The 57,671-nt window shown below is 33.0% G+C and carries 50 protein-coding genes, 1 tRNA gene and 1 pseudogene (1 of these 52 running past the window's edge); 25 read left to right on the forward strand and 27 right to left on the reverse strand.

What is annotated here, in order from left to right:
• Positions 1-254, forward strand: a 254-nt coding sequence (locus EDB96_RS15600; protein WP_243839357.1) for an arginine deiminase-related protein, incomplete at its 5' end; no start/stop codon positions are given.
• A 165-nt stretch (positions 255-419) separates the two neighbouring features.
• On the opposite strand, the gene EDB96_RS15605 is transcribed toward EDB96_RS15600, so the two are convergent.
• The 8 genes from EDB96_RS15605 to EDB96_RS15640 all read right to left on the reverse strand — a co-directional run bounded on the left by EDB96_RS15605 (position 420) and on the right by EDB96_RS15640 (position 10,084).
• Positions 420-974 (reverse strand): NAD(P)-binding domain-containing protein, encoded by a 555-nt coding sequence (locus EDB96_RS15605; protein WP_134141827.1) that lies wholly within the window; start codon positions 972-974, stop codon positions 420-422.
• Positions 975-1,765: 791 nt separating this feature from the next.
• Positions 1,766-2,167, reverse strand: coding sequence for a helix-turn-helix transcriptional regulator (locus EDB96_RS15610; RefSeq protein WP_243839358.1), 402 nt, complete (start codon positions 2,165-2,167; stop codon positions 1,766-1,768).
• 493 nt (positions 2,168-2,660) lie between these two features.
• Positions 2,661-3,065, reverse strand: a complete 405-nt coding sequence (locus EDB96_RS15615; protein WP_134141829.1) for a response regulator — start codon at positions 3,063-3,065, stop codon at positions 2,661-2,663.
• Positions 3,059-5,362: a PAS domain S-box protein gene (locus tag EDB96_RS15620; protein WP_134141830.1), complete on the reverse strand. Its 2,304-nt coding sequence runs from the start codon at positions 5,360-5,362 to the stop codon at positions 3,059-3,061. Before EDB96_RS15620 ends, EDB96_RS15615 begins: the two co-directional genes overlap by 7 nt.
• 31 nt (positions 5,363-5,393) lie before the next feature.
• The gene (locus tag EDB96_RS15625; RefSeq protein ID WP_134141831.1) at positions 5,394-6,155 is read right to left on the reverse strand and encodes a LytR/AlgR family response regulator transcription factor; all 762 of its coding nucleotides are present in this window, start codon (positions 6,153-6,155) and stop codon (positions 5,394-5,396) included.
• Positions 6,156-8,029: 1,874 nt separating this feature from the next.
• Entirely contained in the window at positions 8,030-8,314 is a 285-nt protein-coding gene (locus tag EDB96_RS15630; protein WP_134141832.1) for a hypothetical protein, read from the reverse strand.
• A 277-nt stretch (positions 8,315-8,591) separates the two neighbouring features.
• A complete protein-coding gene (gene hxpB / locus EDB96_RS15635) occupies positions 8,592-9,260 on the reverse strand; it encodes a hexitol phosphatase HxpB (RefSeq protein ID WP_134141834.1) in 669 nt (222 codons plus the stop codon).
• Positions 9,261-9,472: 212 nt separating this feature from the next.
• Complete coding sequence (locus EDB96_RS15640) at positions 9,473-10,084, reverse strand: FMN-dependent NADH-azoreductase (protein ID WP_134141835.1); 612 nt, start codon at positions 10,082-10,084, stop codon at positions 9,473-9,475.
• A gap of 111 nt (positions 10,085-10,195) precedes the next feature.
• Here EDB96_RS15640 and EDB96_RS15645 point away from each other — a divergent pair, with 111 nt between their 5' ends.
• The gene (locus EDB96_RS15645; protein WP_057116297.1) at positions 10,196-10,558 is read left to right on the forward strand and encodes a winged helix-turn-helix transcriptional regulator; all 363 of its coding nucleotides are present in this window, start codon (positions 10,196-10,198) and stop codon (positions 10,556-10,558) included.
• 449 nt (positions 10,559-11,007) lie between these two features.
• On the opposite strand, the gene EDB96_RS15650 is transcribed toward EDB96_RS15645, so the two are convergent.
• The 4 genes from EDB96_RS15650 to EDB96_RS15665 form a co-directional block, all read right to left on the reverse strand.
• Positions 11,008-11,925: a hypothetical protein gene (locus EDB96_RS15650; RefSeq protein WP_208326199.1), complete on the reverse strand. Its 918-nt coding sequence runs from the start codon at positions 11,923-11,925 to the stop codon at positions 11,008-11,010.
• A 22-nt stretch (positions 11,926-11,947) separates the two neighbouring features.
• The gene (locus EDB96_RS15655) at positions 11,948-12,820 is read right to left on the reverse strand and encodes a helix-turn-helix domain-containing protein (RefSeq protein ID WP_134141836.1); all 873 of its coding nucleotides are present in this window, start codon (positions 12,818-12,820) and stop codon (positions 11,948-11,950) included.
• 99 nt (positions 12,821-12,919) lie between these two features.
• The gene (locus EDB96_RS15660) at positions 12,920-13,828 is read right to left on the reverse strand and encodes an alpha/beta fold hydrolase (protein ID WP_134141838.1); all 909 of its coding nucleotides are present in this window, start codon (positions 13,826-13,828) and stop codon (positions 12,920-12,922) included.
• A gap of 333 nt (positions 13,829-14,161) precedes the next feature.
• Complete coding sequence (locus EDB96_RS15665) at positions 14,162-15,265, reverse strand: Gfo/Idh/MocA family protein (RefSeq protein WP_134141839.1); 1,104 nt, start codon at positions 15,263-15,265, stop codon at positions 14,162-14,164.
• Positions 15,266-15,441: 176 nt separating this feature from the next.
• Here EDB96_RS15665 and EDB96_RS15670 point away from each other — a divergent pair, with 176 nt between their 5' ends.
• Positions 15,442-15,738: a helix-turn-helix domain-containing protein gene (locus tag EDB96_RS15670; RefSeq protein WP_317126475.1), complete on the forward strand. Its 297-nt coding sequence runs from the start codon at positions 15,442-15,444 to the stop codon at positions 15,736-15,738.
• Positions 15,739-15,919: 181 nt separating this feature from the next.
• On the opposite strand, the gene EDB96_RS15675 is transcribed toward EDB96_RS15670, so the two are convergent.
• Both EDB96_RS15675 and EDB96_RS15680 read right to left on the reverse strand, forming a co-directional pair.
• Positions 15,920-16,240: a hypothetical protein gene (locus EDB96_RS15675; RefSeq protein ID WP_057116292.1), complete on the reverse strand. Its 321-nt coding sequence runs from the start codon at positions 16,238-16,240 to the stop codon at positions 15,920-15,922.
• Positions 16,241-16,347: 107 nt separating this feature from the next.
• On the reverse strand, positions 16,348-17,142 hold the full coding sequence (locus tag EDB96_RS15680; RefSeq protein ID WP_243839359.1) for an SDR family oxidoreductase: 795 nt from the start codon (positions 17,140-17,142) through the stop codon (positions 16,348-16,350).
• 123 nt (positions 17,143-17,265) lie between these two features.
• Between EDB96_RS15680 and EDB96_RS15685 the strand changes: the two genes are divergently transcribed.
• Together EDB96_RS15685 and EDB96_RS15690 are read left to right on the forward strand one after the other, a co-directional pair.
• Positions 17,266-17,640: a winged helix-turn-helix transcriptional regulator gene (locus tag EDB96_RS15685; RefSeq protein ID WP_057116291.1), complete on the forward strand. Its 375-nt coding sequence runs from the start codon at positions 17,266-17,268 to the stop codon at positions 17,638-17,640.
• Positions 17,641-18,097: 457 nt separating this feature from the next.
• Positions 18,098-19,312, forward strand: a complete 1,215-nt coding sequence (locus EDB96_RS15690) for a condensation domain-containing protein (RefSeq protein WP_134141842.1) — start codon at positions 18,098-18,100, stop codon at positions 19,310-19,312.
• Between the two features lie 617 nt (positions 19,313-19,929).
• On the opposite strand, the gene EDB96_RS15700 is transcribed toward EDB96_RS15690, so the two are convergent.
• The 9 genes and pseudogenes from EDB96_RS15700 to EDB96_RS15740 all read right to left on the reverse strand — a co-directional run bounded on the left by EDB96_RS15700 (position 19,930) and on the right by EDB96_RS15740 (position 29,500).
• The gene (locus EDB96_RS15700; protein WP_057116289.1) at positions 19,930-21,648 is read right to left on the reverse strand and encodes an FAD/NAD(P)-binding protein; all 1,719 of its coding nucleotides are present in this window, start codon (positions 21,646-21,648) and stop codon (positions 19,930-19,932) included.
• A 1,059-nt stretch (positions 21,649-22,707) separates the two neighbouring features.
• Positions 22,708-23,838 carry a hypothetical protein gene (locus EDB96_RS15705; protein WP_134141843.1) on the reverse strand — a complete coding sequence of 377 codons (1,131 nt, stop codon included), beginning with the start codon at positions 23,836-23,838 and terminating at the stop codon, positions 22,708-22,710.
• A complete protein-coding gene (locus EDB96_RS15710) occupies positions 23,828-24,871 on the reverse strand; it encodes a hypothetical protein (protein WP_134141844.1) in 1,044 nt (347 codons plus the stop codon). The genes EDB96_RS15705 and EDB96_RS15710 overlap by 11 nt, the downstream gene beginning before the upstream one ends.
• Before the next feature lie 96 nt (positions 24,872-24,967).
• Positions 24,968-25,747, reverse strand: coding sequence for a hypothetical protein (locus tag EDB96_RS15715; protein WP_134141845.1), 780 nt, complete (start codon positions 25,745-25,747; stop codon positions 24,968-24,970).
• A 702-nt stretch (positions 25,748-26,449) separates the two neighbouring features.
• A tRNA-Tyr gene (locus EDB96_RS15720) sits at positions 26,450-26,533 on the reverse strand.
• Positions 26,534-26,999: 466 nt separating this feature from the next.
• Positions 27,000-27,386: pseudogene (locus tag EDB96_RS15725) on the reverse strand (TlpA family protein disulfide reductase); the annotation flags it as partial.
• A gap of 18 nt (positions 27,387-27,404) precedes the next feature.
• Positions 27,405-28,166 (reverse strand): DUF4369 domain-containing protein, encoded by a 762-nt coding sequence (locus EDB96_RS15730; protein ID WP_134141848.1) that lies wholly within the window; start codon positions 28,164-28,166, stop codon positions 27,405-27,407.
• Positions 28,167-28,427: 261 nt separating this feature from the next.
• Positions 28,428-28,868, reverse strand: coding sequence for a KTSC domain-containing protein (locus EDB96_RS15735; RefSeq protein WP_057116261.1), 441 nt, complete (start codon positions 28,866-28,868; stop codon positions 28,428-28,430).
• Between the two features lie 386 nt (positions 28,869-29,254).
• On the reverse strand, positions 29,255-29,500 hold the full coding sequence (locus EDB96_RS15740; RefSeq protein ID WP_057116260.1) for a hypothetical protein: 246 nt from the start codon (positions 29,498-29,500) through the stop codon (positions 29,255-29,257).
• Positions 29,501-29,586: 86 nt separating this feature from the next.
• Between EDB96_RS15740 and EDB96_RS15745 the strand changes: the two genes are divergently transcribed.
• The 9 genes from EDB96_RS15745 to EDB96_RS15780 all read left to right on the forward strand — a co-directional run bounded on the left by EDB96_RS15745 (position 29,587) and on the right by EDB96_RS15780 (position 37,851).
• Positions 29,587-30,129: a hypothetical protein gene (locus EDB96_RS15745; RefSeq protein WP_134141850.1), complete on the forward strand. Its 543-nt coding sequence runs from the start codon at positions 29,587-29,589 to the stop codon at positions 30,127-30,129.
• A complete protein-coding gene (locus tag EDB96_RS21085; protein WP_095931643.1) occupies positions 30,129-30,275 on the forward strand; it encodes a hypothetical protein in 147 nt (48 codons plus the stop codon). Before EDB96_RS15745 ends, EDB96_RS21085 begins: the two co-directional genes overlap by 1 nt.
• A gap of 90 nt (positions 30,276-30,365) precedes the next feature.
• On the forward strand, positions 30,366-30,599 hold the full coding sequence (locus tag EDB96_RS15750) for a hypothetical protein (RefSeq protein WP_057116258.1): 234 nt from the start codon (positions 30,366-30,368) through the stop codon (positions 30,597-30,599).
• Positions 30,571-30,969: a YchJ family protein gene (locus EDB96_RS15755; protein WP_243839360.1), complete on the forward strand. Its 399-nt coding sequence runs from the start codon at positions 30,571-30,573 to the stop codon at positions 30,967-30,969. Before EDB96_RS15750 ends, EDB96_RS15755 begins: the two co-directional genes overlap by 29 nt.
• Before the next feature lie 106 nt (positions 30,970-31,075).
• Entirely contained in the window at positions 31,076-32,194 is a 1,119-nt protein-coding gene (locus EDB96_RS15760) for a vWA domain-containing protein (RefSeq protein ID WP_134141851.1), read from the forward strand.
• A gap of 146 nt (positions 32,195-32,340) precedes the next feature.
• Positions 32,341-33,804 (forward strand): AAA family ATPase, encoded by a 1,464-nt coding sequence (locus EDB96_RS15765; RefSeq protein WP_134141852.1) that lies wholly within the window; start codon positions 32,341-32,343, stop codon positions 33,802-33,804.
• Between the two features lie 104 nt (positions 33,805-33,908).
• Entirely contained in the window at positions 33,909-34,763 is an 855-nt protein-coding gene (locus EDB96_RS15770; protein WP_134141854.1) for a DMT family transporter, read from the forward strand.
• Positions 34,764-35,210: 447 nt separating this feature from the next.
• Entirely contained in the window at positions 35,211-36,497 is a 1,287-nt protein-coding gene (locus tag EDB96_RS15775) for a Glu/Leu/Phe/Val family dehydrogenase (RefSeq protein WP_208326201.1), read from the forward strand.
• A gap of 130 nt (positions 36,498-36,627) precedes the next feature.
• The gene (locus tag EDB96_RS15780) at positions 36,628-37,851 is read left to right on the forward strand and encodes a sterol desaturase family protein (RefSeq protein ID WP_134141855.1); all 1,224 of its coding nucleotides are present in this window, start codon (positions 36,628-36,630) and stop codon (positions 37,849-37,851) included.
• Positions 37,852-38,197: 346 nt separating this feature from the next.
• On the opposite strand, the gene EDB96_RS15785 is transcribed toward EDB96_RS15780, so the two are convergent.
• Complete coding sequence (locus EDB96_RS15785) at positions 38,198-39,796, reverse strand: DUF6377 domain-containing protein (protein WP_057116252.1); 1,599 nt, start codon at positions 39,794-39,796, stop codon at positions 38,198-38,200.
• Positions 39,797-40,276: 480 nt separating this feature from the next.
• Here EDB96_RS15785 and EDB96_RS15790 point away from each other — a divergent pair, with 480 nt between their 5' ends.
• The 6 genes from EDB96_RS15790 (at position 40,277) to EDB96_RS15815 (ending at position 49,964) form a co-directional block, all read left to right on the forward strand.
• Positions 40,277-40,798 carry a DUF5004 domain-containing protein gene (locus EDB96_RS15790; RefSeq protein WP_057116251.1) on the forward strand — a complete coding sequence of 174 codons (522 nt, stop codon included), beginning with the start codon at positions 40,277-40,279 and terminating at the stop codon, positions 40,796-40,798.
• Positions 40,799-40,806: 8 nt separating this feature from the next.
• Positions 40,807-41,889 (forward strand): hypothetical protein, encoded by a 1,083-nt coding sequence (locus EDB96_RS15795; RefSeq protein ID WP_134141857.1) that lies wholly within the window; start codon positions 40,807-40,809, stop codon positions 41,887-41,889.
• Positions 41,890-41,918: 29 nt separating this feature from the next.
• Complete coding sequence (locus EDB96_RS15800; protein WP_243839361.1) at positions 41,919-44,936, forward strand: SusC/RagA family TonB-linked outer membrane protein; 3,018 nt, start codon at positions 41,919-41,921, stop codon at positions 44,934-44,936.
• Positions 44,937-44,964: 28 nt separating this feature from the next.
• On the forward strand, positions 44,965-46,476 hold the full coding sequence (locus EDB96_RS15805; protein ID WP_134141858.1) for a RagB/SusD family nutrient uptake outer membrane protein: 1,512 nt from the start codon (positions 44,965-44,967) through the stop codon (positions 46,474-46,476).
• Between the two features lie 199 nt (positions 46,477-46,675).
• Positions 46,676-47,920, forward strand: coding sequence for a glycoside hydrolase family 71/99-like protein (locus EDB96_RS15810; protein ID WP_134141859.1), 1,245 nt, complete (start codon positions 46,676-46,678; stop codon positions 47,918-47,920).
• A gap of 25 nt (positions 47,921-47,945) precedes the next feature.
• Positions 47,946-49,964, forward strand: coding sequence for a glycoside hydrolase family 97 protein (locus EDB96_RS15815; protein ID WP_134141861.1), 2,019 nt, complete (start codon positions 47,946-47,948; stop codon positions 49,962-49,964).
• A 308-nt stretch (positions 49,965-50,272) separates the two neighbouring features.
• Here the strand turns inward: EDB96_RS15815 and EDB96_RS15820 are convergent, their stop codons facing one another.
• Positions 50,273-51,187, reverse strand: coding sequence for a hypothetical protein (locus EDB96_RS15820; protein ID WP_134141862.1), 915 nt, complete (start codon positions 51,185-51,187; stop codon positions 50,273-50,275).
• 175 nt (positions 51,188-51,362) lie between these two features.
• On the opposite strand from EDB96_RS15820, the gene EDB96_RS15825 reads away from it, so the two are divergent.
• The 3 genes from EDB96_RS15825 (at position 51,363) to EDB96_RS15835 (ending at position 54,622) form a co-directional block, all read left to right on the forward strand.
• Entirely contained in the window at positions 51,363-51,839 is a 477-nt protein-coding gene (locus EDB96_RS15825) for a MarR family winged helix-turn-helix transcriptional regulator (protein WP_134141864.1), read from the forward strand.
• A 65-nt stretch (positions 51,840-51,904) separates the two neighbouring features.
• Positions 51,905-53,326, forward strand: coding sequence for an MATE family efflux transporter (locus tag EDB96_RS15830; RefSeq protein WP_134141865.1), 1,422 nt, complete (start codon positions 51,905-51,907; stop codon positions 53,324-53,326).
• A gap of 132 nt (positions 53,327-53,458) precedes the next feature.
• The gene (locus EDB96_RS15835) at positions 53,459-54,622 is read left to right on the forward strand and encodes a hypothetical protein (protein WP_134141867.1); all 1,164 of its coding nucleotides are present in this window, start codon (positions 53,459-53,461) and stop codon (positions 54,620-54,622) included.
• A gap of 112 nt (positions 54,623-54,734) precedes the next feature.
• Here the strand turns inward: EDB96_RS15835 and EDB96_RS15840 are convergent, their stop codons facing one another.
• Together EDB96_RS15840 and EDB96_RS15845 are read right to left on the reverse strand one after the other, a co-directional pair.
• Complete coding sequence (locus EDB96_RS15840; protein WP_057116242.1) at positions 54,735-55,169, reverse strand: DUF6526 family protein; 435 nt, start codon at positions 55,167-55,169, stop codon at positions 54,735-54,737.
• 309 nt (positions 55,170-55,478) lie between these two features.
• A complete protein-coding gene (locus tag EDB96_RS15845) occupies positions 55,479-55,964 on the reverse strand; it encodes a DNA-deoxyinosine glycosylase (RefSeq protein ID WP_134141869.1) in 486 nt (161 codons plus the stop codon).
• 164 nt (positions 55,965-56,128) lie between these two features.
• On the opposite strand from EDB96_RS15845, the gene EDB96_RS15850 reads away from it, so the two are divergent.
• Together EDB96_RS15850 and EDB96_RS15855 are read left to right on the forward strand one after the other, a co-directional pair.
• Positions 56,129-57,154, forward strand: a complete 1,026-nt coding sequence (locus tag EDB96_RS15850; protein ID WP_057116240.1) for a helix-turn-helix domain-containing protein — start codon at positions 56,129-56,131, stop codon at positions 57,152-57,154.
• A 253-nt stretch (positions 57,155-57,407) separates the two neighbouring features.
• Positions 57,408-57,671 carry the beginning of a bifunctional helix-turn-helix transcriptional regulator/GNAT family N-acetyltransferase gene (locus tag EDB96_RS15855; RefSeq protein ID WP_134141870.1) on the forward strand. 687 nt of this gene lie beyond the right edge of the window, so only the first 264 of its 951 coding nucleotides appear in the window; its start codon is at positions 57,408-57,410; its stop codon lies beyond the right edge, outside the window.

Below are 57,671 nucleotides of genomic sequence, written 5' to 3' on the forward strand. Positions count from 1 at the left end.
TTGCTGGAAATATGTTAGAAGTCAGAGGAAAAGATGATAAGCGGTATATTGTTATGAGTGCATCGGCGCATCAAAGTTTGACTCCTAAGCAGATTTCCCAGTTGGAGAATCATGCTGAAATTTTAAGTTCAAGTTTAGATACAATCGAGGCTTGCGGCGGCGGAAGTGCCAGATGTATGATGGCCGAAGTTTTCTTGTCCAGATCTCCGCGTACATTACGCCAAAAAACAAAAATTAATTTCAATAAATACTAAAAGAATAAATTTATTTAATTGTTAAAATTATAAAGCTGAAACTCTTCAGCCTTTTTTACCTTAGATCAAACTGAGTCATTTTTAAGAATATTTCTTAATAGACCAAAACTTTAACAAAACTTCGTTCCTGCTATTTTTGGCATAAACGAAGTTTTGTGATTTGTGTCAATTATGTAGATCCATTTCATTTACTGTTATTAGAGCAGTACTTGAAAAGTCTAAAGCAGTCAAAAAAGAAATTACCTTATTTTCTACTTTTGGATTCTTAACCATATAAAAAATTTCTGTTTGGTGTTTAGATTCATTTTTATTTATGATTAAAGGTTGTAACCTATTAAAGATTCTCACCACGTGTGCATCTGGCAATAGGGAAGCAATCTTTTCACTAGCAGATTTTCCTATTATTACAGGGAGAGAAGAAGATGGAGATTCAAACTTAAAAATGGAATTGTTAGTGTGTAATATTATTTTTTCGGACATATCTGGTAAACGGGATACTGATGATTCTAGTTCTTCCCAGTCTAAAGAGAATACAATGATTTCAGCTATAGCTGCGTCATACATATCAACTAATTTTACATTATTGCCCATATTTTGAATTATTTCTTTTAAGCCATAAATCTGCTTTGTGTGGCTGATTAATACTTCATAGCCTAATTTTGTAGCTCTATGCGCATAATCCATATTTATATTTTTAACTCCTATAATTCCGACTTTCATGTCTTTGATATCTGTTTTATTTTGTAGTGTAAGCTATATTCTGTAAAATATTAAGCAATCGTGCTGAACTAATTAAATAACTCTTTTTTTTGCTCTAAAGGCAGCCAACTAATTCCAACAGAGTACTGAAAGAATATTATACTTAGACTGAATTTCATTTATTCAATTTAGATTTTAATAAAATTGAGTAATAAATATATCTCCCCAAGCCATAAATGATAGTTGAGTATAGATTTGAAATTTATAATCTACACGAATATTTTAATAATTGAAAATTGACTGTAGTGCTTTTAAATAAAAAGATTAACAATCAATTATTCGTTAGGTTTATCATTTTTGCGGTAAGAAATATAATAATAGAACAAAATACTGCAGTTAAAAACTCGAAGTAGTAGATTTAGCTGCTGGTTAATCTCAACAATTAAAGATTGGCTGAAGACCTCTTAAAGAAAGAGTTTTTGTAGGGATCATTTTGTTTTTTCTTTTCAAAACTAGAAAGATTTTTAGTAGAGGTTAAAAATATTAAAAAAAAATAAAAGGCCAAAGGTGATTACTTATATATGTCCTATTTCTCACTTTTATTTTTTAATGAAATTTGGTAGTATGTTTTTTGGAATTGAGATTTTACTACTTCAAATTTACTGACATTTGAGCTGAGTTAATAAGTTTGATATTACAGAGAGCTCCAGATGGCGTGCTGCGATTCTGCAACAAAACTTAGAATTTGGAAAGTGTTTAACTTTTTGTGGCAAAAGTTATTAAGTACACAATTTCATAATTTTAATTTTGTGTTACAGACCAAATCTAGTTTTATAATATTCTAATTCATTTTCAGTTTTATTTAAAAGCTTTTCTAAAAGTTTTATTTTGTCCTCATAAAGTTCTTTTAGAACTTTATAGTTATCATTTAAATCTGTGTTAGTATCTTTAATTGTATTTAAACTTTTAATACATCCTTGACTGTCAAAATTTATTATCTCTTCTATGCTAGCTTCGAATATTACGCTAATTTCTAGCAATTTAGAATATGACACAAGAGTTTTTCCTTTTTCAATTTTGCTATAACCGGCTTGGGTAATGCCAAGTTGATCAGCCATATATTGCTGGGTATAATTTCTTAATTCTCTAATATTTTTAATTTTATTTTTAATTGACGTGCCCATGTAACGGGGATGTTGTACCGTTTTTTTCATCTTTATTATGATTTAAGTTATTAGTACAAGTTTTTCTAATTTAAAGTCTATTTTTTTGAAAAGAGTATAGCAGCTAAGTTCTGCTGTAAATAATAAAAAAAAAGCATTGAGTCAATAAAACCTTCAACTGATTCATGCGCTAAATAAATACGAAGGCGATTTGTTGATCGCGCAATCATTGGAGTAAGAAATATTAAGTAGAGAACTGGTTTTTTCATGATTGAGAATAGCAGGTAGTTAAGCTAAAAGCATTTATTAGATTGTGCAAAACATTCTTTTTTAATATTGTATATGCAAATTAACAGGGATACCTTTAAAACTAAAAGGGAGAAGTAATAACCGACAGTTATATAGTATAACCGTTCACTGCAATAAATTCCAGCTATGAAAATTCTGATACTATATCACTACGATATTGCAAGCGGAGTGGTTGATATAAAATCCTGATTTAGTTTAATTCAATTATTAGAATAAATAGTAACAATGACTGCTCCTAAAAAATTCGGTCAAGAAATTCTTTGGTAATCGGTTTTACATGAAAAGAAACCACATTCTTATTATTGCTTGATCGTGCAATATCTTCATTATCAATTGTTGAGGATATGATATAGGTTTTGCAATAATTTTTTAGAGTAGTTGATAATTTATCATATGCTTCCATAAATTCAAATCCGGACATTAGAGGCATATAAATGTCTACAAAAATTATTTCAGGTAATTTAGAAATATTGTCCTGATTCTCCTGCAGATATTTCATGGCTTCTTGTGCCTCTGTATAATGCAGCACATTTTTCCCAAAATTATTCTGCGTAACCATTCGTGAGATAATATATAAATCTACCAGATTATCATCAATAATCATAACGGTTTCAAATTTTGAATTTAGTTCTTTTAGCATGGTTTCAAATTTTTTAGAGTGATATTAAATTTGGTTCCGATCCCTTTCTCTGACTGCACTTCTATAGAGCCCTGCAATATTTCTACAGCATCTTTTACGATATATAGGCCAATACCTGAGCCATCTTTGCCCGAAAGACGAAAAAACATTTCGAATATTTTTTGATGATATGCGGGATCAATTCCTATCCCGTTATCTACTATTGAAAAATGTAGATTTTCATTATCCGAATATCCAAATATTTTTACAAATCTGTCATCTTCCTCTTTTTTATGGTATTTTATGGCATTTGAAATTAGATTTTTTATAATGGTTGTAAACCTAAGCTTGTCCGTGTAAAAAAGTTTTTGTTCGGTAATTTCAATTTCAAAACGAATCCCTTTAGCTTCTTTCATTCTTTGGAGCGAATCTACTATATCAAGTACCATTTCATTTGGCGAAATCTGTTCCACTAAAATCCCAGTACGGTTATTACGCGAATAGCTTAAAATATTTTTTATAAAGTCATCCAAACGATTGATGCTAATCCGTATCAATTCAGCATGCTTCAGAGTATCAATTTCCTTGCTTTCTGTTTCAATAAAAGAGATCAGACCAAGAATAGATGTTAGAGGCGAACGTAGATCGTGTGATACACTATATACAAATCGATCCAGTTCCGAATTGGTTTTGATAAGCTCCCGATTTCTTTTTTCCAAATTTGTTTCTGCCTTTTTGCGATCAGAGATATCATTAGAAAGAATTAATCTTGCAGCTGTTCCTTCATAAACAACATTATGGGCAATAATTTCAACAGGAATAATAGTTCCATCTTTCTTTATATGATTCCATATTCCTCTATTATAATTCGATTTAGTAATATTTGAAGTATCACTCGATTTTATGAAATGAATTTTATCATCATTTGGCCGTATGTCCAAGGCAGTCATAGAAAGGAATTCTTCACGGCTATATCCGTATTGCAGAATTGCCATTTTATTTACATCCAGAAATTTAAAAGACACTAAATCAATAATCCACATTGGCATTGGATTGTTGTCAAAAAGATACCTGTATTTTTTTTCACTTTTTTTCAGCTCTTTTTGTGCCAGTTTCATTTCAGTAATATCAGAAAGTACAATAACTGCTCCTGTTATTTCACCATCAGCATTGTGAAACGAAACTGGGTGTGGCAGCACATTGCGCTTATCGCCATTCGGGCGCTCTATAATTATTTCCTTATTAAGGATTGGATCACCATCTTTTAGTGCTGTAGCCAACGAACATAAATTCAAAGGTGCAGAGTGCTCTTTTTTATTATCGTTACTGTACCATGAATTACACCATAAATCTTTTCCTAATTCAGGCTCTCTACCCCATAATGCGGCTGCGGCCTTATTATAAAGTACTATTCGTCCTTCAGCATCGCAAGAGTAGGTAGCAACTGGCAATTTATGGATTAAATCTTTATACATTTTTTCGCTTTCTTCAATTTTTTTTCGCGATAGAACCTGCTCTGTTACATCGTTCCCAAAAATGAATATTCCGTCAATAGTATTATTTGCATCCCTGCGGGCCTGAAAAATAAAATTTAAGTAAAAATCTTTGAGTTTTCCGTCGCTATACCGATCAAATGTTATGAGCATTTCATTAGCACAAAAGCTTTCCCCTGTTTTAAATACATTATCTAAAATTTCAAAAATTCCTTGCGTTTCAAGTTCTGGCAAAACTTCTTTTACAGTCTTCCCAATAATATCCCTCTTATCAATTAACTGCAAATAAAGTTCGTTTGCCAATTCATAAACGTGGTTGGGACCATTTAAAATTCCCATATAGGAAGGGGCCTGCGAATATATATTAAAGAATTGCAGCCTTTCAAATTCAATTGCTTTTTCTATATTTTTTTTCTCAGTAATATCTCTCCCTATGCAGTAGCATAAATTTTTAACATTATCTCGTACAACAGACCATTGCAAATAGATAATATTTGTGTTTTTGTGGATGAACTTTTTTTCAAATATAGGTAAGTGTGTCTCGCTCGTAAAATCAAAATTTTCATTTATCGGAATACCATTATCCTCATGAAATAAAAAATCACTGTATTTTTTACCAATTAATTCTTCAGGTTTATAACCTAAAATACGTTCTGAAGCTTTATTTACCCATACAAATCTTCCCTCTTCATCACAAGAGCAGATTAGATCCATTGAAAAATCTAAAATTTTACCAAGGTCAGTTAAAGGTTCTTCCAAATGATAAGTAGTATTATCATTTTTTTCTTCTGCCACGTTGCTTTCTGAATTATTATGGATATTCATTTTGCGGGTAATTGAGGTTAACTTTTTATTTTTAATCTTTAAGTTTTATAAACTTGTTAAAATCATCTTGCCGTCTTTTGGCAATTGGTAAAATTACTCCATTAGAAAGTTCGCAAAAGTAGCCGTCTTTTTTTGAGATTTTAGCGATATAACGAAGATTGACAATATAAGAATGGTGTATTCTAAAAAAATAACGGTTATCAAGAATTGTACTGTATTCACCTAGATTTCTGCTTGACATTATCTTGGCTCCGTTACTTAAAATAAAAACGGTATACTTCCCATCTGCTTTGCAGAAAGTAATTTCGGACATTGGTATGAGTTCTATTTTTTCTAAAGATGCAACGGCAACATAATCATTTTTTTGACTTATAGTGTTTGAAATATTTATATTGTTAATTTTTTGATTTTGATAGGAGCGCTCCATTTCCCTTCTTTTAATTACTTTATAAATAGCCATTATTATGGAATTAAAATCAATTGGTTTTAGTAAAAAATCAACGGCATCGTGTTTAAAAGCTTTAACAGCATAATCTTTATTTGCTGATATGAATACAAGTTTCGGAATATTAAATTCTAATTGTTCGAGCATTTCAAAAAACAAATTATCTGTAAGATAAATATCTAAGAAAATAAGGTCTGGCTTTTTCTCTTTTATTAAAGTCATTACGTCTTTTGTACAATCCGCATTACCAATTATCTCAATAATCATAGCGTTTTCTTCCTCAAATTTTTTTAAGATTTGAAAAGTTTCTTGTTCCTCAGATATGATTATGGCATTAACAGGAGTCATGTCTTTTATTTGCGCTTTATTATCAATTCAAAAATTTAGTTCAAAAATTCAAATATGAATGTGTTGATTATTAATTATTTTACTCATGTCTAAAATGTTATACTTTCAGACATAAATTACAGAAACATTTAGCAATACTTTTACAATTAGGTTATTTGATTTATTGAGAAGTAATAAATGGACAAATAAAAGTATAAGTGTTTAAAATTGACCTTATTTTGTATTGATGCTGTTTTAACAACTGGTTTTATATAGACTAAATAATGATCTGTTACTTGTTTAGTCTTCGTTCTAGTTTAATTATACTATTTTATGAGATAGAAGTTTTAAAAGAAAACTATTAGTCTTTGATAGTTTTATTTTCTTTGCAAAATAAGATCATTAGGAAATATATTTATAGGACAAAATACTTCATTTATGGGACTAATGTCTCTTTAACGAAAATTTGTGCATACTTTTTATTTATTAAACCAATAACACCAAAAAAAGTAAGTTGTTATAAGTTCTAAGTAGGTTTGCCCAGACATGCACAAATCCAAATTTGTAATTCAATTTCAGAGAGTAATAATTAATACTATTGCTGTTATTTGCAACAACAGTTATATTTTTTAAATCAAAGTCAGATTAATAAAAGTTCTGAAGCTAAATTTGGAAAGCGTTGATTTGTTAGTTTTTCATTTTGCAAATAACGATGTACTACGATTCTGCCACAAAACTTAGATGTGTCAAATAATTTTAAAAACTGCCTTAACTTTTTGTGATAAAATAAAAGCAGTTTCGGTCGCTAAAATTTGCGCAAAAAAAAGTCCTCGATGAGCTGTATATTGTTTTTATCAACTGTTTTCATAATCCAATTTAATATCTTATTTTGATATAATTTGATTATTTTTAGTTGTTTAATATTTCAAAATTACTGAGCTTATATTTAATATTGATAGATGTAGAGTATTATATAGTTTTTTATCCGTTATTTTCAATTTGAGAGCTTGATTTAATAATATTGGAACCTAGACTTCTTTAGTTTTTAATTTTAGTGAATTTTTGGTTGTTCGAACACATGCAGTGATTTTTAAACAAAACAAAGATTATAGGGAATTAAAAAACTTATGGACCTGAAAGTTATTACGAGAAAACAGTGCTAGTATTATGCAGGATGGAAAAACATGTTGAGAACAGAATGTCATGGGCAGAACGAAAATTAAAAGAATAATTTTCTATTGCCCGGGAAGTTATCTGACTGTGTGGATCAGTTTATCCACATGTTGTGTGGTAAACTGGCAGCTGCGAATTCCTATCTAATAATAAGTTGATTCCAGATACGGGTCATAGATTTCCGCATCCCACTGGTTATCATTAAATAGATCTGTAAGCTCATCTTGAGATTCTAAATCAATAACATTTTCGTTTTCGCTACAGCTGTATGCTGCATCTAGAAATTCACAGTCAAAGTCTGGTTCATCATCAGATCTGCTGTATAAGTCTGTTAAAAGATTTTGTTTCTGCGTTTCTATTCGAAATGCCTCATCTGCGGAATTTGTGCCAGATTCAATATTAATTTTTTTAAATAATGGAATAACTGGACTTACTGCTGCTATTTCATATTTGGACTAAAAGGTGGGTGTATAAATATATTTTTTCAAAAGTAGCTTGAACAGCAGCTTTTTAAGTTATAGAATTTTGATGGAGTTTTATATAATTTATAATTAATCAGAGGGCATTTTTAGCAACAGGCAGGCAATATAAGTCCAGCTTCTGGAAAGGATAAAAAGCTGTATGAAAACTATTAAGGAGCAGATAAAAGAATTAAATTTAAAAAAGTAAAGGAAACAGTTGTTGATTTCTGTTTCCTTTATATTTCTTTTACTAGAGTCATCCTACTCTGTCTGTTGAGAATCTGAAGCTGATTCAGCTTTTGAAATGCTTTGTGCAGCGGACTTCAAAACATCTTGATATTTGGCAATACCTATTCCAATTATAGGTATTGATAATTTTCCAATTACAGAGCCCGCCTGAGTATGTCCAGTTTTATTAAGATACGAAGATAAAAGCAGAGCTCCTACTGCCCCGCAGAGGATTAGTTCTCCTGGAACACTGCTGAGTTTATCTTCTATCATTTTTTGTATATCTTCCAGATTTTCCTGATTGAATATATTTTCCATAATCTTGTTTTAATTCACTGATTTGTAATTATTCATTGTGATATTAAAATTACATGTTGCGCTGCTACTGTAGTTTATAAAATTTATAAGGAGGCTTATATAATTGACACTTGAATCTTTTGGATTGCTAAAGTATCCATTATATATGCAAGGGGATGTGGAAGGCCCTAAAGGAGTAATAAATATTTTAAACTTTCTGTTTTATCGTATATTTTTATTGAATCTCTGAATGGGACTGATGATGTGGGCAGTGAGGCAGATATAACAAGTACTCGCCTCAGTTGCTGCAGGCTGCCGGCCATTGGTCAATATGTCTGAAATTGTTAATCACGTCATTTGCGATACTTATGTCTGCGCCTGTATTTCCATTTGTAAATGCTACCACTTTCATTCCTGCCCTTTTGGCTGCAAGCATTCCTGAATAGGAATCTTCAATGGCAGCACACTGCTCTGGTTCTACTTCCAGCTTACGGCATGTAGTTAAATATACACTAGGATCAGGTTTGCCATTTCGTTCTGAATCAGAGGAGGATACTGCATCAAAGTATTGTGCCAATTTTAATTTTTTGAGCACCACAGGTATAATTCTATAAGGAGAATTTGTAGCTAGCCCAATTTTATAACCTTGATTTTTAATAAGCTTCACAAAATTCTCTATACCCTCTATTTGGCAGTTTTCATTCTCAATGAGTTCAATTACACGAGAAATTACTAAATCTGCCACCTGCTGGTCACTTATATCTTCCCATGCACATTTACTGCGCCAGAACTCAGTAACTTCTTTTGTAGTCATTGTTTTAGTGATCAATGCTAGTTCCTCAGTTACCTGAACTCCTAGTGAAGAGAAAATTTCAAATTCTGCTTTCTGCCACAAAGGTTCCGAATCAACCAGCACTCCGTCCATATCAAAAATAACTGCCTTTGTTTTTAAATTTGCCGCATCCATGTTCTATGTTTATTTTAAAGTCTGGACTTTGGAAGCAGACTACAGGTTATGTTTCAAAAATACTACTTTTCAAAGCTAAATCAAATACCAGCCCAGACGAAGTTACATCCCTTAGAAGTCTTTCTTTCTTTCTTTCTTTCTTTCTTTCTTTCTTTCTTTCTTACAACCAAAGGAATACTATTTAGCGTTTCGATAAAGATATCATCAAGTAATTAATCGATAACTATACTACTAATTCCTTTTTCCAATGCCGTATCTTGTACTAGAGTTACGTGAAGTCCTTCTGCTCTAAATATGGTAAGATCTGTCATTCCTAAAGCGCCTAAAAAAGATTTTAGATAAGGTGCTACAAAATCATTGGCTTTGCCCTGTTCATCGGTATAAATACCACCTGAACTCATAGCAACATATACTTTTTTACCAGTTACTAAGCCTATTGGCAAACCTTCTTTGCTGTAACCAAATGTAATTCCACGGCGAGTGATATGGTCTATCCAAGCTTTAAGAGAACTGTGAATAGTGCGATTGATAAGTGGTGCTCCGATTACAATGATGTCTGCATCGAATAATTGTGCTACCAATTTGTCCGACAAAATAAGTCTCTGTTTCGTCTCTTCCGTTTGATGCTCTGTTGGCGTTAACATTGCTTGAAACGTTTCTGGAGTAAGATGGGGAATATTACTTTCTACCAAATCCAATTGCTCAACTGTACTATTAGCATATTTTTCTTGAATTTTTTCTACAATAGCATTCCCCAATTTTTTACTGTATGATTGTTCTCCCATTATGCTGGAATTAAGTTGTAATATTTTCTTTGAATTCATTTTTTTATCTTTTTTAATTATTGATACAAAGGTAAATTCAATAAGTATTAAAAAGATAGTAGTTACCCAAAGGAAAGCGGTTACTTTTTAGAAAGTTGATATATTTACAATATGAAAACGAAAAATAAAAACGAGGAGATTTCGAAGGTAGAATGCGGGAGTAATTTGAAGAATGTAATAGATGCTTTGTATGTACTAAATGGCAAATGGAAATTACCAATTGTTTTGAGTTTGGTAAATGGCTCCAAGCGATTTAATGAAATCTTGAAGGATGTTGATGGTATTTCTCCAAAAATATTAGCACAGGAACTAAAGCATTTAGAACAAAACGAATTGATATTGAGAAATGTATATGACACTACGCCTGTGAGCATTATTTATGAAGCATCTTCATACAGTGAAACTCTGAGAGACGTTTTAAGAACTTTAAGTGAATGGGGAGCTGGTCATAGAAAAAAGATTACTGGCAAATAGTAAACTAAATTATTTTTATTTCACTATGATATCCCTCTTTGGCTAACTAAACGAATGCAAGAAATCGCTATATTGCAATTCATTTTTTATTTTTTGTAAACTGTTTTAAGGTTGTAATATTGAAATCTTCCTCAAGTACTGCATAAAATGGTTCGCAAATAGGTTCTTAAGGACCGTGATATTTTAGAACCTTTGAAAATTATTTGATTTGGAGGTTTTAGATTTTAATGAGTTTAGTACTAGGTCAAGACTTACGCGCCACGATTTTGCCTCAAAACTCTGCCTCATGAAATATCTTAAAAACCACCTTAATTTTTTGTGGCAAAAAAGGTATCACCTCCAAAACACTTGTTGCAATGATTCTGGCACACATTAAATTGTCATTATTTATGAGTTTAAGTAAAAAACATTTTTAAAATCTTATTTCGTTTGAATTTTAAGGCCGTAATTTATGTATAAAAAATCTGTAATTGATTTTGCCTTTTTTTCACACGTTTATTCTTGCTTGGTTCATAGAGGACTTCCTGAATTCCATTTTTTAGAACTACCACTTTATAAGGCTGCTTCATTTTCTCGGTAAGATGATAAATAGTTAATGCCTCGGCTAGATCTTCAAACCATGATGCTGTGCTGTAGAGTGAAACAAAAGGTGTTTTTTGAATTGCTTTATACACTTCTGGGGCATATGAAACTTCGATTGGTTTACCACTTCTAAAGAGTACAGTATCCAGTAATGGATTGATTACGTTCTCCGAAGGCTCATTATATTTATCCCAAACATTTTGTGTAAAGTCTTTTGATCCTTCCCAAACATCTTTTTCATTCAGATGAGGAGTTAGATTTAGAACGCCATCCACGACATGTGTAGCTTCATGAAGTAAAACGTAGATAATGGCATCGAGATTACCAGCTTCAATCGTAACCTGATATTGACTGTCTGTTAATTTTTGATAGCAGGTGTTTTCTTTCCAGGTTGTCCACTCAGAAATAGTCTGGTTAAGAATTTCAGCACGGAAAGCTATATTATACATTTTTACCGAATCAGATGTTTCGACAGGTGATGTAAGGGCAGTATTGGGCATATTATCCATAAAACTGATACTGTGCAGATGCTTTTTTAGAATTTTTTGATGTAATGGAGGCAGTATAGCAAAGGCATTGTTTAACTTCTCTCTTTCAATATCGGTTAATTTATGTTCAACAGGATCCATGCCTGCATTGCGAAATTTTTTAAAAACACTTTCCGGTGCACGTTGATTGCGTTCAGCCAATTCGCTAATATTGGGATCTTTAACTTGCTGTGCATTAATAGACATTGCAGTTAAGAAGAGGTATAGAAAAGTATACACAAAATATTTACCTGTCATTATTTTATTTTTTTCTGGATTTTTAAAGACTTTCTTCTGAAGCCTGAATGCTGAGGTATTTATTCTTAAAGCCAAATGGGGTTTCATTGGTTTTTATGAAAAAAAGACGGCTAAAATAAGATGGGTCTTCATATCCAAGATCGTATGCGATTTCTTTGGCACTTTTAGCAGTATGAACTAAAAGTCTTTTTGCTTCTAATATAATTCGGTTTTTGATAATTTCATTGGGTTGCGGCAGGTTCATCCGCTTAAATTTATGGGTCAGAGTCTTGGGTGCTATAGCAAGTATATCGGCATAGTCTGCTACACTATGTTTTTGTTTATAGTTTGCTTCAACCAATTGGGTGAAACGCCTGAAACATTCGAGATCATTGTGGTGTTGCCCCAGTATACCGTCTAGGTGCTGCAGTTTCCAGAGTCGGGTTGACTTAATGAAGATTTGTTTCAGATAAGTACGGATCATTTCCTCTTGCGAGGAATCTTTCAAAATAAATTCATCTTGCATTTGAACGAATAAATAATCGATAAATGCGGAATCTGTCTGAGGTACAGTCGTCATGGGCATATTATGAATATTATTGAACAGCAGTCCATCGCAGGCAACTTCCTCGTCATGAATTTGAATGCAGTAAAAATCACTGTTGTAAAATATAAAGAAGCCTTCTTGCTTGCCGATCTCTTCGATGCTGAGAACCTGATTGGGACTTATAAAAAAAAGAGAACTGCCTGAAGTATTATATACTTGAAAATCTACCTTGATCTTACAGTCTGCATCAAGGTAAAGCACTTTTATATACTCTTTGTAAGCTTCAGAATTGATCATTTCGAGGCTATCATTATCTACTTTAAGCATACCTATTTTTTTAAGGCTTATATCAAAAACGTGTTCTTTCATTATCAATTCTTTTAAAAGCCGGTCTTTAAAAGACCGGCGATGATACTTAATTAGCTTCTAATCTTTATTTTTTACAAAGTAATGAACTGCGACAATAAATTATTTTTTTGTAAACTTTTCAAGTTCTGTATTGAATTTTTCCATTTCCTCAATAAATAGTGCGTGTCCACTGTTTTCAAACTTTACAATGTAAGAGTTTTTTAGACCTTTGTGCAATTGCTCTGCAAACACAAAATCACACAGCTTATCTTTCGTGCCATGAAATATTGCTACAGGCACATTAATTTTTGATAAGGCAGGACGTAAATCAAGATCTCGCAAAGCTATTATAGATTGTGTTGTTGCATAGGGAGAGGCATCAGAATTTATACTTGCCAGCCATTGAGACATAGTTGGTGAGATTGCATTTTCCGACGCTCCAAAGGCTTTACCAAAATCTTCAATCAACTGCTGTCTGTTAGTTCTTGTTGTATGTATTAATCCTGCAGCTGCTTCATCGGTAGCACCATATGGAAAACCTTCACGTTGTTTCCACGAAGGCGCGGCAGCGGCAAAAAGGGCCAGTTTGCTCACATGTGCTCCATTGTATTTTGCCATATAATGTATGACAACTGCACCTCCCATAGAAAAACCGCCGAGAACTGCATTTTCGATCTTAAGTTTATCTAAAACTACCTTGATGTCATCTGAGAAAACATCAAAATCGTATTTACCATAGGGTCTGTCAGATTTTCCAAATCCTCTCATTGATATTCCGATCACCCTAAAACCTTTTTGAACAAAATATTGATATTGATATTCATACATTGCATCATTTAACGGCCATCCGTGTATTAATACAATAGGCTGTCCTTCCCCAAGGTCGGTTACATGAAGTTTTAAATTTGGTTCAACTTCAATAAATTCTAATCGTCCGGCTGATGCTGGAACTCGTTTTGATTGAGCCAATAACGGCTGGCTTAAAGTAAAGATACATAAAAGGCTTAATGTTGAAATAAGTGTTTTCATTTTGTTTATTTTTAATTAGTTACTATTTGTTTTGAATTATTTACAATACAAAGATGCGTAAAACACTAAGGCTTGAAAATGGACATTTGGAAGAGTCCATTGTACATTTTTCCCTATATCAAAAACGTCTCTTTAGGAACCAAAAAACAACTCTTTTAATCTATAACTTTATTTAAATCAACGAAGTAAAATCCTGACATAACCTTTATAAGCAAGTACGGAATTACGATCGATATAGAGAAATAAAAGTACTTATCGGATTAAAATCCCAGACAGTCCAAAAACACTTAGAAATTAAGAGTTAGATTGTTAACACACGGGGTTGGTAGTAAATTAAGCTTTAAGTTTATTACCATAACCTTTTGAAGACTTCTCGATATCATTGAGAAGACGGCCAAGTACAACTGCGTCGTCAAAAGTTGGTGCTGTTTTCGTTTTATTTTTTATATCAGCAGCAACTCTTTTATAAAGCAGCACCACATTTCTAATTACGGGATTATCAGGCAAACCCTCATACATTTCATTTGGAATTGGCAGGTTTTGTAATTTCGTATCTTTCCCTTGGGCTCCTTGAATTTCTAAAGGGACAAGCTGACCATGTCCAAGCGGCCCTGTTACCTGTATATCTCCTTGCGTTCCATTAATCTCCCACAAAAGGTTAGTGCCTCTTGAAACGCCGCCGCGGTAATGAATAGAAATTGCGGCTCCATTTTTCAATTGGCCTATTACCATAATCTGGTCTTCAGAGGTCTTAGGTTTTATTTCACCAATATCAGTAAGTTTTACTGTTGTGTAATTGTTTATCATTTTTGCTGTCAAAGTATCAAAACCTCCCAAAACTTTAGTTAAACCTGCCAATGTATGCCCCAAGGGGATGGTCAACATTGTAGCTCCATTTGTTTTATCGTATAGATAATAGTTAGCCGAAATTGCTTCATCTGACCAAGGACCTCCCGAGCCTAGCAGTGTAGTGGATAAAACCTTCCCTACATAGCCATCTTTAATAAGGTGCTCCAGATAAGTCAATTCTGGTGATACAACCATTTGCGTCCCTACTGCTGCAACTACATTTTTCCGTGCCGCAATCGCTGCTAATTGCTCCGTTTCAGTAAGTCCGTTACCCAAGGGGTGTTCGCAGTACACATGTTTGCCTGCTTCAAGCGCAGCCTTTACAAGATCATAATGGTAAGGGACTTTTACAGTAATAACAACCAGTTCTATTTCGGCTGATGCTATTAAGACATATGGGTTTTCATAAGCGATTGGTATTTCTAGTTTATCCGCAGCTTTTAAAGCGCTTTCATGAGTAGAATTGGCTACTCCGATAACCTCATAGGTCTCAGATAGATACCTTAATGCAGGAAGGTGTGACTTTGATGCCCACTGGCTGTCGGGGTTAAGCCCTATTATACCAACTTTTATTTTTTCTGTTTTCATTTATTTCTATTATATTAATTGTAAAATTAACAAGAACACTATAATTTTGTAGTGTACACAACCTATTGTATGTACATACAATTTTGTAAGTAATGACAAATAGAAAAGAAAATACCACAAATAACATCAATCGAAATTTTCTTTCAGATTGTAATCTCACCTACGCCGTACAACTAATGGGCGGAAGGTGGAAACTGCCAATTTTAATACGGTTAAGTGACGGTAAAAAACGTTTTGGGGAGCTTAAAAGGATAATCCCGAACATTACCGAAAGGATGCTGACATTACAGCTTCGCGAGCTGGAACGTGATGGATTGGTAATACGCACCGTGTATCATGAAGTGCCTCCGAGGGTTGAATATGAACTTACTCCTGTAAGCAGTGCTCTCATTCCTATCTGCCTGCAATTGGATGAGTGGGGGGCAAAGCACAAAGATGTTCATTTAGGAATTTCGTCAACATTAATTCCTTAACCATAAACATGTTGCAAATAGAGAAAGATAAGGTGAGTGTAAAATCCAACAAGATCTAGACTGACAAGATTTAGGTTCGAAACTTTATAAAAACAATTAGGAGAATTAAATAGGTCAATTATTCAATTGTATGTAATTCTCCTAATAGAATAATCATAATTTAAGGTCTGCTTTTGCAACTTTAATTAATTTCCAACGATTCTATAAGTTTTCCTTTAAACGTTAAATTATAGGTAAGAATAATGGGACTCCCTGGAAAAGTTCCGGATACTTCTGCTTTTAAATTTCCCTTTTCAGCATCTCCTTCAAATTCAAGCGGTTTCATTGCTGTATTGTATTCCTTTGAGCTTTTTTCTATCCAGTTTTTTATTTCTGTTTTGCTGGTATAATTTTTTCCCTCGTCAAATACGATTGCAGTTTCTGAAAAGCAATCGGCAAAAGCCGAACTGTCAAAATTGTTTTGCGCTTTTACTAAGTCTTGTATTACTTCTGGTAAGTTCATAATGTATCTATTTTATGGTTACTAATGCTTATTTATTTTAGTTACTTATTATTTTTATTGGACATATAGACCTCTTCTTTCAAGGTAACTATTACATATATTAAAAATCAAACCGTTGGAATTGTTCCACCATCGATTACATATTCTGTTCCTGTCAGGTAACCTGCTCTGGGTGATACCAAAAATCCAATGAGTTCAGCGACTTCTTCCGGTTTGGCTGGTCTTCCGTAAGGGATACCTCCCAAAGCTGCCATTACACCTTTTTCAGCCTCTTCTATAGATATATTACTGCTTTCAGAAATGCGCTCCATCATGCGTATTGATGCTTCGGTCATAATCCATCCTGGAGAAACGGTCAATACACGTACACCTTTTGGAGATACTTCTTTCGATAATCCTTTGCTGTAATTAATAAGTCCGGCCTTTGCGGCAGCATACGGCAGCGTGGAATCATACAAAGGAAGTTTTCCCTGAATAGATGCTATATGGATTATTACCCCGCTTTTACCTTCAAGCATTTTTGGAAGAACTGCCTTATCCAGACGAACTGGTGCCAGTAAGTTGGCTTGTATTGTTTCTTCCCAATCTGTATTGGTTAATGCAGCAAATCCTCCGCCAGGAGTTTCAGAACCTCCCAGATTGTTTACAAGGATATCTAACTTACCGAATCTCTCCAATACTTCAGAAGCAACTTTGGCAGCAGCTTCTGGTTTGCTTAAATCTGCAGGAATGAAATGCAGCTCTTTATCTGGTGTTTCAGGTTGGTTTCTTGCGCTGATAACTACCGTAGCACCGGCATTTTTTAAACGTTCGGCTATCGCTCTGCCAGCCCCTTTTGTACCTCCTGTCACAAGCGCAATTTTGCCTGATAACTCGTTTTGATAATCTATTATTTGTTTCATGATAATTTCTTTTGTACAAATTTCAGAAGTATGCAACTTTCTCACAAGTACGGAATTACGATTCAGATAGGGATAAATTTTTCCCCTATTGCACAAATCGTAACATACTATTACTTTTACAATATGTATGAAAGAAAAACAATACCGAACTTAAACTGCGGACTTGACCTGATAGGGGAAGTATTATATGGTAAATGGAAAATACGCCTGCTTTGGTTTATTAACGAAGGCCATAAGAGACCAAGTGAATTGCAACGTAAAATACCAGACGCTTCACGCAGGGTGCTGAACATCCAGTTGAACGAATTGGAAGAACATGAGCTCGTTGTTAGGAAAATATATCCTGTAGTGCCGCCAAAAGTAGAATACAGTCTCACTAAATTTGGCGAGAGTTTAATTCCAGTTATAGGTGCTTTAGGCCAATGGGGTGATCAGAATCAAGAGAGACTGAAGTCTTTAATTATTAAAAAATTTCCCGGAGCAGCCGATACGGAATAAATTAAGAATCTCTAAATTAATTTTGTTTAGCTAAAATTTATACTCTTTTATTCTTTTTTTTGGATTTCCAATTCCTCTACAAATTGCCGTTTCTCTTTTCCTATACTTCTATTAATACATAAATTTTCTGTGCTGTCTATTTGTACAATTATTATAACAACAGCATTTGCAATTCCTTTATTATATTATTCTAAATAATTACAAATATCCCGAGTTGGTAGTTTTGACAATTCCTAATGCTCTGCACTTTACGTATGATGCCTGACTTTGTCCTCTGTCACACCAAATCTAATAAAGGGAAAAATCTACAATAATAACTGCAGTATATCCATTTTTAGAGAATCGGTCTTTACTGAATTTTGCTGCGGAGAATGAAAACGGTCATGTTGATTATTATTAATCACACGAGATACAGAATCATTCTCTAAGAATCAGTAAAAATTAAAAACTATTAGAAATGACAAAACATCAAAACCGCACATTGGGTGCATTTGAAAAAACATTCTGGCTGTTGGATCAGATTGATTCTAAGGACTTTGCTTTGGCAGCAGAAGTAGAAGGAAGAGAATCGGCTGATGCATGGAGACTGGCCGTTGATCAGGTTCAGAAGAGACATCCCAACCTTTCAGCAAGAATTAGAATGGATGAATTTAAAAGACCTTTTATCGAACATGTTGACTCCCTAGTCATTCCACTGAAGGTCATAGAAATCGATAACAGTTTTAAATGGGAGGAAGTAGTCGAAAAGGAATTAGCAACACGATTTAATACTGAAGAGGGCCCTCTTTTTAGAGTGATTGTATTACAAAAACCTGAAGATACTGTATTGATTTTAGCAGCCAATCATACATTAGCCGATGGATCTTCACTTATGTATTTATTCAGGGATTTACTGGAGGCAGTTACAGGCCAGATTCCGCTGGTATTAGCACCGCAAAAATCTAACGATGAAACACTTGGACTTCCTGAGGATACTGCTGTTGAAGATAACGAAACTTCAATATATATATTTAAAAAACCTGATGCTGTTTCTCCTAAAGTTGAAAGTAGTAAGTTTTCAAGCGAGCATACATCACAGCTTATAGAAAGATCAAGACTGGAGCAAACAACGGTGCATGGTGCAATTTGCGCTGCTGTGGTTATTGCAGGAAGAAAACTTCGCCAAGAGTGGGATGACAAAAAAATTGAATTAATTTCTCCTATCTGCACACGAAAAGCGCTTCAATTAGATGATAACTGCGGATTGAATATTACGACTCATCCCGTTTATTTTGAGCCTGAAGAAAAGCAATCTTTTTGGGATATAGCCAGATTGGCAAAATCAGGTCTCAATGGAACAGAAACAAAAGAACATGTAGAGAATTATCTTGGTTTTTTCAGAACGCTGACTTTCAACAGTGCAGATATCCAAAAAATGGTAGATGTATTAAAAGAAGCATTCAATCACCAAATAATGGTTACTAATCTGGTAAAGGTGAAATATAAAACTGATTTTGGAAAGCTCAAACTTAAATCTGTATATGGTCCAATGGTTCGTTCAGGAAAGGGCTTGGAGCAGACTATTGGGGCGATCAGTACCAACGGCAATCTTTGTCTTACAAATACCAGCGACACACCTATTGCAGGTTTATTAGAAGAAATGCAGATGCTTATAGCGGAAGCCTGCAAATAGTATTCGGACAATCTAAGATAATTTAATTTTAAAGAAACACCATATGATGCATAGATGTATTGTATGGTGTTATTTATATGAACATACCTGATAACAATTTTGATGTTTTTAAAGAATTAGTACATTGATAAAAATAATTACGAATTGAAATTTATTAAAATTACCAAAAACATAAGAGAAGTTTAATCTTTTGAGAGTTAGTTTTAAAATTAACCTATTGCATTCGTTTTTTAATTAATTCTTCATCAGGAGAAAAAAAACTCTAAAAGTTTCGAACCTAAACTTGTTAGACCTTTGTTTTATTGGATTTCTAGTTTTTAAAAGAGAGTGTGCCACGATTCTGCCACAAATCTCTGATTGCTTAAATGGAACTGTATTTACGCTGGTTAGATAGGTACGAAAAGCAGGATGACGAAAATAAGCCAATTGGTTTAATAATATTTGCAGAAAGCAGCGGGAGCAAATTGAATTACTTGAAATAAGAATGTAAGCTTTGTAAAATTGATCATTTTGAATAAGAAAGGCAGGTATATATACATTATTTTGTCTTGACTAATTTTATATATTTACACCTGAGTTTTCTGCTGTTTTTTTCTTTTCTTAATAATTAAAAACTGTTAATTATCAGATAAAATAGATTCGACAATTAATTTTGAAGCTGCTTCACAGAAATCCAAACCAGAATAGTCTGGATTAAATCCTCCGATATAAGGTACTGCCATAATGTAAATATTTTCATTGTATGCGCCATACTGATCAATAATTTGAAAATTATCGTTCATCGCAATACCCGATACATTTAAAAAGTAATTTCCCTGCGAATCTTTCTCGACAGAACTTCCTGTTTCTAGTGCTTTAGCTGCTGTTTCGTGAGATTTAAACTTTAATCTGGCGGGACTTATCAATTTTTGCGAAAGCAGACTTTTAAATGGAAAATCTTCGTACGATAAATGAGGCTGGCCAATGCAGTCGATAAAAGTATTGTAGTAAACAGCTTGTAAATTTTCATTTTCGTCATTGTACTTGTAAAGTATACCTCCGCCATTTTGAGGTTCTACAGAACTATTATGATTTACTGCAGCAATATCCAGAACCCCTGCATGGTGTAAAGAAAGTAATTCGCTGCAGGATTTCTGCGGTACAAATGCAATTACAATAGAAATCAAAGGCATGAGTACTTTTTGTAATCGCTGCATATCTTCTGCCGAAAGATATTTTGCAGGATGGTTCATAGCAAAACTTAATACCGCCAGCATTTCTTTCCAATATACTGACTCCTGTCTTTTTATTGATTTTTCGGCCTGTATATATTCTGCTTTTAAAAGCTGGAACGGATCCAGACGTTCCCTGAGTTCCATCATTTCTTCAACAAATTCCTCTATTGACAGCTCTTTAATACGATCATAAAAGTCAGGATCTTTTTCTCGGAAAATTTCTTTAAAATTATTTTTAAAAATAAAATCAAGCGATAAAAAGCCGTCGTTATATTTTCGATGTTCGTCTATCTCTTCTCTGGTCAGCAATGAATCATTGGACAAATGAGAATCTTCTAAATGAAAACGCACCGCAGGAAGCATGCCGCTTCTGGAATGAATAACCATTTTAAAATCTGGACTCTCTGCTGCTTTTTCAAAACGAATAGTTCCATCAGCCTCTTTAATAAATTTTCCGTTACTGCGGGCTAAAGTCCTAATGGCATCAATTGCAGTAAGAGAAGATCCTCTTATTGCTACGGCATGATTCAAATGCACTGCCAATTTTGCGGGAGGATATGGCGAATCAAAATAACCTTTTACTTTTCCTTCATATCGTATTGGCCAATGATGACCGGTACAAATTACCGCATAATCAAAAACTGCTTTATCATCTGTAGTTTCTATGGTGACATTATTGTACTCTTTATTGTAAATAATGTCCAGAACATTAGTCTGATAATGTATAGTGGTAAGAATTCCTTTTACAGAAGCGATTTGCTGCAGAAGCTCGAATTGTGAAGAAAGATAATATCCAAATAAAATTCGCGGTAATACTTTGTATTCATTAAACTTATTGGGATTTATATCGAATTTATCCAATAATTCGGCAGGAGCAGTCTGTAGCCACTCTTCGATCGAATTGACAATTTCAGGAATTTCATTATCCGAGACATTGGTAACATGTTCTTCATTGGCGCCTTCGGTGCTGTACGGCATACCTGCTCCAAGCATGCTTTTTCTTTCAAAAATGGTAACCTCGAGATCAGTACTTCCAGATTCAACTAATCTTTTATAAAGAAAAAGGCCGCTTGGACCGCCTCCGAGAATTGCAATCTTCTTTTTAGATGTATTTTTCGGCATGTTTAAATTTTTAAACAAATATAATCTCCTTTAATATAGAAGTTTTACAGAATTAGCAACCAGTTGTTTTAAAATTCAGCTCTCTAAATCAGCTGATTATTTATTTCACAATCTAAATCATCCAGCCGACTTGATGCCTTCTGAGATTGTTTCCTCTTATTATAAATGAGAAGAGACCTGGGTCTGTGTAAATTAAATTTTTCATTATAAACATTATTAGGAATAAATCAAGATCTGAACTATTAAATGAGTGTTTAATGTTGTTGAGAATCTATCATTTCTTTGATTAGGTCATGAAAAGCTTAGGCTGGTGAAGGAATAATTGGCTGGACAGGAAAGCCTTATTAACTATGTTTTGCAGAAAAAGAGGTTCCTTAATGAATTATTAAACACTAGTAAATATTAGGTTTTATATGCTGATTTAAGAGTAGGCACATAAAAAAAAGTATACGTCGATTTTTTATCAAATTCCTTAGACAAATATTAGGTTAATTTCTGTGACCGAAGATCAGAAAGACAATCTTTTTCATAAAATCCAGAATAATTTTGATAGTTAATAATATTAGAATCTAAATTGGGCAAGAGTTAGTTTTGCCATAGAAATTTTGAGCAGTTTTAAAAAATCTGAATAGCAGTATATAATAAAAAAGCCTGTAAATCGTAAGATTTGCAGGCTTTACCACGTTTGTTATGGGTTTTTGAAAAGATTAAAAAACTTTCGTTTTGGCTTCTTTTACCCTTTTGGTGGGGAGAGCAGGATTCGAACTATATGAGTTCAAGTCCCGTCTTTGCTACGTTTTTATAAATGTCTTATACCTCAATGCACCGATTCTGCACCCAAATTGTATATTATTTATTCAATATTTACTTGTATAAGTAATAGGAAACCAACGAATTAATAATGAGTAATATTATTCTTTTTTTTGTGATACAAATATATTTAAAATACTGTAACCTCTATTGATTTATTTGCACTTTTAATTATACAAAATTTGAGGGTTAAGCGTTTAGTCGCAAAAAAAAAGGTATCAACTCCAGTTTCAGATTTTCAACAATCTGCTATTTAAAATATTGTATTTTTCTCTCCATTTTAGCTGTTACTTCATTTTTATTCCCTTCTAAATACATCTTACATTTAATCCAGTTTTTATGATTATCGTATTCATATTCATAATATCTGTTTGCTGGCTGATTTATTTCATCTTCACTAATAAAATTGACTTCCACTAAATCGTTATTTTCATTATAGTTGAAAACCATGTCATCACTTGGGTAGGGATAAGTTTGTTGACCTGTAATATGTATTTTTTGAATATAGGTATTGGTAGAGTCGTAAGTATAAATTGCAGTAAGGAATATTCCTAAATAGTTACTCCAAGTTGCCTTGGCGATTTTGCTTTTGTCATCGTAATAACATTTAAATTTAGTGTCACAAGCATAATGAAATTTATTGTCTGAATTAGTGTCGCGATACGGGCTTGTGTTCTTTGAATCAAAATTACATTCTGTTAGGTTTCCTTTCGAATCGTATTTAAATGTCTTTACTACCAGTAGTTCGTTTTCAGAAGGTGATTTAAATACTTTTTGTTCAGGTTTAGGTTTATAATAAATCTTTTCTTCAATAATTTTATTTCCTTCAGTTTTATATTGATATTGAAACTGCCTTAGATCTCTATATCGATCTTGATATTGATTTAGTGCTATATTTGCGCTGTCTAGTTTGGCTATTTTATAATCTTGGTCAATTTTAAATCTATTTTCAATAGCAAAATTTGTCTGGATTTGTAAATCCAAATCAATGGATAATGGTTTTGAAATGCTTTGGTAAGGCAAAAAATCTTTCTTTAAAATATAGTCTTTGTCATCATATTCATATTTATATAATTTTCCCACCGGACGATCTTCATAACCTTTGGTTCTAAGAGTAATTGCTTTTTGTATAGGAAGTCCTTCTTTGTTAAATTCATAAGAATCATCATTAGCAATATCGTTTTCAAATAAAACACGGTATTTTACTAGTGGTGTAATGTTTTGTTTGTAAAAGGAATAAAATGTATTTACGGTCTTCACAGGGCCGTTTAAATTTAACGATCTGTTTACTTTTAATTTGTTTTCCTGAGCAGTGCAAAGGCTACAGTATATCAATGCAAAAACTGCAATAACTTTTTTAACATCCAATTTAATTCCCATAATATGAAATTTTTCTTTTTATACTTTTAATCACCTCGTCCTGCATGGAATTGTATCTAAGTTTACATTTTATCCAGTTGTTATGACTATCATACTCATACTCGTAAAAGACTTTTTCTTGTTTTTGCAAATTATCATTTATATACTCACACGCTATGATATCCGCATTTTTGTTATAATAAAATTTAGCTTTTTTATATTTATGACCAAAACCAGCCTCGTAAAATATTTCAACCTCAGTAACGTAATTTTCGGTAGGATGATATTTGTATTTCAGTTCTATACGTGGCTCTTGAACTTCCTGAGATTCTGCAGCATACATTTCAGTTACTTTAATTAAGCGATTTTTAACATCATATTCATACATCCATTTTTCATGCGCCCCATCTTTCTCCGTAGTATAATTATTTTCCTTGTATGGTCCTTCATAAAATAAACGCTGCTGTACCAAATTGCCTTTTAGATCATAAATGTATTTTTTGGTTTGGTATAGCTTAGTTTCAATTATCTTATTAGAATCATCTTTGTCTACAAAATATTCTTTTTCATCAGTTATTTTACCGTTTTTGCCGAAATTATATTTATACGCAAAATCCGAGTCTGAATATTTAAAACAGTTAGACCTCTTAAATGTAATTTTATTCACATTTTGCATATTTAAATTAACCATTCCCGTCCAATCGGGTACTCGATACACCTTTTTATCCAATTCATATTTGAAATTATTTTGGAGGTTTTTTTGGTCATATACTAATGAATCGTGAAAATGTCTTGATATCAAACCATATTTATTAAATTCATATGATTCGTATGAGTTTTGGCGTAATATTACTATATCTGTGATATCATCTATTTCATATGCTGTGAGATCTTCTTTGTAAAAGGTACGGCCATAAACGACTGATTTGACCGAATCATTTAAATTTAAACGATACAAATCTTTATTAATTCCATTTTGATTATTGGTTTTAAGCTGTGAAAAGCAGTTTAGCGAAAGGGAAAGAAATAGTAGTAGGATTTTTATTTTATGCATTTTAAGTAATATTTATATTCGACCTGGCTTGGTTAACTTATTGATGTATTTGGACTTTAAAATAATATTAGACATTTATATGGACCGCTATACAAATCAACCTTTTTGGGTGCCTGACACTTTAGATAATTGTGCCAAATGTTCTTGAATTTTAGAGACAACAGTATTGCAATTTTTAATAGCCGACAAATAATATAGGATTCCAACCATACTGCTTGTGGCATCAACGGTAGTTTCTACTTTTTTTAAAGCATCTGTTTCGTTGCCAACAGCCGTTATTTTTGTATAGGTTTCAACTATATACGGTTGTGTTCTTCTCAATTCCAGTATTGCGCTATCAAGCTTAGTACCCATAACATTAAATGCCAATCCCATTTTAGTGTAAATCCTTTTGACTTCTTCAATATTATTTGCTTTAGCAGCAGCGTCAAGTTCGGTTGCTTTCTTTTGCAACGATTGAGAAAGCAATTCAGATTTTTTGACAAAAACATTTCCATGAGCTATCAAAGCTTCATATTTTTCCTTTGGATACACTTCGTTAAATGACGGTTCACTATTTACTTTAGTTTCCGATCCCAGATTTTCGGTAGTACTATTTTTGTTTTTTTGAAGTTCAACTGAAATATCACTGAATACATCAAGCAAATTTTTATCTGTGGAAGTACTTTGAGTTAAAGAAGTACTATTCGGATTAGCGTAATTATCGTCTATTATGGTTTGACAGACTTTTTCAATTGCAGCTAATGTCTCTAGTTTGGATTTAGTGGTTTGTGTAGTTTTATTTTTTTCAATTGTTCCATTTTGGCCATAATTCACAGTAATACAAAGGAATAGTATGTAGGTGAGTTCTTTTTTACCAACTAGTTTTAATCTCATAAGTATTTTAGTTATGGATAGATTTTTTTGGGTTTTCAATTCTATAAATATATACATTATTACACTGGTGTCCACTAAAAAAGAAAATAAGTTCTTCTAAATTATTGTACATCTGTATCTTAATAGTCATTTTTGAGCGTGACGATTTGAAATGATTATTATGTTCGTAAATCAATATTATGAATACGAAATAAATCAATTTCTGGCATCGGTTGAACAACAAGTAATATATAAGACAGTAGTATGTCAGTAATGTTTCGAACTTGAGCCTTCAAATTGTTTTAATACAGTATTATAAGTTCTTGTTAAATCTAAATGCATCGACTGTGCACCCAGTTTAACTCTATCATCATAAGAAAAGCTATTATTTAATTGCCTGCTGATTCTGAAACTCTTCGATCGTTAAGTTTTCGAGTGCAGAATGTCTTCTGCAAAAAAGGTATCAACTCCCATTTAGGGTTTACATCCTTATTTTTAGCACTTCAGATAAATACTGCCTAAGCTTTTAGTCGCAAAAAAGGTATCAACTCCAGCCGGAAAGTGCACCGGTTCTGCACCTTTAATTTTGTGAGCATTTATAAATATTGAAAACAGGCCATAAAGCAAAAAAGCCAGTAAATCATCGGATTTACTGGCTTTGAGACATTTTTAAGGCTTTTTGAAAATATTGAAAACTTTAAGTTTTCCGGCTTTTCGGCCTTTTGGTGGGGAGAGCAGGATTCGAACCTGCGAAGTTCACACAGCAGATTTACAGTCTGCCCTCGTTGGCCGCTTGAGTATCTCCCCTCAGCTTTGTATTGTTGTGCTTTGTTGTTCTAAGCGGTTGCAAAGATAGCAACGTTTTCTACATTTGCAAACAAAAAAAGCACTTAATTTTAAGTTATTTTAAAGTTATTTTTTAATTCATTGGAAGTGAATAAAATAAAAAAAGCTTAATTGGGACTTTTTTTTTATTTATTCAATAAAATAGGATTATTCTTAATGTGTGATTGCCGTTTTTTTATGTTTTACAGCATAGATTTAAATTTATAATTACTGATTTTCCTCATAAATCAAGAGTAAAGTTGATCAAAAATTCTGTTTTGTTTATTAGTGTTGACTTTTAAAAAAAACACAAACATATTTAATATGCAGATCGTTTTCTAAGGGCTGATTAATTAAAACTGTTGCTATTTTTAATGAGTTTTCAATATTGGGTATAAAACAAAAAAATCTCCACGAGGGAGATTTTTTATTTATTCTGAAAATGCTATTATTTAGCTAAAAGCTCTACAATTTTTGCTTCCAATTCTGGACCTCTTAAGTCTTGAGCAACCACTTTTCCTGAGGCATCAAGAATAAAAGTTGCAGGAATAGATTCAACATTATATTGTTTTGCAATTGGCTCGTCCCAAAATTTTAGGTTTGAAACGTGTGTCCAAGTTAAGCCATCTTTTGCAATCGCTTCTTTCCATTTTGCAGCATCTTTATCTAAAGACACTCCAATAATATTTAATCCTTTTGGGTGCAATTTTTTATACATTGCTACAACATTAGGATTTTCTTGTCTGCATGGTCCACACCATGAAGCCCAGAAATCTACGATTGTTACTTTACCTAAACTTTGTTTCAGTGAAACTACTTTTCCTTCTGGATTAGGAGCCGAAAAATCTGCTCTTCATTTAGCACTGCCCACTGGTGCAGCTGTAGCTCCAACAGATGGCATTTTTGCTTGGCCAAATCTAGTTTTGATTTCTTTTCCAGGAGTAGTATTTTTCAAAGACTCATCTAAAGAATTGTAAAGGCTTTCTAATTTTTTAGTATCAGCTGTTGGATCATTCAATAAATTTTGAATAAGAATAGCTGAGATATATGATTTTGGATGAGTTTCAGCATAAGTATAATATTTCTTTTTGCTGTTTTCTCCAACTTCTTTCTGGATTTCCATGTATTGTTTCATCAAGCTGTTGATAACTGCTGTATCTTGAGCTTGCTGTGCTTGCTGCATTTTTTGATTATTCTTTTTCTGAAAATCAATTAAGCTTTTTTGAGTTTTTGTAATATCTTCAATGAAAGATACATACTCATCATTATTGTAAGTTCCAGAAACTTTAGATTTTTGGATGCTGTCTTTATCAATTGTAACTTTAATTTCACCTGATTCAAGAATCAATGGAATAGGACCATTAGCTCCTTGTAAAATCAAAGTATGGAAAGCTGGTTCAGTTACTTTTCCTTTTATTTCAAATTTTCCATTTTCAACTTTTACTGTATCAAGAGAAACTGGCATTCTTGTAGCAGGATCTGCACCTTGTAAAATAATAGTTTTCCCGTTTTCAATCCCCGTAGCTGTACCTGTAATAAGGTATTCTCCATCTTTAACTTTGCTGCAAGAAATGATAGCTGCAGAAGCTGTAAGTACAAAAAGTATTTTTTTCATTATAAAAAATTAATTAGTTAATTGATTTGTGCAACAAAAGTATCTAAAATTATAAAACATACAGAATTTTGTAACCTAAAATTTTGTTATAGTTTTTTTAGTCTTAAAACCCATTGAATCAGTGTGTTTGTTGGCTTAATTTGATTTAAAACTCTTAACTAGAAACTAATTTTAAATCTTAATAATCAAATTTTTAATTTTTTGACATAAAAAAAGCGCTCGTTTAATAGAGCGCTTTTTTGTAAATATAGTGTTTAAAAACTATTCTTGATTTGTTTTCTTTCTCCAAGTAAAAGAGTTTAAGATATGTCTTTTTGCAAATCTTCCAGGAGAATCAGCATTTACCATTTTAACGTAAGTTGCTTTAGGAACACTAATGTATTCGTAAACGCTTCCGTTAGAAAAGTCAATGATTAAACGACCTTCAACAAATTTATAATCTGTAATTGTACAAGTTGAAATTGTTTCTGTGTACTCAGGTAAATTAAGTTTAATAGTATCAGGGTGAATGCTTACTAAAAAGTGGTAAGCTTCGATGATAGTTTTACTTTTTTCTTCAGCAGCTTTTAGACCAGCGTCATCTCCTTGAAATTTATCAGGATGCGCTTCTTTCATTGCATTACGATAAATTGTTTTTAACTCTTTTAACTCTGCAGTTTTTTCTACGTTTAGTAACTTGCGGTATTCAACTATTTTTTTCATAAATAAAAGGTAACTACTTGTCTATTAGTTTGAAATCGATATTAATTAGTTCAAATCGACAAATTTTTTGCAAAGGTACACTTTTTTTTAACTTTTTAGTTTTGATGTACAAAATATTGAGAAAAGTAACTATAAGTTTATTTAACCGCAAAGGAAGCTAAGATTTTTTAAACACAAAGTTCACCAAGAATTACGCAAAGAACGCTAAGATTTTTATTTAAACATTATTTACAAAAGCAAAGTTCGCAATGCCTTGCATAAAAAAAGCTTTGCGAACTCTGTGTTTATAAACGTTCCTTTAGATAAAAAAAAAACTTTGCGTTCTCTGCGTTAAAAATTAAACGTTCCAACCTGAAACCTGAAACCTGAAACCTGAAACAAAAGAACTATTCCGGCTTATGATTAGCCTTATCGAAGTTTCTTGATTTTTTGGGATATTTATTGTAGCTGATATCGCTTGGATTTTCGATAATTGACTTTATAGTAATCCAATCGCCTACATTAAAGTTTGATTGAACCATTTTATAATCTAAAAGATATTCGCCGCAGAAATAATTATTGTTTTCATCTTTTTCTATAATACCTGTAAAAACTCCTTTTTGCGGCATTTTTTGTTGTGAATCTTTAGACATCTTTTTTTATTTTGAAATTACGAAGCAAAGGTAAGCAATTAATGTTTGTTTTAGGGAGTTCCATACAATCTGAGTATATTTGCAGCATGCAGAAAAACTTTAAGCCACATCCTAATTCTTTTAAAAATACATTTTGTGCCTTTAAGGAAGTGCTTCCAAATGAAATTGAAGGTTTAAAAAAGCAATTTGAAAGTAAAGCAGGAAGTTCCTATTATTATACAGAAGCGGGAATGTACCGCGTTTCCAATCATTGGGGAAGATTGGCAAACAGTAAATGGCGTCTAATAGCCAGAGAACCTGAAACAGAATCGAAAACTAAGATTGGTTTTGCTAAATGGGAAGAATTTTACCCAGATAATGCCGAAGAAAAACTGTATTACATAAAAGCCGATTTCGAAAAGAATCTTGCCAATTATGAGCATAAACAGAACCTAGAATATGATGGTAAAGCAGTGCTGCGAACAAGTTTTGAAACGACCAAAAGATTGAAACAAATAAGAAATTTGCAGCAATTAACTTCTTGGGCAAAGCATTTTGATTATGATGATATTGATGAATTGCGAAAACAGATTATCAACGAATTAATTTTTACGGAGAAAACGTTGGAACAAATTAAAAGAGAAATATAATGGGACGCAATAACGAACGCAATATCAAGAAACACAATGATAAATTGCACAAAGCCCAAGCAAAAGCAAAGCAAGCCGAAATAGCTCGTAAAGAAAAGCTAAAGGAAATTGTAAAGAAATTTAACGAAAGTAAAAACGAAGAGTAAATAAGTTTTTAAATTTCAGGTTTCAGGTTTCAAGTTAACGTTTGGAACATGAAACCTGAAACTTGAAACAAAATAAAAACAAAAAAATATATGAATAGTAAATTCGAAACCTTAAAAGCGAGCGTACAAGAAATTATCGATTTGATCGCTGCAAAAAATGATAGAGAAGCAAACAATAAATTATTGGAAGTAAGCGAAACACTAGATGAAATGATTGATTTTGCTGAAGAAGATGAGGAAGTAAGAGAAATCACTCGTTATCAGGTTTTGTTGAATCAGCTTCATGTAAAAATTAATGGAGAAGAACCAGTCGATGGAGAATAAAATATGCTTCTGCGATACCGGTTTATTGTTTGAAAACTGCTGCGGATTGTATTTAGATACTAGTCAAAAAGCTCCATCTGCATTGGCATTAATGCGTTCGAGATATTCGGCATACGCTTCTCATAATGCAGATTATCTTTTAGAAACAACTTATAGTTCAGAAAGAAAATATTATTCAAAACCTGAAATTTTGAGATGGGCAGTTTCTAATAAATGGCAGAAACTAGAAATTTTGAGTTTTACAGAAAACACAGTTGAATTCAAAGCATACTTTTTAGATTCAAATAATAAACCACAAGTACATTATGAGTTTTCTACTTTTAAGTTCGAAAATGGATCTTGGTACTACGTAGACGGAAAGTTTGAATAATTAATACATCTAACATTGTTAATTGTAGTTTTTGATTAAATATTTTAACTAAAAATTAATAAACGATTCGTTTTTCATAATTCTAAAAAGACGTAATTTTAGATTTATGAAAAACGAATTTAAAAAAGGCTTTTACTTTAAGACTTACGAAGCTCCTTTTCAGTCTCCGTTTGACAAACTTTTTACTATTTTTAAAGAGTTGATCACCCATACTTCCGGCGATTTTGACGAAGCTATAAACTGGCTTCGGGAACTGGACAATGAATACAAACTTACCGACGAAAATTATACTATCGACGATTTTATCGAGGATCTTAAGAAAAGAGGATACATCAGAGATGAAGTTAAAGACGATGGAAGTCCTGGATTAGGAATAACTGCAAAAACCGAAAGAGCCATTAGACAACAGGCTTTAGATCAGATTTTTGGTAATTTGAAGCGTTCAGGAAGCGGTAATCATAAAACGAAACATGCCGGAAATGGAGATGAACACACAGGAGAATTCCGTGAGTTTAATTTTGGAGATGGTTTAGAAAGAATTTCTTTGACCGAAAGTCTTCGAAATGCACAGATCAATAATGGGGTGGAAAGTTTTATGCTCACCGAAAATGATTTGGTTGTCGAAGAAACGCAGTACAAAGCACAGATGAGTACAGTTTTGATGATCGATATCAGTCACAGCATGATTTTATACGGCGAAGACCGAATTACGCCTGCGAAAAAAGTGGCCATGGCTCTTGCTGAATTAATTACGACAAGATATCCAAAAGATACACTCGATATTTTAGTTTTTGGAAATGATGCCTGGACGATTCCAATTAAAGATTTACCGTATTTGCAAGTTGGACCTTATCACACCAATACAGTTGCAGGTTTGCAGCTGGCAATGGACATCCTTCGCAGAAAACGAAATACCAACAAGCAGATTTTCATGATTACCGATGGAAAACCAAGCTGTGTTCGCGAGCGCGATGGTTCGTATTACATGAATAGTAATGGTCTTGACGAATATATTGTGGATAAATGCTACACGCAGGCGCAGCAGGCAAGAAAACTGCATATTCCGATCACGACTTTTATGATTGCCAAAGATCCGTATTTACAGCGTTTTGTAAATCAGTTTACAGAAGCAAATCAGGGAAAAGCATTTTATACCGGGCTGAAAGGTTTGGGTGAAATGATTTTTGAAGATTATGAAACGAATAGGAAGAAAAGAATTAAATAAAGGGGCAAAGGTTCAGAGGAACAAAGGTTCAAAGTTTTTTTCTGTAGAGACGCACAGCAGTGCGTCTATGTAGGTTCAAAGGTTTCTTTGACAAAAAAAATATAACGCTCACCAAATCAATAATAAACAATCTATATTTCAATAAAATGGAAATAAATAATATAAAGACTTTAGGTCAATTAAAAGCCGCTGGATATAAAAGTACAAGCATTAAAGATGAATTGCGAAATAATCTTCGTGAAAAAATAAAATCTGGAAAACCTGTTTTTGAAGGCGTTCATGGTTTTGAAAATACTGTAATTCCAGAATTAGAGCGCGCAATTTTATCACGCCATAATATTAATTTACTCGGACTTCGCGGACAGGCAAAAACTCGTTTGGCACGTAAAATGATCGAATTATTAGATGAATATATTCCGTTTGTATCGGGTTCAGAAATTAATGACGATCCGTTAAATCCGATTTCTCGTTTTGCTAAAGATTTAATTGAAGAAAAAGGAGAAGACACACCAATTTCTTGGCTGCATAGAAGTGATCGTTTCTTCGAAAAGTTAGCAACTCCAGACGTAACCGTTGCCGATTTAATTGGAGACGTAGATCCAATAAAGGCGGCAAATTTAAAATTGTCTTATGCAGACGACCGCGTAATTCACTTCGGAATGATTCCGAGAGCGAACCGCTGTATTTTTGTAATCAACGAATTACCCGATTTACAGGCAAGAATTCAAGTTGCTTTATTCAATATCCTTCAAGAAGGCGACATACAAATTAGAGGTTTTAAAGTTAGGATGCCTCTGGATATGCAGTTTGTTTTCACGGCAAATCCAGAAGATTATACCAATAGAGGAAGTATAGTAACACCTTTAAAAGACAGAATTGGATCTCAGATTTTAACGCACTATCCTGAGAATATTGCTATTGCAAGAACTATTACAGAACAGGAATCTAAATTGGATCAAAACCAAACGGATATTGTTTATGTACCGAGTTTAGCCAGAGATATTTTAGAACAAATAAGTTTTGAAGCCCGAGAAAGCGAATTCATAGATAATAAAAGCGGAGTAAGTGCCAGAATGAGTATAACGGCTTTTGAAAATTTAATAAGCACCGCAGAACGTCGTGCATTGATTTCTGGAGTTGATAAAACAACACTGCGTTTATCTGATTTTATCGGAATCATTCCAGCGATTACAGGAAAAGTAGAATTGGTTTACGAAGGCGAGCAGGAGGGAGCAGATGTTGTAGCCGAAAGTCTTATTGGTTCAGCGATCAGAACTTTGTTTCCAGAATATTTTCCTAAAATTGAAAAATTAGAAAAACCAGACGAAAAAACGCCATATTCTGACGTCGTAGAATGGTTTTTTGCCGAAAGTGGTTTCGAATTATTAGACGATGCTTCAGACGCTGAGTATAAAAGTATTCTGGATGAAGTCACTCCATTAGATGAATTATTAAAAAAATACCAGCCTCAATTGGCAAAAGAAGATCAATACTTTATGAAAGAATTTGTTTTGTGGGGATTGGTTGAATATAGAAAATTAAGCAAAGACAGATTTGCAAAAGGAAATCAGTTTAGAGATATTTACGGGAGTTATATCAGCAAATTTTAAAAAGATTTTTTCTTTGAAATTCTATCTGGTCTAATCGGTTTTTTAAAACCGGTTGGACCTTTTTATTTTGGAATAGATTACTTTTACAATCCAAATATAAATCTATGTTATTCCTTATTTTAAGCATTTTATGCAGCGTTATTGTGGGTGTTGTATTCAAAATTTCAAGAAAATACAATGCAAATCCCTCTCAGATCATTTCATTCAATTATATAACAGCCATTACTCTCTGCTATTTTACTTTTGGCCCAGACCTTCAAACATTAGATAATAATGCACCTTTAGGAATTTATACAGCAGTCGGAATTTTACTTCCAATTGTGTTTTTATTTTTGGCAATTTCCATTCGATTTATGGGAATTGCAAAAACAGATGCCGCCCAGCGATTATCACTTTTTATTCCCATTTTAGCAGCCTGGCTTTTGTTTAATGAGTCATTTAACACTTATAAAGTTATTGGTGTTTTAATTGGTTTTGCTGCACTTTTATTTATTCTTAGAAAACAGTCTGACAATAATGACAACAAATGGATTTATCCAGCATTGGTATTATTCGGTTTTGGACTTGTAGATATACTTTTTAAGAAAATTGCTTTGTATACGGCAGTTCCTTATACAACATCTTTGTTTTTGGTTTTTCTAATTTCGTTTGCTGTTTCGGTGTTTGTCGTGCTTTATAAAGTAATCTTTTCAAAAGAAAAATTAGAACTTAAAAATATTCCTTTCGGAATGCTGGTTGGAGTTTTTAATTTCGGAAATATTTTATTCTACTTAAAAGCTCATAAAGCATTTGCCGAAAATCCGTCGACGGTTTTTGCAGGAATGAATATGGGGGTTATTATTCTTGGAACTATAATTGGCGCTTATTTCTTTAAAGAAAAGCTGTCTAAAACCAATATTTTTGGCTTGTTTCTGGCTTTAATTGCTATCGTTTTTATATTTATTTCACAATTGCAGTAAATTTTTTTAGGTGTTAATCCTTTAATTTACAGTTGATTTAATGTTATGTTTTCAATTGATTGAAAATAAACTCGACTAATTCTATAGAATTTATAAATATATTTTTGTAGATTTGCTTCAACAATGAAAAACTATAGCCGAAATATGAAAACGTTTTTTCCATGCAGCTTTGCGATGTGCTGCATGATGAACCGCGTTTTGAAATGGCGTTAATAGAGAAAGTACTTGTTAGTTATTTTTTTTTTAGCCTTTCATTGCACCATGAAAGGCTTTTTTTTGAATTATTTAAAAAATGAAATATGAGAACCAATAGAAATATAAATATTTTGATGCGCTGCTGTTTAATAAAAATTCCGTGTTGCATGTAGCAGAAGGAATAAAGCAGATAAAAATCTTCTTGAAGAAGATATAACTTAAAAAGTAACCCAAAACTAAAAACTATATATTATGAGTTCAGAAATTATAAAACATAATCCCTTTCAATCGATGATTGATCGCTTTAATATTGCTGCAGATATTTTAAAATTAGATGATTCTATTCGACAAAAACTGCAACGACCAGAAAAACAAATCACTGTCAACTTTTCTATTGTCTTAGATAACGGAGACGTTCAAAATTTTGAAGGTTACCGAGTGATCCACAATACAGCTTTAGGACCTTCAAAAGGAGGCATTCGATATGATACCGCTGTTAATCTCGATGAAGTAAAAGCACTTGCCGCCTGGATGACCTGGAAATCTGCTGTAACCGGAATTCCGTTTGGCGGCGCTAAAGGCGGCATTATTTGCGATCCTATAAAACATTCTAAGGCAGAATTAGAAAAAATTACAAGAGCTTACACAAAAGCTTTAGCGGATATTTTTGGACCAGAAAAAGATGTTCCAGCTCCAGACATGGGAACTGGTCCAGACGAAATGGGCTGGCTGATGGATGAATTTTCGATAGTGCACGGCAGACCAATTCATGCCGTAGTTACAGGAAAACATCTTCATTCTGGAGGATCTTTAGGCAGAGTAGAAGCTACTGGAAGAGGCGTAAGTATTATAAGTCTTCTGGCACTTCAAAAATTAAAAATCAGACCTGCAAGAGCTACTGCAGCTATTCAAGGTTTTGGAAATGTCGGACTGCATTCGGCTTTATTTTTATATGAAAAAGGAATAAAAATCGTTGCCGTAAGTGATGTTTCAGAAGCTTTGCATAATCCAGACGGAATCAATATTCCAGAACTGATTTTGTATTATAATTTGAATAATAAAACAATAAAAGGTTATCCAAATTCGGTTGCCATAAAACACGAAGATTTATTGCTTTTAGATGTTGATGTATTGATTCCTGCAGCTAAGGAAGATGTTATTACCCAGAAAAATGCTGGTGATGTTCAGGCAAGAATTATTGTTGAAGGTGCCAATGGACCCGTTTCTTCTGATGCAGATCAAATTCTCCATGATAAAAATATATTAGTTGTTCCTGATATTTTAGCCAATGCCGGCGGTGTTACGGTTTCTTATTTCGAATGGCTTCAAAATTCGCTTTTGGAGTCTTGGAGAATTCACCAGATTAACAAACGTCTGGAGGATATATTAGAAAAAGGTTTTGATACTGTTTTTAGAGTTGCAGTAAAACATGATGTAACGCCTCGTATTGCTGCTTATATTATTGCTTTGAAAAAAGTAGCCGAAACACAATCGGTAAAAGAAGTTGCTTTAGAAGCGCCTCAGTATAAACAAAATTAAATCAGGTTTACTTCGTAAAGATCATTTTCGTTGATTACATTTTTAGTCTCCCTAAAAAGGTAATTAACGGGAGTGTCTTTTTCGTTTGTGCTATTAAATACAATTTTTAGAATCGAAAAATATCATACAAATGAAAAATATCAATTTTCTAGCTTTTGCTATGCCAGCCTTTTTTCTTTTTTTGTTTTTAGAATATAAGCTTGCTCAACGCAGAAAAAGGCCTGAAATTTTTAACTATGAAAGCTCAGTTTCTAATATTAGCATTGGTATTGCAGAGCGGTTGATTAACTTATTTATTGCCGCCAGTTTTTATCAGTTGTATTATTTAATCTATGACAATTATAGAATATTTGATATTCCGAGCAACGCTTTGGTTTGGTTTGCCCTCATTCTTGCCACCGATTTCGTTTGGTATTGGTACCACCGATTAGGACATGAAGTCAATTTTTTCTGGGCGGCGCATATTGTGCATCATCACAGCGAAGAATTTAATTTTACCGCTGCGGCCAGAATTACAACTTTTCAGGCAATAATACGAACGGGATTTTGGTGTGTGCTGCCATTAATTGGTTTTCATCCTGCAATGGTAATCACGATGCTAATTGTCCACGGAGCATATTCTTTTTTTACACATACACAGCTTATTGGTAAAATAAAATGGCTGGAATATGTTTTTGTAACACCTTCTGTTCATGGCGTTCATCATGCATCTGACGAAAAATATCTGGATAAAAATTACGGAGATATGTTTACTTTTTGGGATCGCCTTTTTGGAACTTTTCAAACCGAAGAAGAAAAACCAAAATATGGATTAACGCATCCGCTCAAAAGCTATAGTTTCTTGTGGCAGCACTTTCATTATTACTTTGAAATTTACGAATTATGGAAACGCTCCAGCGGATTCAAAGCGAAATGGAAGGCGGTTTTTGGAAGTCCAGCCCATATGGACCAAGATATTCGCCCCATTCTCGAAAAACGTTTTCTACAGGATAAAAGTAATCCGCATCAAAGACTTCGATTTAAAAATTACCTTTATATACAATTGGGAATCTGTACGCTGGTTTTAACCGTTTTTACGTATTATTTTGATTATTTAGAAATCTACGATAAACTGTTTGTACTTTCTTTTATTATTATTACCTTAATCAATTGCGGGGCTTTATTAGAACAGAGAAAATGGATATATTATTTAGAATATGCCCGTATTTTATTAATTACAACTTATTTTTTATACGAAGAAGATTTGATCATGTTTTTCTTCGTGCCTATTGCAGTAATGATTTTTGTTGAGCAGTTATTTTCTTTGAGTAAACTCTATCAAAATACAATTTTGCAATTGGAGACTTCCGAATAATAAAAGATAGCCACGACTCGAAGGATAACGAATAGACGAAGCAATTCAAGAATTTTTTGGGATGTAATGCGTACGACATGTTTTATCAGAAAAAAAAATATAAGGGAAATTGCTCTTTTTATGAGAAGTCCCAGCGGGACGAATTATTTATAGAAAAATGTTTGTTATACAAAAAGCTCCATAGGAGCGACATATAAATTAAAATACTAATAATATGTCGCTCCGCTGGAGCTTTTTTCTTGAGGTATTACCTATATTTCTATAAATATTTAGCTTCTCCGAAGCTTTTAGAAGATCTCAAAAACTTAGAAGCTCAGAACCTTAGTGTCTCAGAACCTCAGCACCTTTAAATAGTTTTAATCTCCATAATTTTTTGTTCAAAAGTATCTTTAAAATCAGATTTACTTTTAATTCTGGTTTTGTAGGTGTAAATTGTAGCCACAGAAAGTTCTAAGAATTCTGCCATTTGACTACTGTCCTGAATTCCTAATCTGTATAAAGCAAAAATTCGCAGTTCGGTATTCAAAAGTTCGCCTTTTTTTACAATGCATTTATGATCGTTTGGGAACAGTTTATTGAATTCGGTCACAAAAGTGGGAAACAATCTCAAGAAAATCTCATCAAATTGATGAAATAGATTTTCTCTTTCTTCCTTTACGTTATAGCGCTTTAAACTGGCAATAACTTCATCTGTTTTTTTGGTGATAATTTTATGAAGCGTGCTTTTCTGAATATGATCTATTTTATTGATGAAAGCCGAAGTTGCTTTGATGAAATACGTAATATATTCTTCTTTTATAGCATTTGCCTCGCTTAAACTCACATTCATTTCTTGTAATTGCAGATAAGAAGAAGCCATAATTTTTCTAGCTTTATTTTTTTCCTTCAACTGCTTGAAAATAATCCCTAAAAACAGAAAAATAATAACCGTAAGAATAGTCAATAGAATAATGATTTTTTCCAGTTTATCATTTTTGTCTTTTACATTATTCAATTGTGCCTTTTCTATAATTGGCAGAATAGATGAAATCTCAATTTTTCGATGTCTGGCGTTATAAAAAGTAGCGTCATCCATCGCAATATTGATGTATTCGTTGGCTTTATCCAAATATCCCATTTTAAAAAGTTCGTTGGCCAAATTTCGAAGCGCAACCGTTTCTTTTGTTGCATTTTTGACATCGGCAATTGCGGCAAGCGCCAGATATTGAATAGCCTTTTTAGTATAACCTCTTTCCGAATAAATATATCCTAGACTCGAAGTTGCAATTCCGTAATAATCCGGAGGCAGATTATAATTGTTGATCCAATAACTAAAGGCAAATTCTGCACCGCGCCAATCTTGCTGTTTTAAACGTTTCAGGCTTTCTGCGGCCCAATATTCATTAGTATTTGTACCAATTAAAGCCAATGCCTTTTTTAAGAAATGATTTCCCTGCTGCACATAATGAATATTAAAGCGCTGATCACGGTTGTAGTCGGCTAAATCATAATAGGCTCGGGCTTTAATGTTATAATATTCAAATTTATTTTTAAGATCAAGTTTAGTATCATCAATAACATTCAAAGTATCAATTGCTTCTTTAAAAAGTCCAGAAGACAGTAAAACAAAACCTTCTTTAATTCGGCTTTTAGACAAAAACTTGGGATCTTTTAAAATTTTAGCTTTGATTTTAGATTGCTCCAGATAATAATAAGCAGAGTCGTATTTAAAAGATTTGTATTCTTCAAATAATGACATATAACAATTGTACAGCTCTTCATTGTTTTGATTAAGCGTAAACTTTGAAACGTTTTTCTTTAAAGCTTCAATTTTTCGATATTTCTGTTTCAGGTAAACATCTTTTTTCAAGAGAACCTGATCTAATTCTTCTAAGTAAGGATTTGTCTCTTTTGCAGTCAGAGAAAAACTTCCAATGAAGAAAAGCAGTATCAATATTCTTCGCATGATTTGGTTTTGGTTAGGGTAAAAAGTAGTTGTTAGATATTTTAGTTAATTCGTTTTAAAATTAAAAAATAAGTTTGGGATTAGACGAAAACTAATTTTTAGAATCTTGTAAATTGTTTAATAACATCGCTTTAGAAGGTGGTTTTTGGAATAAAAATAAGCTGTAAATGTTAAAAACGAATAAATTATTTGCAATTATACAATAAAAACTAGTTATATATATGCATAGTGAAAAAAATATAGTGATTATTTTAGATATTGTCATTTTTACCATTAAAAAACCACCGATTTTGATCTAAACAACTTCTTGATTTTTTAAATGTAAAAATAAATATAAATAATTGATATTTAATTAGTTGTGTTTTAAAATGCTCAGATTTTATCTTGATTTTTCTCAGATATTTTTTTTAAGATTTATTTAACTTCTAGTTTCGCTGTATCCTTTTGAAGGGGGTAACAAACTAACAAAAACCAAAATTTATGAAATGTAAAAGTCTTTATTGGTTAGCTTTTATAATGTGTTTTTTTGCGCTTAGCTGCGACAACACAGAAGATGGAAGCTACGTAGATCCGATTACCATTTATGAGAAAGTAAATGGGAATTGGCAATTGGCAAATCTGAAAATGGTTGATGAAGTTGCGAAAGCAAATAAGATCGAACCAAATGAAGAAAACTTGAGTACCTATTTCAACTACGAAGATTTTAAAATCAACTTCAGCGTAGACGAAAAAAACCAGCCAACAACTTATGAAGTAACTGGAAATGTCCCTCCATTATTTGCTCCAAAGGGTTACTGGGCGCTAAGCTCAGCTTTTCAGCCGACTAATTCTGGTGCAACAAGAATCTACTTGTATAGTGATGCACAAAAAACTCAAAAAACAGATGAACTTCGATTGATTTCTGTTCCAGGAAAAAATGACGAAATGCAGATTCAGTTAACGCATTCTTCAGACGGAGTAGATTTTGTGTCTTATGTATTTAAATTAAATGCTATTAATTAAAAAGTAATATGAAAAAGTTTATATATACAATTTTACTTGCCTTGTTGATGGCTCCTAATTTTATTCAGGCACAAGAGGCTGCTGGAGCTGTAGGGCCAATGTCATCTTATCCTGTTGTATACAAATATGATGAACAAGTGACCTGGTATTTTGATTTATCAGGAACAACATTTGCAGAAAACGAAAATTTATACATCTGGATTTGGTCGCCATCTGAACCAGATGCTGGAAATTGGGAGAACTCTTCTGAATTTGCCAAACTTAAATATGAAGGAAACAAAGTTTGGAGTTTTACTTTAACTCCAACAGTTTATTTTTCTAAAACTCCTGCAGAAATTGCAGCAAGTGCGGGCTTTTGGTTTCGTTTAAAAAACAAAAACGGATCTAAACAAAGTGAGGTTGCCAATATGCCGTATACAGATTTTACGTCATTTTATACTGCAAATGAGGTAATCAGATCATACCCAACAAAACCTTTAATTGATAAACCAGTTAGTATTTTATTCAATTCTAATTTGAAAGATGGTTTTGCAGGTGTTGAAAGCGTTCATTTTCATAGTGGTTTAAACAACTGGGCAGTTTTGCAGGAGTATCAAGCATGGCTTCCAGATGTGTCTGAAAAAACAAAATTGAAAGATCTTGGAAATGGTTTTTACAGAATGGATTTGATTCCGCAGCAATATTACAATACAGAGCCAGGTTTTGTTATGGAAAATATTACTTTCCTAATGGTAGCAAAAGACTGGACAACAAATTCTGGCGACCAAATTATTTATGCTGGAGAATTTATTCCGCCGCCGCCGCCGAGTTTCAACTTTTTCCCATTACAGATAAGTCAAAAAGATTTTCTTGGAATGTCTAGAAAAAATAACGAACCAGGTGTAAACAAATTACTTTACACTATTACAGCTGGCACAAAAACATTCTCTGGTGAGTTTTCTGGAGGAACTGCAGAAATTAAAGGTTTTGTGAATCTTGTTTCTGAACTAAATGGTATTTCAAATTTAAATGAAATTCATGTTTTGGTAAAAGACAATAAGGACAAAACGATTTCGGACACGACAATTCCGCTAAAAACTTTAGATAAATAATTCACTATTAAATTAAAACACCAATTCTAATGAATAGTAAAAATAAAAAAAGCGTCCTGCATCAAATGTGGACTGCTAAATCGGCGGTATTGATGATTTTTATGCTTTTTCTTTCTGCCGGCATATTTGCGCAGGGGAAAAAACAAATATCAGGAACCGTTTACGACAATACTGGCAATGTATTGCCGGGAGCTTCTATCATTGAAGTAGGAACAAAAAACGGAACTACAACAGATTTTGACGGTAAATTTAGCCTTCAGGTAGCCGTAGGAGGTGCAATCGAAGTTTCTTTTATTGGTTCAACAACTCAAAGAGTTCAGGTTACAGGAACTACTTCTAATCTTGAAGTGCATCTGCAAAATGATGGTTATACATTGGCAGAAGTACAAGTGGTTTCTGTAGGTTATGGAAAAGTAAAAAAATCAGATTTAACGGGAGCTATTTCAACTGTTGGAGCCGATGATTTAGTAAAAGGAACCATTTCATCAACAGAACAAGTTTTACAAGGAAAAGTAGCAGGATTAAATATTATTCGTCCTTCTGGAGATCCTTCCGCGGGTTCTACAATACGACTACGTGGGGGAACTTCTTTAACAGCAAGCAACAGTCCGTTAATTGTGGTGGATGGTATTGCAGGGGTAGACATAAATGTGGTGCAGCCGGCAGATATTAAATCGGTTGATGTTCTTAAAGATGCTTCTGCAACTGCAATTTATGGTTCTAGAGGAGCAAACGGGGTAATCATGATTACGACTAAATCTGGAACTAAAGGAGTGTCTGTAACGTACAGCGGATTATCAAGTTTTGGTTACGCTGCCAATAATTTAGATCTTTTATCAGCCAATCAATGGAGAGGTTATGTTCGTGAAAATGGATTGGCAGATGCTGTAGATTATGGCGGAAACACAAACTGGCAGAAAGCAATTGAACAGACTGCAGTTTCGCAGTCACATACTTTAAGTATTAATTCTGGTAAAGCAGACAGCGGTTTTAGAACTTCACTTTCTTATCTAAACAATGAAGGTCTTATAAAAAGATCTGGTTTAGAAAGAATCAGCGGAAACGTTACAGCTTATCAATTTCTTGGAGACAACAAAGATGTAAAGTTTGATATGGGATTATTTGCAAATATCGACAAATGGCACCCTATAGACTATAGAATTTTTGAAAGAGCTTACAACTTAAATCCAACAATTCCAGTTTACAATTCTGATGGTGAGTTCTCTGAGGTAACTGGAAATATTTATCAAAATCCAGTTGAGATTTTAACCAATAGAACCATTGATAATGAGAGACACCGATTATTAGGTTATTTTAAAACAGATGTCAAATTCTTAAACGATTTTACCGCTACAGCTAATATTTCGTTAGAACATAATGCCGTAAAAGGAGGTTCTTACAAGCCATCATATGCCGTTATGGAAGGGCAGACAGAAGGCGGTTTTGCACAGAGAAGTTATGGCGAATTTACAAATGCACAAGGAGAACTTTACGTAAACTACAATAAAACTTTCGACAAACATAACGTAAGTGCTTTGGCTGGATATTCTTACCTGCAAAATATTTACGAAGGTTTTGGAGCACAAAGAGGTGGTTTTGTAACAGATGCTTTCAGCTATAACAATTTAGGGGCTGGTTACAATTATCGTCTGGGTGATGTTTATTCATACAAAGGAAAATCAAATTTAGTTTCGTTTTATGCCCGCGCCAACTATGGTTACGACGGTAAATATTTATTGACAGCAACTGTAAGACGCGACGGATCAAGCCGTTTTGGAGAAAACAATAAATGGGGAACTTTCCCATCTGCATCTGCAGCCTGGAGAATTTCTAACGAAACATTCATGGAATCTTCAAAAGGATGGTTAGACAATTTAAAAGTTAGAGTTGGTTACGGGGTTACAGGAAATCAAGATGGAATTGGCGAATACAAATCGCTTTCTATTTTAGGAGTTGGAAACGACAGTTACTACGATCCAGTTACTAAAACTTGGAGTTTGGCTTATTCACCAAAACAAAATCCGAATCCTGATTTGAAGTGGGAATCAACAGAGCAGATAAACGTGGGTTTTGATTTTGGTCTTTTCAATAGAATTACAGGATCATTCGAATGGTATTCTAAAACAACAAAAGATTTATTATATACTTACGAAGTGCCTCAGCCTCCTTACTTAGTAGGAACTATGCTGGCTAATGTTGGTGAAATGTCAAACAAAGGAGTTGAACTTACTTTGAATGCGGATATTGTAAAAGGAGATAAATTCAATTGGAATGCGAATTTGACACTTGGTCATAACGTTCAAAAAATCGAAAAACTTTCAAACCCAACGTACAAAACAGATGTTATTTACAGCGGATCTCTGCACGGTTTAGCAGGTATGTCTGGACAATATTCTCAAATTATTGCCGAAGGATATCCAGTTGGAACTTTCTGGGGATTTAAAAATGCTGGTTTAGATGCTGATGGAAAAATTCAATATTATAACGCTGCGAATGAAGTAGTGGCAGAGAGCGCATTGGTTGATGCAGACAAAAGAGATTTAGGAAACATCCAGCCAGATTTAACTTTAGGTATCGGAATGAATTTTACTTATGGAAATTTTGATCTTGGAATTTCAGGATACGGAATGTTTGGTCAAAAAGCATTAAATGCGACCAACATGATGTTAAACGATCCAAACAGGTTACCAGCTTTTAATGTGCCTGATGATTTCTTAAACAGCGGTATTACATCGGCGCCAAAGTATTCTGATTATTGGATTGAAGATGCATCATTCTTTAGACTTCAAACCTTATCACTTGGTTACACACTGCCATTAAAATACAAAAAATCTAAAGTTAGATTCTATGTAATGGGAGAAAACCTATTTGTAATTACAGGCTACAAAGGTGTAGATCCAGAGATTGGTCTAAATGCTCAAGACGGTATAAATCAAACTGGAGTAATGGATCAAACGGGATTAGCAGCTCCTGGAATTGACAGGTACAACAATTATCCTCGACCAACTACGATTTCTGTTGGACTAAATTTTACGCTGAATAACTAAGCGAATTGATAACCATAAAATATTAAAAATGAAAATCAAAATAACAGCAGCGATACTTTTAAGCATGCTTTTTACGGTATCATGTACTGATCTAAACGAACAGTTATATGATCAGGTAGAAGATGGAAATTTTGGAAACACACCTAAAGAAATAGATGCGTTGGTTGGTGGAGCTTATTCTTCTTTAAGAGGATTCTCTGATGCAATATCAAATAATTTCCCGACTTGCGAATATGTTTTCTTTTTGAATGAAGTAGTTTCAGACGAAGCTACAATTCCAACAAGAGGAACAAACTGGTACGATGGCGGACAATATCAAGATGCTCAAAAACATACTTGGAAAGCTGATAATAGAATGATTCTTTCGGCTTGGCGTTACAATTATACTGGAATTGCTAAGATCAACGCGATCATTTATCAAATCAATAAATCGTCATTGACAGAGAAAGCAAAAGCCCCAATTTTTGCAGAATTAAAAGCGCTTAGAGCTTATTACTACTACAATCTTTTGGATTTATTCGGAAATGTTCCAATCGTAACTAATTTTGAAGATACAGATCTTCCAACCAATTCAACTAGAAAAGAAGTCTATGATTTTGTTGAAAAAGAGCTTACAGATGCAATTCCGTATTTAAATGGAAATGTAGTGTATTCTAAATTGACTAAAAATGTAGCCTATTCAATTGTGGCAAGATTATATCTGAATTCTGAAGCATTTATTGGCGTGGCGCGTTGGCAGGATTGTTTAGATGCATGCCAGAAAGTAACAGGTTACAGTTTAACACCAGATTTCTTTGCCAATTTCGCCACAGAAAATCAAACTTCAAGCGAAATCATTTTTGCAATTCCTTACGATTCAAAAGCAGGAACGGTTGGAAATTACATGAACTCAATGTCTGCTCATTATAATCAAAAATTAGCAATTTCACCAATAGGAAATTACCCTTGGAGCGCTAACGGAATGTGCGCTCAGCCTGGAGTATATTCAACTTTTGCAGATACAGACAAAAGAAAAAAATGTATGCTGGCAGGAGATCAAATTAATCTTGCCACGGGTTCTGTAATTATGATGGACAATGGAGAACCGTTGACTTATACAGAAAACTTGACAAGTTTAACAGATGCCAAAGAAAATGAAGGAGTTCGTTTAGCTAAATACGAAATGAAAGCAGGAGAACAATGGGAGCGTGATCATGATTTCGTTTTAATTCGTTATGCAGAAATCTTAATGATGCAGGCAGAATGTTACGTGCGTTTGGGCTCGCCAGATTTAGCAAGACCATTTTTACAGCAGGTAACTGCAAGAGCTGGAGAAGAAATGCCGGCAACTATTGATCTTGCTTTTATAGACAAAGAATTGTTGAAAGAATTTACATTTGAAGGAAGAAGAAGAACAGATAATATTCGTTTTGGAACATTTTTTCTTCCATGGTGGGAAAAAGGAACTACTGAAAAATACAGAGCAATTTTTCCAATTCCAAGTACAGTTTTAACTACAAATAAAAACCTGAAACAAAATCCTGGGTATCCTTTGAATTAGGTTTCTAAACTGTCAGTCTTCCATGTTGGTTAGTCGTGGAAGGCTGACATGTTTTTACGAATGAATATCTGAAGGGCTTTATTTTAGCCACAGATTAAAAGATTCTCACAGATTATAATTAAACAAATACAAAACAAAAAATCCTTTTTAATCTTTTAATCTGTGGCAAAAAATATAAAATAATAAATAATACATCAGTATGAAAAGATATATCACATCGCTGGTTTTCGGTTTAATGAACATTGTGATGGTTGCTGGCTGCAGCAGTGATGACAAAGGTCCAGAAAAACCCGTAGAACCAGAAGTAGTAAAACCTGTTGCGATAGAGAAAACCAACAGCACCAAAATTTATGTTCACTACATGCCGTGGTTTGAAACCAACGAAAGCAGTGCCGATAAAAAATGGGGATATCATTGGACAATGGCCAACAAAAATCCGAATAATGTTGCGGCTAGCGGCCGTAGAGAAATAGCATCTTATTATTATCCGCTGATTGGACCTTATCACTCAGGCGATAAAAATGTGATTGAAAATCATTTATTGATGATGAAATACTCTGGAATTGATGGAGTTCTAATAGATTGGTATGGAACTTTTGATGTATATGACTATAGAATGGTCAAAGAAAATACCGAACAGCTGATTGATATGCTGGAAAAGGTAGGTTTAGAATATGCCATTGTGTATGAAGATCGAGTAACCAAAAGTGCAGTAGATGCCGGAAAATCCATTTCGGTAACCAGTGCTGCAAAAACAGATTTAGCTTATGTACAAAATAATTATTTTACTGATGCTAATTATATCAAAATTAATGGCAAACCTCTATTAATGAATTTTGGACCAATCATTTTGCAGACTCCTGCCGAATGGACAAATGTATTTGGTACTTTAACCACAAAGCCAACATTTTTGACACTTTGGGATCAATCTTACGAAGCTGGCGAAAATGCTTCTGGCGAGTATGCGTGGGTATACAAAGACAACAGTTATCTGACTAATTTTTATACCAATACCAAACCAAAATTAGGAGTTGCTATGGGAAGCGCTTATCCAGGATTTAAAGATTTTTATGCAGAAGGCGGAGGCGGAGCAGCAATTGGATGGACAATCGAGCACAATAATGGAGCGACCTTAGACGCAACACTTGCTTTGGCTAAAAATGCTAATGTAAATTACCTGCAGCTTATTACTTGGAATGATTTCGGAGAAGGAACAATGATAGAACCGACAGTTGAATTCGGTTATTCTTTTATTGAAAAAATAAAAACTTTTTCGGGAGTAAAAGATACAGAAAATATTTTCCCGGAAATCAGCAAATTGTATGATTTACGCGTACAGAAAAAAGGAAATGTCGAAGCCCAGAAAAAACTCGATCAAGCGTTTAATTATTTTGTTTCCATGCAGTCAGCAAAAGCAAAACAAATAATGAGCGAAATTAAATAGAGCTGTAATTAATACAATTTAAATAATGAAAAACAAAAAATATAGATACTGCCTAATGGCAATGGCATCAATGCTGATTTTTGCCTGCAGTACTAAAAAAACGTATAAAATCAGTTCTCCTGAAAAAATCTCTGAATTAACTTTTGAATTAACTCCTTCAGGACAGCCTCAATATAGTTTTTCTTCTAACGGAAAATCGGTTATTGAACCTTCTCTGCTTGGTTTCGAATTTCAAGGACTTCCCAAAATGACGGAAGGTTTTGAAGTCGTTTCAACAGAAGAAAAATCGGCCGACGAAACTTGGGAACAGCCGTGGGGAGAATTCAAAAAAGTGAGAGATCATCATAACGAATTAATTGTTCACTTAAAAGAATCAAAAGGAGAGGAGCGTTTGGTTGATATTATATTTAGGGTTTTTGATGATGGAGTAGGATTTCGCTATGAATTCCCGAAACAGCCTCACTTAGGAAAAGTCAAAATTTCTAATGAAATAACACAGTTTACCTTTAAAGACAATAATGAAGTTTGGTGGATTCCAGTTCATCGTGAAAATAGTTATTACGAAAGTGAATACCGTAAAACTTTAATGAGTAAAACAGATACTATCAATACGCCGGCAACTTTTGAAACCAAAGACAAATTGTATGTAGCAATTCACGAAGCCAATCTAACAGATTTTGCCTCAATGACACTTCTAAAAACTACAGACAAGCAATACAAAAGTGATTTGGTGCCTTGGGCAGATGGTGTAAAAGTATATGCAGAAACACCTTTTAAAACACCTTGGAGAACCATTGTTGTAGGTAAAAATCCTGGAGAAGTGGCAACTTCGACAATCATGCTGAATCTAAATGAACCTTCAAAAATTGAAGATTTATCTTGGATCACACCTTCAAAATATATTGGAATTTGGTGGGGAATGCATTTAGAAAAGTACACTTGGGGACAAGGTGCAAAACACGGTGCAACAACTAAGAATACAAAAGAATATATTGATTTTGCTGCAAAAAATGGTTTCGACGGTGTTCTAGTCGAAGGCTGGAACGAAGGCTGGGACGGCGACTGGACTGCCGATGGTTCTGCATTTAGTTTTGTAAAAGCTTATCCAGATTTTAATTTGGAAGAAATTACAAAATATGCTGCTATGAAAAATGTTCGTTTAATCGGACACCATGAAACTGCAGGAGCAACCAAAAACTACGAAAGCCAGCTGGAAGATGCATTCAAATTGTATCAAAAAATGGGTGTGAATTCAGTAAAAACAGGTTACGTAAACAAATTCTTGGATAAAAAAGAATGGCATGACAGCCAGTACGGAGCGCGTCATTACAGAAAAGTAATTGAAACAGCGGCAAAATATCATATCATGATCGATAACCACGAACCAATGAAAGGAACGGGTTTACAGCGCACTTACCCGAACTTTATGTCTCAGGAAGGCGGAAGAGGGCAGGAATACAATGCGTGGTCTGTAGATGGAGGAAATACGCCAGAGCATTTAACTACGCTTCCTTTTACCAGAATGCTTTCTGGACCTTTTGATTACACGCCGGGGAATTTCAATTTTGATTATAAAACGCCTTCTGGAGCAAAAGTGCAGACTACTTTAGCCAACCAATTGGCATTATACGTTATTATTTTCAGTCCGCTGCAAATGGCATCTGATTTACCCGAAAATTATGAAGGCAAACCAGAATTTCAATTCGTAAAAGACGTTCCTTGTACTTGGTCTGACACTAAAGTTTTAGATTCTAAAATTGGAGAATATGCAACAATTGCCCGTAAAGATTGGGACGAGAAAAACTGGTATTTAGGTTCGATTACCAATAGAAATGCAAGAGATTTAAAAGTAGCACTTTCATTTTTAGATAAAGACAAAGAATACGAAGCAGAAATTTATGCAGACGGACCTGGAGCAAATTACAAAACCAATCCGTATCCTGTTACAATCTCTAAACAAAAAGTAAATAATAAAACTGTATTGAATATCAAGTTGGCAGCTGGAGGAGGAACAGCAGTAAAATTCACTCCACTAGAGAAATAAATTAGTTGAGTTTTATTTTGAGTTAATTAAGTTAAGTTTAGTAATGCAAACCCGATAGCTGGAGAGTTATCGGGTTTGTTTTTTTTGTTTCAAGTTTCAAGTTTCAGGTTTCAGGTTTCAGGTTTTCTTTGCTTTGAGTATAATTTTACCGCAAAGCACGCTAAGTTTTTTAACAAGCAAGGTTTTGCAAAAACTCAAAAGTTCGCAAAGCTTTGAGAAAAAAACTTTGCGAACTTTGCGTAAATCTTAGCGTCTTTGCGTTAAAAAAACTTAGAAACTTAGCCTCTCACAACCTTAGCACCTTAAAATTAATGTTTATAAAGCTTAACATGATTTCCAAAGCTATAAGTAGCTGTTATAGTCGGACCGTTATATCCCCATTTAAAAAATCCATTTAATCTTTCTTTTTCAACATCAACTCTGATATTAAGACCAGTATATCCAGCTGTTAAACTAAAATTTTGATAAACATTGTACAACACAGATAAATTGTAACTTAACAATCGTCCGTCAAAATCATTAATTTTAATAGCAAAATAATTGATATTAGCATAAAGACCAACTTTTCTACCTAATACAAATTCGCCCCAAAATCCAATATCTGGCAGCGGTGCAGTAAAATCAAAATTATCTTTATATTCTGTTTCGATTGTTGCACCTTCTAATCGCATACCCACGTCTCCAAATAAAACGTGTGCTCCAATAAGCGCTCCAATTTCGTATTTTGGTTTAGATATAAAAGCATATCCGTAAGTAATTCTGCCAATATGATTGTCCATAAAAGCAGAAACTGTTGCATTGACAGGATAAACATTTTCACCAAATTCAATTTCCTTCTGAAGTGTTTTAGTGGCACTTCTGCTCAAATAGTAATATTCGGCTCCAAGTCTTGATCTTCTTGAGATTCTCCATTCAAAAGTTCCCATAAATGAAACAGAGCTTTTATTAAAGCCGAGATCTTTTTCAAAATCAATTAAATTACCAAAACTTCCATTATTACTTCCTACTTCAACTTCTGTATTATTTACAGGAAAAAAAGCACCCGCCGTTACCTTGAATCTTCTCGCATGCCACGGCAGATCATCTGAATAACTGTCCTGAAAATCTTCATTTTCAGTTTTAAAAGTTGTTAAACTTTCACTAGAATTATTTTCTGCGATAGTTTGAGCTTTTAGCGGAATCCATAAGAGCGTCATTACCAAAAAAACAAATAATTTTTTCATCAGATTTAGTTTTTAGATTTTGATTAGGTAATATTTAACATTAAAGTTAGTAAAAATTATCGTTCATTTTTATTTTTTATATTGAATTGTTAAATTGAAGTATTTGGTTATCAGTAAAATATGTGTCTTATTTAAAATTAGTTGACATGTCATCTTTTTTTTATAACTTTGCATCATGGAAAAAGCAAATACAGATAAGGAAAGTTTTTCAAATTTTTGGAAAGAGGAAATATCCGATAGTTTCTTCTTTCAGATTCACCGTATTAAACGTGCAATTTTTAGACGCACCAATGCGTTAATGACAGAAGCAGGAATTACATTGCAGTTAGAACAATTGCCATTGCTGATGATTTTGAATTATAAAAGCCTTTCACAAAGAGAATTATCAGACAAAACAATGCGCGATAAATCTTCGATTTTAAGAAGTATTACAGCGCTTGAAAAGAAGAATTTAGTTGAGGTTGTAAAAGATAAAACAGATAAAAGAAAGAATATTGTAAGTCTTACCTCTGATGGAGTTGCTATGGCAAAAAATATTCGATCGCTGATGAAAAGGGCAGAAGAAGAAGTAATGTCTGTATTTTCTCCAAAGGAAAGAATAGAAGCTTTAAATGCGGTAAAATCCTATGCAGATAAATTAGAAATGCTTTAATTTTTTTTTAAACTTTAAAAGTTGATATGTCAACTTATTTTTTAAATAATTATTTGAAATAAAAAATGAAAAAAAACGAATTATTAGAAGGACCAATTCTTTCTTCATTATTAAAGCTGGCAGTTCCAATCATGATTGCCAATCTCTTACAAGCTGCTTACCAATTGGTTGATGCTTTTTGGGTAGGTCGCCTCGGCGGTGATGCTGTTGCGGCAGTTTCAATAAGTACGCCAGTAATATTCTTAACCATTGCTTTAGGAACTGGACTTGCGATTGCAGGATCTATTTTAATTGCGCAATATTTTGGTGCAGGAAATCAAACAATGGTCAATCATGTGGCGGCACAGACATTGTCAATGGTAATTATAGTTTCTATAGTTTTATCTATTATTGGATATATTTTGAGTCCATATTTTTTATACCTTTTAAAAGTAACGCCTGAGGTTTATGCAGATGCTTTAGGATTTATGAGAGTCGCCTTTGTAGGTTTGGTTTTTAGTTTCGGATTTATGATTTTCCAATCTATTATGCGCGGGGTTGGTCGTGTAACGCTTCCTGTTTATATTGTTTTAGGAACAGTAATTTTGAACTTTGCGCTGGATCCTTTGTTTATTTTCGGGTGGAATTTTATTCCAGCAATGGGCGTAAAAGGTGCTGCATTGGCAACTTTGTCTACACAGCTTTTAGCAATTATCATTGGATTTGTGATTTTATTTAGAGGAAAACACGGAATTCATCTTCGCATTCAAGATTTTAAACCTGACTATAATCACATTAAAAGAGCTTTTGAAATCGGATTTCCATCTTCTATAGAGCAATCTATGCGTGCTCTGGGTATGATGGCAATTACGTTTTTAATTGTACGTTTTGGTACAACAACGGTTGCTTCTTATGGAGCAGGTTCCAATTTAATTCAGCTGATTTTAATTCCAGCTTTAGGTTTATCGATGGCGATTGCTACTCTTGTTGGGCAAAATATTGGTGCAGGAAATATTGACCGTGCTGCTCAAATTTCAAAACTAGGTGCTTATCTCGGTTTCGGATTGTTAACAGGATTGGGAATAATAGCGTTTATTTTTGCGCCATATTTAATTGCGTTTTTTGTTCCAAAAGATCAAGCGGTTATAGAAGGTGGAACAGAATTTCTTAGAATTACCTGCCTTTCCTGGGGATTTTTAGGTTTACAACTTTGCTTAACGGGCGTGTTCCGTGCCGTTGGAAATACAAAATTGCCAATGATTTTAACTTTGGTTTCGCAATGGGTAATTCAATTTCCGCTGGCTTTTATTTTATCTCATAATACACCACTAGGAAAAATCGGAATTTGGTGGGCTTTCCCGATTTCTTCGGTAGTGACAGCATTAATTACCTTAGTTCTCTACGTAAAAGGTGACTGGAAAAAAGAAAGATTAACTGGTAAAACCAATAAATTAATCGGTAAAGTAGAAAGCGAAATTGTGAAAGAAGGGTTTGATATTTCGAAATAAAAGGGTCTAAGATTCTGAGATTAATAAAAAGACGCACAGTTGTGCGTCTTTTTAATTTTACGTTTAAACATACAGGAAAAATTTAATTATCTTAGAACCTTAGTATCTCAGAACCTTAGCACCTTTTTAAAAATGACCAAAAATCTAAAACTTTATTTCGTAAAATCTGTAATTGTATTAGCCTTAATTCACTTAGCTTATTTTTTATACGGTTATTTTACTTTTAAAGGAATTGCAAAAATTAATATTTATACAGAATTCTACCGTTTTAAGTTTTACGATGATGTTTCGATATCGCATTTTTTTGTGAGCGGTTTGTTTTTACTTTTCTTTCTCATTTTCTTAGTCCGAAATCATTCTAGAGAAAATTATAAAGGAGGAAGTTTGCTTAAAATTACTGCCTGTTTATTGCTGATTTCGTTTTTAAATTTTTCATTTTTTGTTAGTTACAGCTTCGGAATGAATGCGAAACTGAAAACAGAATTATCTGAAAATGATTTTAATAAAGACAAAAAACTACTTAATGTTCTAAATCCGTTTTTATATGGTTATACATCTTACAGTTCAGAGAAACTGTTTAATTATGAGAACATCTTATATCCAAAGCCGTATCCTGTAATTAAGCAGGAAGATACCATTTCTGCAGGCGAATATCCAATAATTGAAACCAATTATTATAGTATCGATACCATAAAAGCCCTCACAAGTACTTTTGACAAAACTAAAAATAAAGCTGACAGTATTCTGGATATTATTGGTTTAGATAAAGAAGAATTGTATAAAAGAATCATCTCTAAAAAAGTTATAAAAGATAGTACACAGATTATTTTTAAAGGACTTCCTGTGCATCCCGAACATGATGAAGATATCTGCATATTTTTGCAAAACAACTCATTATTTAATGCTGTACATGGTGATTCGATCGACAAACAAAAGTATCAATCTGCAGTAGAACGTTATAAATTATTGTATAAATCTAAGAAAGATTCTTTAACGTATGAATTTCAAAAATTAGACACAATTCTTAGAAAATACAATATAGAAACCAATTTGATTCCGAAACAATTAACCCAAGATGTTTATCATTATAGAGATAATCATGGGGAACTGTTGAATGGAATTCGAAATAATTTTGAAAGAAAAGCTCTAGCAGAAAAGTTCAACACTTTAGATAAACTTTTTTACGAACCAAATTACCTGCATCCGAATATTATCGGAATATATTTCATTGTAATTGTATCGGTTTGGATAATATTATCATTATTTTATTTAGCTTTTAATAAAAAAAAGGAATAGTTCAATATCAAAATCAATATCAAAAATCTATGTCAATTTAAAATTGAAATAATTCTTTTGATTGTCATTGATCCTTGATATTGAAATTGATTTTTGTAATTGTTATTCTTTGCTAAACCCTGTGATAATCTGCTTTCCAGTGCACGATTGCTTTTTTGATTGAGTCTCCGCTTAAATTGTTTTTTAAAACATCTTCTACAAGCGGAATCAATTCGCTGTCTGGAGCAAAGCGCAATGCAAATATTTGATCGTCTGTAAGTTTGTACTCAAATTCTTCGAATCTTTTGCCTGTTAAAGAGAAATAGCGGTAACGCATTTCTAAACGCACGATTCTGTTTTGTAATGTAAGTGCATAATGCTGGCGCAGCATAAATGCTAAAGCGAACAAAAAGACAAAAATAACGCTTATGAATCCCCAGATAAGATAATCTTCTGTCGTTGCAGCAAAATAAATGCTTGCAATTAAAAATAGAACTAGAATTGGATAATATACAAAATGGTGTGGGGTATAAAACCGTATATGATTGTAATAGGTTTGAATTTTCATGTTTTTCTTTTTTAAAGGTACTCTAAAAAAACAAAGCTGCTCTATAAAATTATAGAGCAGCTTTTTCCCAAAAATAAACTAACATAACCAATGTTCTCTTTATAATCTAAACTTTTTTAAAGTTTGTTAAGTAATTTTAGTAAGAAGAAAGCCTTTCCATTTCGTTCATCACATTTTCAACAGGGCTTATTTTTCTTTGTTTTCTACGATGTAAAATTAGATTTAGAGTGGCTATAATTTGTTATATTTTAAAAGGAAAAAGTTACATGATTCCAATATTTGGATTTTAATTGCATAAAATTATTGCTCCTATAATAAGGTTTGAATAATACTCCATTCTTTTAATTTGTCTTGAGAAGTCTTACTGGCATTGGCGGGACTGGTAGAAGGAAGCGTAAATTTTTTATATTCTTTTTTTAAGTGAACATATTTCTTAAAAAAAGCAGCAGCTTTTTGTCCGTTAAAAAGAATGTATTGTATTTGAGGATGTTTTTCTAGAAAATCTTCAAAATCATTTGCAATTTCATTTTTAATTGCGCTGTCGAGACTTCCAACACGGTCGCAAAATTGTAAGACATCCCAAAGAGCAATATGGTTTTTAATCAATAAATTTTTTCGAGTTTCATAATCCGGCGAAAATTCTTCTCCTAATATTTCAAAGAGAAATTTCCAAAAGTTATTCTGCTTATGACCATAATATTGATTGAGTTCTAAAGATTTTGTTCCGGGCATTGTGCCTAAAATCAGGATTTTAGAATCTGTAGAACTAATGGGAGCAAAAGAGAAACTTTTCATATTTAAGGGTTGAATTTATATCTGTTAAAATAATCATTTATAAGGAATTATAAAACAAAACGATAAAATTATATAACACGTTTCGCTTGTGTTTACACGAACTTTGACTTCAGATTTTTAGCAAAGATCTATTTAGCAAATTATAGAATTTAAATCCAGTCACCATGAAAATTGTTACTATAAATACAGAAAAAACACAAAATATATTTGATGAACTTCATACTAATTTTGGCGGAAAAGTGACTTTTGACTTAGACGAATATACACTTGAAGTAGAAAATAGTTTTGCAGAAGGTTCAATTATAGGAGCTTCTTTTAATGATAATATTTCGTATGTTCAGTTTGATATGACATTTTCAAGCGATGTCAGACTAGATATTCTAAATGTAAAATCATCACCAATTTATTTTGCATACTGTTCTAAAGGAAGTTTGTCGCATAGTTTTGGATTGAATGGAGAAGAGCGAAAACTAAAAACTTTTCAAACAGCTATTGTAACTTCAAAACAAAATCAGGATAATGTTTTATTTTTTGAAAAAGGGAAAAAAACTAAACTGACTTTAATTATTGTGGGAACTCAAGTTGATGCTAAAACTCAATTACATTCTTTAAACCAAAGAGTAAAAGATACCTTTTTTGAAAATAATTTAGTTCAGGATTTCTTTTATATAGGTTCTTATAATTTACAAATTGCAGAAAAAATCGAACAGCTTAATTCTATTACACAAACTGGAATTGTTCGTAATTTATTGAAAGAAGGTATTATGAGAATTATCCTTGCAATGGAAATTCAACAACATTCAGACGACTTGCACGCTTTCGCAAATGAGTCAAACGGATTGACTTTAAGAGAAATGGAAGAAATAAAAGAACTTTCAGAGTTTATTAAAGCAAGTCCAGAAGAAGCTTTTTCTATTAAATCTTTAAGCAAAAGATCAGGTTTATCTCCAAATAAACTTCAAGAGGGCTTTAAAATGATACACAATCGTACTGTTAATGATTATATCACACACATGCGTGTATTAAAAGCTGAGATATTGATACGAACTTCAGATCTAAATATTTCAGAAATAGTGTATTGCATTGGTTTTACAAGCAGAAGTTATTTCTCAAAAATTTTTAAACAAAAATTCAACTGCAGCCCAAAAGAATATAAATTCAATTTGAATTCGTTGGCTATAACGGCGTAACCGCCGAAGTTGCTAAGGTTCTGAGATGCTAAGATACTAAGATACTAAGTTACTAAGCTTTTAGATAAACATATAACTTCAGAACTTAGTATTAAGAAAATAAAGTCGCTAGCTCTAAAGCACAATATATAAACGCTAAGGTTCTAAAATTCTAAGTTTTCCGATAAAAAAACTTAGAATCTTAGAACCTTAGTTTCTTAGTATCTAAAAAAATCATACATTTGCATAACTAGTTATATAATTAATTATTGTTATGGAATTTTTTAATAAAGTTGGTAAAGTGGCTTTGGGAAGTCGTTTACGTTTAATGACGGCAAGTTTTACAGATGATGCTGCTAAAATTTATGAATTATACGGAATAGATTTTAATCCGAAGTGGTTTCCTGTGTTTTATACGATTGCAGAAGATAGAGAAAGGACAATTACGGAGATTGCGAATGAAATTGGACATTCTCAGCCTTCTGTAAGCAAAATTATTCAGGAAATGATTGGCGCCGGAATACTTGAAGAAGGAGCG

This window comes from Flavobacterium sp. S87F.05.LMB.W.Kidney.N (assembly GCF_004366435.1).
Lineage (GTDB): Bacteria > Bacteroidota > Bacteroidia > Flavobacteriales > Flavobacteriaceae > Flavobacterium.

What these genes read in the sequence shown, in the direction of transcription:
- EDB96_RS15735 (WP_057116261.1), bottom strand. Translation starts at nt 28,868, where the DNA reads ATGAAAAAAATAGTTGAATACCGCAAGTTACTAAACGTAGAAAAAACT.
- EDB96_RS15655 (WP_134141836.1), bottom strand. Translation starts at nt 12,820, where the DNA reads ATGAAAGAACACGTTTTTGATATAAGCCTTAAAAAAATAGGTATGCTT.
- EDB96_RS15830 (WP_134141865.1), top strand. Translation starts at nt 51,905, where the DNA reads ATGAAAAAAAACGAATTATTAGAAGGACCAATTCTTTCTTCATTATTA.
- EDB96_RS15700 (WP_057116289.1), bottom strand. Translation starts at nt 21,648, where the DNA reads ATGCCGAAAAATACATCTAAAAAGAAGATTGCAATTCTCGGAGGCGGT.
- EDB96_RS15680 (WP_243839359.1), bottom strand. Translation starts at nt 17,142, where the DNA reads ATGAAACAAATAATAGATTATCAAAACGAGTTATCAGGCAAAATTGCG.
- EDB96_RS15605 (WP_134141827.1), bottom strand. Translation starts at nt 974, where the DNA reads ATGAAAGTCGGAATTATAGGAGTTAAAAATATAAATATGGATTATGCG.
- EDB96_RS15790 (WP_057116251.1), top strand. Translation starts at nt 40,277, where the DNA reads ATGAAATGTAAAAGTCTTTATTGGTTAGCTTTTATAATGTGTTTTTTT.
- EDB96_RS15805 (WP_134141858.1), top strand. Translation starts at nt 44,965, where the DNA reads ATGAAAATCAAAATAACAGCAGCGATACTTTTAAGCATGCTTTTTACG.
- EDB96_RS15675 (WP_057116292.1), bottom strand. Translation starts at nt 16,240, where the DNA reads ATGAACTTACCAGAAGTAATACAAGACTTAGTAAAAGCGCAAAACAAT.
- EDB96_RS15670 (WP_317126475.1), top strand. Translation starts at nt 15,442, where the DNA reads ATGGGCGGAAGGTGGAAACTGCCAATTTTAATACGGTTAAGTGACGGT.
- EDB96_RS15740 (WP_057116260.1), bottom strand. Translation starts at nt 29,500, where the DNA reads ATGTCTAAAGATTCACAACAAAAAATGCCGCAAAAAGGAGTTTTTACA.
- EDB96_RS15745 (WP_134141850.1), top strand. Translation starts at nt 29,587, where the DNA reads ATGCAGAAAAACTTTAAGCCACATCCTAATTCTTTTAAAAATACATTT.
- EDB96_RS15850 (WP_057116240.1), top strand. Translation starts at nt 56,129, where the DNA reads ATGAAAATTGTTACTATAAATACAGAAAAAACACAAAATATATTTGAT.
- EDB96_RS15610 (WP_243839358.1), bottom strand. Translation starts at nt 2,167, where the DNA reads ATGAAAAAAACGGTACAACATCCCCGTTACATGGGCACGTCAATTAAA.
- EDB96_RS15845 (WP_134141869.1), bottom strand. Translation starts at nt 55,964, where the DNA reads ATGAAAAGTTTCTCTTTTGCTCCCATTAGTTCTACAGATTCTAAAATC.
- EDB96_RS15685 (WP_057116291.1), top strand. Translation starts at nt 17,266, where the DNA reads ATGTATGAAAGAAAAACAATACCGAACTTAAACTGCGGACTTGACCTG.
- EDB96_RS15615 (WP_134141829.1), bottom strand. Translation starts at nt 3,065, where the DNA reads ATGCTAAAAGAACTAAATTCAAAATTTGAAACCGTTATGATTATTGAT.
- EDB96_RS15645 (WP_057116297.1), top strand. Translation starts at nt 10,196, where the DNA reads ATGAAAACGAAAAATAAAAACGAGGAGATTTCGAAGGTAGAATGCGGG.
- EDB96_RS15810 (WP_134141859.1), top strand. Translation starts at nt 46,676, where the DNA reads ATGAAAAGATATATCACATCGCTGGTTTTCGGTTTAATGAACATTGTG.
- EDB96_RS15770 (WP_134141854.1), top strand. Translation starts at nt 33,909, where the DNA reads ATGTTATTCCTTATTTTAAGCATTTTATGCAGCGTTATTGTGGGTGTT.
- EDB96_RS15625 (WP_134141831.1), bottom strand. Translation starts at nt 6,155, where the DNA reads ATGACTCCTGTTAATGCCATAATCATATCTGAGGAACAAGAAACTTTT.
- EDB96_RS15665 (WP_134141839.1), bottom strand. Translation starts at nt 15,265, where the DNA reads ATGAAAACAGAAAAAATAAAAGTTGGTATAATAGGGCTTAACCCCGAC.
- EDB96_RS15800 (WP_243839361.1), top strand. Translation starts at nt 41,919, where the DNA reads ATGAATAGTAAAAATAAAAAAAGCGTCCTGCATCAAATGTGGACTGCT.
- EDB96_RS15765 (WP_134141852.1), top strand. Translation starts at nt 32,341, where the DNA reads ATGGAAATAAATAATATAAAGACTTTAGGTCAATTAAAAGCCGCTGGA.
- EDB96_RS15750 (WP_057116258.1), top strand. Translation starts at nt 30,366, where the DNA reads ATGAATAGTAAATTCGAAACCTTAAAAGCGAGCGTACAAGAAATTATC.
- EDB96_RS15705 (WP_134141843.1), bottom strand. Translation starts at nt 23,838, where the DNA reads ATGGGAATTAAATTGGATGTTAAAAAAGTTATTGCAGTTTTTGCATTG.
- EDB96_RS15640 (WP_134141835.1), bottom strand. Translation starts at nt 10,084, where the DNA reads ATGAATTCAAAGAAAATATTACAACTTAATTCCAGCATAATGGGAGAA.
- EDB96_RS15630 (WP_134141832.1), bottom strand. Translation starts at nt 8,314, where the DNA reads ATGGAAAATATATTCAATCAGGAAAATCTGGAAGATATACAAAAAATG.
- EDB96_RS15715 (WP_134141845.1), bottom strand. Translation starts at nt 25,747, where the DNA reads ATGAGATTAAAACTAGTTGGTAAAAAAGAACTCACCTACATACTATTC.
- EDB96_RS15840 (WP_057116242.1), bottom strand. Translation starts at nt 55,169, where the DNA reads ATGAAAATTCAAACCTATTACAATCATATACGGTTTTATACCCCACAC.
- EDB96_RS15795 (WP_134141857.1), top strand. Translation starts at nt 40,807, where the DNA reads ATGAAAAAGTTTATATATACAATTTTACTTGCCTTGTTGATGGCTCCT.
- EDB96_RS15820 (WP_134141862.1), bottom strand. Translation starts at nt 51,187, where the DNA reads ATGAAAAAATTATTTGTTTTTTTGGTAATGACGCTCTTATGGATTCCG.
- EDB96_RS15730 (WP_134141848.1), bottom strand. Translation starts at nt 28,166, where the DNA reads ATGAAAAAAATACTTTTTGTACTTACAGCTTCTGCAGCTATCATTTCT.
- EDB96_RS15785 (WP_057116252.1), bottom strand. Translation starts at nt 39,796, where the DNA reads ATGCGAAGAATATTGATACTGCTTTTCTTCATTGGAAGTTTTTCTCTG.
- EDB96_RS15650 (WP_208326199.1), bottom strand. Translation starts at nt 11,925, where the DNA reads ATGACAGGTAAATATTTTGTGTATACTTTTCTATACCTCTTCTTAACT.
- EDB96_RS15825 (WP_134141864.1), top strand. Translation starts at nt 51,363, where the DNA reads ATGGAAAAAGCAAATACAGATAAGGAAAGTTTTTCAAATTTTTGGAAA.
- EDB96_RS15620 (WP_134141830.1), bottom strand. Translation starts at nt 5,362, where the DNA reads ATGAATATCCATAATAATTCAGAAAGCAACGTGGCAGAAGAAAAAAAT.
- EDB96_RS15835 (WP_134141867.1), top strand. Translation starts at nt 53,459, where the DNA reads ATGACCAAAAATCTAAAACTTTATTTCGTAAAATCTGTAATTGTATTA.
- EDB96_RS15815 (WP_134141861.1), top strand. Translation starts at nt 47,946, where the DNA reads ATGAAAAACAAAAAATATAGATACTGCCTAATGGCAATGGCATCAATG.
- EDB96_RS15775 (WP_208326201.1), top strand. Translation starts at nt 35,211, where the DNA reads ATGAGTTCAGAAATTATAAAACATAATCCCTTTCAATCGATGATTGAT.
- hxpB (WP_134141834.1), bottom strand. Translation starts at nt 9,260, where the DNA reads ATGGATGCGGCAAATTTAAAAACAAAGGCAGTTATTTTTGATATGGAC.
- EDB96_RS15780 (WP_134141855.1), top strand. Translation starts at nt 36,628, where the DNA reads ATGAAAAATATCAATTTTCTAGCTTTTGCTATGCCAGCCTTTTTTCTT.
- EDB96_RS15760 (WP_134141851.1), top strand. Translation starts at nt 31,076, where the DNA reads ATGAAAAACGAATTTAAAAAAGGCTTTTACTTTAAGACTTACGAAGCT.
- EDB96_RS21085 (WP_095931643.1), top strand. Translation starts at nt 30,129, where the DNA reads ATGGGACGCAATAACGAACGCAATATCAAGAAACACAATGATAAATTG.
- EDB96_RS15755 (WP_243839360.1), top strand. Translation starts at nt 30,571, where the DNA reads ATGGAGAAGAACCAGTCGATGGAGAATAAAATATGCTTCTGCGATACC.
- EDB96_RS15660 (WP_134141838.1), bottom strand. Translation starts at nt 13,828, where the DNA reads ATGAAAACACTTATTTCAACATTAAGCCTTTTATGTATCTTTACTTTA.
- EDB96_RS15690 (WP_134141842.1), top strand. Translation starts at nt 18,098, where the DNA reads ATGACAAAACATCAAAACCGCACATTGGGTGCATTTGAAAAAACATTC.
- EDB96_RS15710 (WP_134141844.1), bottom strand. Translation starts at nt 24,871, where the DNA reads ATGCATAAAATAAAAATCCTACTACTATTTCTTTCCCTTTCGCTAAAC.